This is a genomic window from Lysobacter sp. Soil_C_59 (assembly GCF_057656415.1).
In genome coordinates, this window is the sequence record NZ_JBDGKK010000004.1 from 190,527 (window position 1) to 245,263 (window position 54,737).

The following is a 54,737-nucleotide window of genomic DNA, read 5'->3' on the forward strand; positions in this document are numbered from 1 at the left end:
GGCGTTCGCCGGGATGACGAGCAAGGTGGATCCCGGCGTTCGCCGGGATGACGGGGCCTTACGGCTCCATCAACCGCCTGTAACCCTCGATCCCCAGCTTCTCAAGCGTCGCGATGTTGCGCTCCACGATCACTTCCGGATCCGGGAACGCCGCGACGGCGCGCTCGACACTGGCCTCGCGCAGCAGGTGCAGCATCGGGTAGGGCGAACGGTTGCTGCAGTTGCCGACGTCGTCGGCGTCAGTGCCGGCGAACTGGTAGTCCGGGTGGAAGCTGGCGACCTGGATGTGCCCCTCCAGCCCCAGGAACGCGATCACCGAGTCGGCCTGGTCGAGGAAGTCGTTGTAGTCGAGGAAATCGCCGAGAACCTGCGGATGGATCAACAGCGTCGTGTCGGTCTCCTCCGCATCGGTCGCCGCCAGAAGCGCCAGTTCGGAGGCAAGCTCCTCGCGCAGCGCTTCGGGTGTGGTCGCCTCGCTCAGCACGAACCGCACCTGCTGCTTGACGTACACCGCCTTGGCGAACGGGCACAGGTTCAACCCGATCACCGCGCGTTCCAGCCAGCGCCGCGTCGCGGCGATCGCCTCGTGGTCATCGCCGCTCATCGCCACCTCAGTCGCGGAAGTTGTCGAACTGCAGCGGGCGCTCGTACTCGGCGGCCTTGAGCAGGGCGATGGCCGCCTGCAGGTCATCGCGCTTCTTGCCATTGACGCGCAGCTTGTCGCCGTTGATCTGGCTGTCGACCTTGATCTTGGCGTCCTTGAGGGCGCCCTGGATCTTCTTGGCCAGCTCGCGCTCGATGCCCTGCTTGACGGTGATCTTCTGCCGCGCGCCGGCCAGGTTGGTTTCGACGTCGCCGAACTCCAGGCAGCGCGCATCGATGCCGCGCGCGATCAGGCGTGCACGCAGGATGTCGTTCATCTGCTTGAGCTGGAAGTCGCTCGGAGCCGACTGGCTGATCACCTGGTCGTCCAGCTCGAACTTGGCATCGACGCCCTTGAAGTCGAAGCGCGTGCCCAGCTCGCGGTTGGCCTGGTCGACGGCATTGGTCAACTCGTGGGTGTCGACTTCGGAAACGACGTCAAAAGAAGGCATGGCCGGCTCCAGCGGAACGCAAATTCGGGGGCGCAAAGGGTAGCGCAGGCCGCGTCGTCGCGCAGCCACGGCACGCTGCGTTGCGCCCGCGCACGCGCGGCGCGACGTCGGCGGGGGCTAGACTGGCGGCCCACTCGTGCCCGAAAGATGCCTGGACGCACCATGCTCAAGACGCCCGCCTACGCTGCGCTCGATGCCCGTTCGCCGCTCGCCCCCTTCACCATCGAGCGGCGCGAACCCGGCCCGACCGAGGTCCTGATCGACATCCTCTACTGCGGCGTCTGCCACTCCGACATCCACCAGGCCCGCGACGAGTGGGGCAGTTCGAGTTTCCCGATGGTGCCCGGGCACGAGATCGTCGGCCGGGTCGCCGGCGTCGGTACGCAGGCGGGCAAGTTCAAGGTCGGCGACCACGTCGGCGTGGGCGTGTTCGTCGACTCGTGCCGCAGCTGCGCCAATTGCAAGGCGGGCGAGGAGCAGTTCTGCGACCAGGGCATGAGCGGCACCTACAACAGCTTCGAGCGCGACCCGGTCGGCCACCGCTTCGACAAGTCGCGGCCGACCTACGGCGGCTACTCCACGCGCATCACGGTCAACGAGGCGTACGTGCTGCGCATTCCGTCGGCTATCCCGCTCGACCGCGCCGCGCCACTGCTGTGCGCCGGCATCACCACCTGGTCGCCGCTCAAGCACTTCGGCGTCAAGGCCGGTGACAAGGTCGCCGTGGTCGGACTGGGCGGGCTGGGGCACATGGGCGTCAAGCTGGCAGTGGCCCTGGGCGCCGAGGTCACGGTGCTGAGCACGTCGGAATCCAAGCGCGCCGATGCGCTCGCGCTGGGCGCGAAGGATTTCGCCGCCACCCGCGACGGGACTGTCTTCAAGACGCTCGCGCAGCAGTTCGACTACATCCTCGACACGGTCTCGGCCGCGCACGACTACAACGCCTACCTGGAGCTGCTGAAGCTCGACGGCACCATGGTCCTGCTCGGTATCCCGGATGCACCGCAGGCGGTGGCGGCCGGAACGCTGATCCGCCGGCGCCGGCGCCTGGCCGGTTCGATGATCGGCGGTATCGCCGAAACGCAGGAGATGCTGGATTTCTGCGCCGAGCATGGCGTCGCCTCCGACATCGAGCTGATCGGCATCGACCAGGTCAACGAAGCCTACGAGCGGATGCTCAAGGCCGACGTGCGCTACCGCTTCGTGATCGACATCGGCCGCTGGGCGTCGCAGGGCGATTGACCGTGCCCACCGGCGCCCGCCAGGCCCACGCGCGCCAGACGCGCGCCATGCTGACCATGCTGGTCGCCGTGGCGCTGTTCGCGATGATGGATGCCGGCCTCAAGCAGTTGTCGGTGACCTACCCGCCGTTCCAGGTCGCCTCGCTGCGCGGTGCGGCCTCGTTGCCGCTGGTGCTGGTGTGGGCGCTGGCCACGGTCGGCGTGGGCCCGCTGATCCGCGTGCGCTGGTCGCTGCACCTGCTGCGCGGCGTGCTCGGCGTGGCGATGATGGCCGCCTTCGTCTACGCGGTGGCGCGGATGCCGCTGTCGACCACGTACTCGATCTTCTTCGTCGCGCCGCTGATCATTACCGCGATGTCGGTGCCGTTCCTGGGCGAGAAAGTCGGTCCGCGGCGCTGGACGGCGATCGCCGTCGGCCTGATTGGCGTGCTGGTGCTGCTGCGACCGACGGGCGAGGGGCTGGTGAGCCTGGCTGCGTTGGCGGTGCTGGTGGCGGCGCTGATGTACTCGGTCAGCGCGATCACCGTGCGCATCCTCGCGCGCACCGACAGCACACAGTCGATGATGGTCTGGCTGATGGCGATGATCGCCGTCGGCGCAGGCGTGCTCGCCTGGCCGCAGTGGGTGCCGATCCGCGGCGATGACCTGTGGCTGATCGCAGGGATCGGCGTGGCTGGCGCGCTTGGCCAGTACGCGATCACCGAGGCCTTCCGCATGGGCGAGGCGTCGCTGATCGCACCGCTGGAGTACACGGCCCTGGTCTGGGGCGTGCTGCTCGATCTCACTCTGTGGGGCGTCCTGCCCGATGCGATCACCTGGCTTGGTGCCGGGATCATCATCGCCAGCGGCCTCTACCTGCTGCGCCGCGAGCGCGTGCACGCTGAAGCCGAGCATCCCTGAGCCGTCCCGAGGGCGGTCAGGGATGATGGCGCGGCGAAGCGGCCGCGCCTTCGATCCGGATGGGCCGCCGATGAGGCGGCGGTCAGTTCTCGGTGCTGGCGTTGAGCGCCGCGGCCAGGGCGGTATTGCCGCCGACCAGGTCGGCCCAGCGCACTTCATGGCCGTTGCGGCGTCCCTTCTCGACCAGCTTGAGGCCATCGGCGTCGATGGTCAGCGTGTAGGGGCGTTCTTCGATCTGGATTTCGCGACGCAGCGGTTTGTCGAGCTTGGTCGTCATGCGTGACTCCTGCCTTTAGGAAACACCGCGACCCTAACTGTGGGCGGTGATTGCGGTGTGAACGCCTGTGGACACGCGCTGCGGCGGCTTGCCGCGGTGTCGTTGGCGCGTGAAGAACAACGGGCCCCGCGAGGCCCGTTGCCATTGCAGCAAATGGTGGCGCCTGGATGCGTGAGGCTTAGAAGCGTGCGCCCACGCCCACGCCGAGCACGACCGGATTCAGCTCGGCCTTGCCCACCTTGGCGCCGTCGACGGTCACGTCCGGCTGGCCGGTCGTGTCCTGCATGTAGCGCACGTCGGCGCGTGCGAACCAGGTCGGGGTGATGTTGACGTCGACGCCGGCGGTGGCCATCGCGCCCTTGGCGGTATCCACGCCGATGCGCTGGCCGGCCAGTGCGCCGGTCGGCTCGGCCTTCTCGCCGTCGGTGTTGGCTTCGAAGTAGCCCAGGCCGACGAACGGGCGGACGGTGCTGGCGGACGTACCGAAGTGGTACTGGCCGCTCAGTGCGTACGGCTGGCTGTCGATGCTGGCGACCTTGCCGTTGGGCGTGCGCACGCGATTGCCGAACTTGTCGGCCGAGCCCCACGCCTCGATGGCGATGTTGTCGGTGGCGTACCAGCTGGCACTCAGCGTGGCGGCGCCGTCACCATCGACGTTGGTGCGCGTGCCGGCGATCTGCGGATTGCTGGTCGGCTCGGCCAATGCGTAGCCGCCAACGACGGCGAAGCGCTTGCCGCTGGTATCGGTGGTCGTGTCCTGGGCGAAAGCGGCCGGGGCGATGGCGAGAGTGGCCACGACGGCCAGGGTCAAATGACGAAAATGCATCATGGAGAGGACTCCTCATTATTGAGAACGATCTGAGCCTTTTCAGGCCGCCTTTGGGGGGAAGGCGCGACTACCCTAGCCAGCGATGCATGAACCGTTGTTGCGCCGCGCTCGCGAAGTGCGGAACTTTCGCGAGAGGCTTCGGGTTCACTGGCGTGCGCGCGTAAACACGGTGCGCATGAACTTCCGGTGACGGGGCGTCGGTGATTGCCGATTCCGGTGCCGCGCGCGCGGAATGCGATAGGGGACATCCCCGCGCGAAAGCTGCAAGATATGGGCTCCAGCAATCACGGGGGTCGGCCATGCGCAACTTGTCTTTGCCCGGCATGCTCATTGCGCTGTCGTTGCCGGTCGCGTGCGCGCAAGCCGCCGACGTGGATGTCGACATGTCCTGCAACATGGACAGTGACTACGACCTGACGATCGACGAGCGCAGCGTCATCCTCACGCGCGACAGCGGCGTGCCCAAGGCGATCGTGATGCGCCAGGGCAAGCTGTTCGTCGATGACCGCTGGGTAACCCTGAGCAGTGCCGATTCGCAACGCATCGCCGATTTCGAGAAAGGGGCGAGGGCGGCGATGCCCGAGGCACAAGCCATTGGGCGCGAGGCGGCCGACATCGCCTTCACCGTGCTCGGCGAGGTCTCGGCCGGTTTCAGCAGCGACCCCAAGGCGGCGCAGGCCAAGGTCGAGCGGGCGCGGGCGAAGATAGACACGCGGTTGGCACGTTCGGTGACGGCCACGCGCTTCAACGGTGACGACCTGGGCCAAGGCATCGGCGAGGCCGTGGCCGAGGTGATCCCGAGCATGATCGGCGACATCGTCAGCGGTGCCCTCGGCGCCGCCTTCAGTGGTGACGCCAGCCGCCTCAAGCGACTGGAAAACCTGGACGCGCAGATCGAGGCGCGCGTCGAGCCAAGGGCCAAGGCACTGGAGCAGCGCGCCGACGGCCTGTGCCGGCGGATGGTCGAACTCGACCGGATCGACGACGCCCTCGAGTTCCGCCTGGCCAACGGACAGCCGCTGAACCTGATGGAAGCCCACCGCCAACCGCGCCCCGACAAGGATGATGCCAGCCCCGAAAGGGACGCCGCGGCCGAGGCCGCCCAGGCCCGGGCGCGTTGACCCGCCGGCGTCCCGGGCCGATACCGTGACGTATGTCGGCTGCTGTTGGCGCAGTCGCTTGCAGGACGCACAATAGGGTTTTCGCGTACTGCCGGACCCCCACACATGGCTGACCTCAAAGAAGCGCGCGTTCCCGACATCGGGGACTACGACGGCGTGCCCGTGATCGAACTGCTGGTTGCCGTCGGCGACACAGTGAAAGTGGACCAGGGACTGGTCACGCTTGAGTCCGACAAGGCGACGCTGGAAGTCCCGGCGCCCTTTGCCGGTGTCGTGCGCGAACTCAAGGTCAAGATCGGCGACGAACTGTCCGAGGGCAGCGTCGTTGCACTGATCGAACCGTCCGAAGCGGGCGCCGCCGCAGCCGCACCGGCAGAGCCGGCCAAGCCCGCCGAGCCGCCGCGCGCCGAACCGGCCGCGCCGTCGCAGCAGGTCAAGACCGCCGAGACCGGCGCCAAGGTCGAACCTGTCGTCGTGCCGGCGCAGGCGGACCGCATTGCCCAGGCATCGATCGACGCGCAGCGCCCGGGCACTGACCCGGAAGCGATGCCGCCACGCACGCCGCCGGTGACCTTCGGTGCCGACGAGCTGATGCCCGACAAGGTCCCCTATGCCAGCCCGGCGGTGCGCCTGTACGCACGCGAGCTCGGCGTCGACCTGTCGCACGTGGCTGGCAGCGAGCGCGGTGGACGCATCAGCAAGGACGACGTTTCGAAGTTCGTGAAGGGCGTGATGGAAGGCGGCGCCGCACCGGCAGCAGCCGGAGCGCCGGTCGCACTGGGCGGCGGCCTCAACCTGCTGCCGTGGCCGAAGATCGATTTCAGCAAGTTCGGCGAGACCGAGACCAAGCCGCTGTCGCGCATCCAGAAGCTGTCGGGTGCGAACCTGTCGCGCAACTGGGCAATGATCCCGCACGTCACCCAGCACGACGACGCCGACATCACCGACCTGGAAGAGCTGCGTGTCGCGCTCAACAAGGAGAACGAGAAGGCCGGCATCAAGCTGACCATGCTCGCCTTCCTGATGAAGGCCTCGGTGTCGGCGATGCAGAAGTATCCGGCCTTCAACGCTTCGCTCGATGCGACCGGCGAGAACCTGGTGCTGAAGAAGTACTTCCACATCGGCTTCGCCGCCGACACGCCCAACGGCCTTGTCGTCCCGGTCGTGCGCGATGTCGACAAGAAGGGCGTGATCCAGATCGCCCAGGAAACCTCCGAGCTTGCCAAGAAGGCCCGCGACGGCAAGCTTGGCCCGGCCGACATGAGCGGCGGCTGCTTCTCGATCAGCTCCCTCGGCGGCATTGGCGGCACCAAGTTCACCCCGATCGTGAATGCTCCGGAAGTGGCCATCCTCGGTGTGTCCAAGTCTGCGATCCGCCCGGTGTGGGACGGCAAGCAGTTCGCGCCGCGCCTGATCCTGCCGCTGTCGCTGAGCTACGACCATCGCGTCATCGACGGCGCCCTGGCCGCGCGCTTCACCGCGCACCTGGCGCAGTTGCTGGCCGACATGCGGCGCGTGCTGCTGTGAGCCATTCTGCGGTGAGCCTGCGCGCGCTGTGCCTGGCGGCGAGCCTGCTGGCCGTGCAGGTCGCGGCCACTGCCCGCGCCGACGACGAGGTGTGCAACCTCGACCTCGGCCGTGGCTGGCCGCCGGCGACCGAGAACTACGGCTCGGCCGTCGAGGGCCTGTTCGCTGCCGGCGTCAAGCCGACGCTGAGCATGACCCGCCTGCCGGCGCGCAGTGTCGAGAGCGGCGTGCAGCTGTTCGCCGGCCAAGGCGATGGCGACTGGACCTTGCGTTACAGCCAGGCCGACGAACGCGTCCAGGTCTGGAGCGACGGCAAGCGCGAACTGCGCGTGGGCCAGCAGCCCGCCGTGCAGCAGGTGCCGATGCCGGCCGCCCTGGCGCGACGCATGGTCGCCGACTGGCAGCGTGCGCTGAGCACGCAGGTGCCGGCGGACCGCACCGCGCAATTCCACGACGACGAAGTGCTGCTCTTCGTCGTCGACGACCTGCGCATCAGCGGTCTGCAGCCCGCTTGCGGGCCTGCCAGCCAACTGATGGAACAGGTCGGCCTGCTGATCGAGGCCACCGACGACAGCGACGAAAAGCGCATCAAGCGCTGGCGCAAGCTCGAAGAGAAGCTTGACGAACTGGAACAATCGCTCACCGGCGCCACCGGTTGAGCGCAGGAGAACTGCATGGCGACCATTGAAGTCAAGGTGCCGGACATCGGCGATTACGACGGCGTGCCGGTGATCGAGTTGCTGGTCGCGGTCGGCGATACGGTGAAGAAGGACCAGGGCCTGCTTACGCTGGAGTCGGACAAGGCGACGATGGAAGTGCCGTCGTCGGCTGACGGCGTGGTCAAGGAGATCAAGGTCAAGGTGGGCGACAAGGTGGCCGAGGGCGCGGTGATCGCGATCCTCGAGAGCGCTGGCGCGGTCGAGGAAAAGGCTCCTGCGACATCCGCGCCGGCCGCCGCGCCGGCACCGGCTGCAGCACCTGCTGCGGCACCGGCACCTGCGCCGGTCAGCGCCGCCCCGGCACCGAAGGCAGCCTCCGGCAGCGGCCGCAAGGCTGACATCGAATGCCGCATCGTCGTGCTCGGTTCCGGCCCCGGCGGTTACACCGCTGCGTTCCGCGCCGCCGACCTCGGACTCGACACAGTGCTGATCGAGCGCTATCCCTCGCTCGGCGGCGTCTGCCTCAACGTCGGCTGCATCCCGTCGAAGGCGCTCCTGCATGCCGCCGCGCTGATCGAGGAAGCCGCGCATTCGGCCGACATCGGCATCGACTTCGGCAAGCCGAAGATCGACATCGACAAGCTGCGCGACTTCAAGCAGAACAAGGTCGTCACCCAGTTCACCAAGGGCCTGGCCGGCATGGCCAAGCAGCGCAAGGTGCGCACGGTGCAGGGCTACGGCAAGTTCGTTTCGGCGAACGAGATCGAGATCACAGGCGACGACGGCAAGACACAGTTGCTGCGCTTCGAGCAGTGCATCATCGCCGCCGGTTCGCAGGCGGTGAAGCTGCCGAACTTCCCGTGGGACGACCCGCGCGTGATGGACTCCACCGACGCGCTGGAACTGGTCGACGTGCCGAAGAAGCTGCTGGTCGTCGGCGGCGGCATCATCGGCCTGGAAATGGCCACGGTGTACAAGGCGCTCGGCAGTGAAGTGACCGTGGTCGAGTTCATGGAGCAGCTGATGCCGGGCACCGACAAGGACCTGGTCAAGCCGCTGGCCGATCGCATGAAGAAGCAGGGCGTGGCCATCCACCTCAAGGCCAAGGCGACGACGGTCGAAGCCTCCAAGCAGGGCATCACCGTGTCGTTCGAAGGCGACGCCGCGCCGGCGCCGATGACGTTCGACCGCGTGCTCGTGGCGGTCGGTCGCTCGCCCAACGGTGGCAAGATCGACGCCGACAAGGCTGGCGTGCAGGTCACCGACCGCGGTTTCATCCCGGTCGACCGGCAGATGCGCACCAACGTCCCTCACATCTTCGCCATCGGCGACCTCGTCGGCCAGCCGATGCTGGCGCACAAGGCCACGCACGAAGGCAAGCTGGCGGCGGAAGTGGCCGCGGGCGAGAAGCGCGAGTGGGTGGCACGCGTGGTTCCGTCGGTGGCCTACACCGATCCGGAAATCGCCTGGGTCGGCGTCACCGAGACCGAAGCCAAGGCCAAGGGCCTGGAGATAGGCATCGGCAAGTTCCCGTGGGCCGCATCTGCGCGTGCGGTCGGCATCGGTCGTGGCGAAGGTTTCACCAAGCTGATCTTCGACGAGAAGACCCACCGCATCATCGGCGGCGGCATCGTCGGCGTGCATGCCGGCGACCTGATCACCGAGGTGGCGCTGGCGATCGAGATGGGCGCGGAAGCAGCCGACATCGGCAACACGATCCATCCGCATCCGACCTTGAGCGAATCGGTCGGCATGGCGGCGGAAGTGTACGAAGGCACGATCACCGACCTGTACATCCCGAAGAAGAAGTAACGCTCCGGCGGTGCTCCGGAAAAGGCGAAGCCCCGGTAGGGAGACCGGGGCTTCGGAGTGCCCGCCGTAGCTTGCTTTGACGAGGAGTAGAGACTGGGCGGGCGATCGGTAGATGGGACCGGTGGAATCGCAAAAGGTTCCGCCGAAGATGTGCCGCCTGAGCCGGCTCGCAATCTGACTGCGGCCTCAGACGCTCACGGCCGCGGCGGCGTCGCGCCGATCACGGCTCCGGCGCTGCTCGATGCGCTTCCAGATCTTCTCGTGGAAGTGGAAGGCGACGGTGTTGCAGGCCGGCTCGACCAGGGCGAGCGCGCCGCCGACCCAGACGCTGCCCGTCATCAGATAGCCAACCATGAATGCGACCGTGAAGTGGACGGCCGCGAAGCTCAGGGTCTTGGTCATGACACACCCACCAGATGAGAATGATTCTCGATTCTGCATGCTGGCGGCCTGGCGTCAAATTGAAAGTTGCGCTGGCTTCGATAGGGTAGCGCTATCATCTGCCGGAGCCCCATGCGGCCCTTACCTTTCAGGTAATTGAGTGGGCACGACGGCGGCGGCACGCTGGCCGCCATGAAGCCGCCAGATGCCTTCCGCAGGTTCCTGAACGGGCCGAACGCCCGTGCAAACGTGACTGGCGCCGGTTGCCGGGAACGCCCGCGACCTCTATACTTTTGCGGCTCTACCGGGCGCTTTGCGCCTGCCCCAGACCGACGAGTCCCGCGTGCACGATCCATTGTCCGCAGGTCGCCGGCTGGCGTCGCGCGCGACTGCCTGGCAGGCCGGCGCGGCAGCGCTGGTCGCGCTGGCCTTCCTCCCCTTCGGGGCGCCTTCGGCGCTGGCGGCGGCGGTCGGCGGTGGCGCGATCGTCGCGGGCAGTGTCGTGGCGGCCCTGATGGCCCTCGGGGGCGGTATCCAGCCGGCCGGGATGGCGGTGGGGCGGCTTCTGGCCGGGGTGATGTTGAAGTGGGTGGTGGTGTTTGCAGTTTTAACGCTCGGCCTCGCCGGGTTCAAGCTGCCGCCGTTGCCAATGCTGGTGGGAGTGCTTGCGGGAACGCTGGCATTCGTCCTGGCCAACCTTTTGAAACGATAGGTGTCTTTTCGTGAGTGAACAGACCGGTTCGGGCGGCCTGAACGAATACATTCAGCACCACCTCCAGCAGAACTCGATCGAGTTCTTCGGCGGTGCGTTCCACATCGACACCTGGGCGGTGTCGCTGGTGCTGGGCCTGATCTTCATCACCTGGTTTGGCTGGTTCGCGCGCAAGGCCACTTCCGGCGTGCCGGGCAAGGGCCAGGCCTTCGTCGAACTGATCCTGGAGTTCATCGACGGCCAGGTGAAGGACAGCTTCCACGGCGACCGCCGTTCGCTGACCCCGCTGGCGCTGACCATCTTCATGTGGGTCGTGCTGATGAACTGCATGGACCTGCTGCCGCTCGACGCGCCGTACACGGCGATCAAGCTGGCCGCCGGCGCCGATGTCGCGCACCACACCTATTTCCGTTGGGTCCCGACCGCGGACCTCAACACCACGCTGGCCATGTCGGTCGTCGTGTTCTTCCTGATCCTGTGGCATTCGGTGAAGGCCAAGGGCGGCTTCGGCTTCGGCAAGGAGCTGCTGACCGCGCCGTTCCACGCGCACGGCACCGGCACCAAGATCGCGCTGGCACCGGCCAACCTCGGCCTCAACGTCATCGAGTACCTGGTCAAGCCGGTCAGCCTCGCCATGCGACTGTTCGGCAACATGTACGGCGGCGAGCTGGTGTTCATGCTCATCGCCGGCCTGCTCGGCGGCAGCCTGCTGATGTTTGTTCCGGGCGTGCTGTTCAACGCTGCCTGGGCGCTGTTCCACATCCTGATCGTGCTGCTGCAGGCCTTCATCTTCATGATCCTCACCGTCGTCTACATCGCCGGCGCGTACGAGAGTCACTAAGTCGTTTTCGTTTTCGCTTCACCCTTCCGCGCTTCATCTATCCAACCAAAACGTTTCAGTAGGAGAAAACCATGGAATTCATCGCCAGTGTGCAGGGCCTGACCGCTATCGCGATCGGCATGATGGTCGGCCTCGGCGCTATCGGCGCTTGCCTCGGCATCGCGCTGATGGGCTCGAAGTTCCTTGAGTCGGCTGCCCGTCAGCCGGAGCTGGTGCCGATGCTGCAGGGCCGCATGTTCCTGCTGGCCGGCCTGATCGACGCGGCGTTCATCATCGCGCTGGCCGTCGGCCTGCTGTTCGCCTTCGGCAACCCGCTGCTGGGCGAAGTGAAGAATGCTGCTGCCGCCACCGCCGGCGCCGCGCATTAATCAGTTCGTAGTTGTAGAAGCACCGGAGCCGTCCGCACCGCGGACGGCTCTCCCGGGCATAACCGCCCGCAGCGTCCTATCGGAGCTGTCATGAATCTCAACATGACCTTCTTCGGCCAGATGATCACGTTCGCGATCCTCATCTGGTTCACGATGAAGTTCATTTGGCCGCCCCTCAACAAGGCGATCGAAGAACGTCAACACAAGATTGCCGAGGGTCTGGCCGCTGCAGAGCAGAGCCAGAAGAACCTCGCGCAGGCACAGCAGAGCGTCGACGCCGAGCTGCGCACCGCCCGTACCAAGGCCAACGAGATCATCGAGCAGGCGCACCAGCGCGCCAATCAGATCATCGACCAGGCCAAGAACGACGCGATCGCAGAGGCCAACCGCCAGAAGGCGGCGGCTGACGCCGAGATCGCAGCGAGCGCCAACCGCGCCCGCGAGGAGCTGCGCAAGCAGGTCTCCACGCTGGCCGTGTCCGGTGCCGAAAAGCTGCTCAAGCGCGAAATCGATGCCAACGCCCACAAGGCGCTGCTCGACGAGCTGGCCGCAGAAATCTGAGCTGAGCGATGACCCAGGCACTGACCCTCGCCCGTCCGTACGCCCGTGCCGCCTTCGCGCTGTCGCGTGAAAGCGGCCGCACTGCCGCATGGTCGCAGGCGCTCGCGTTCGCCGCCCGTGTGGCGGCCGATCCGCAGGCGCAGGCGCTGCTCGGCCATCCGCTGATCAACCCGGTCGACGCCGTCGGCCTGTTGGCGATGGACGGTGCCGAGGACAGCTTCACCCGCTTCCTCGGCCTGCTCGCCGACAACCGCCGCCTCGCCCTGCTGCCGGAAATCACCGGCCTGTTCGAGGAGCTGCGCGCCGATGCCGAGCGCATCGTCAAGGCCAAGGTCACTGCCGCCAGCGAACTGCCGGCCGCCGAGCTCGACGCCATCAAGGCCGCGCTGGTCAAGCGCTTTGGCCGCGACGTCGAGATCGAGACCGCGGTCGACGCCTCGCTGATCGGCGGCGCCGTGATCGACGCTGGCGAAGTGGTCATCGACGGCTCGCTCAAGGGCAAGCTCGCGCGCCTGCAGTCCTCGCTGGCGCAATAATCGAATTCATCTGCCCGCTTTCAATTTGCATTTTCCGGTTCATGCCGGATCAAGGGACCTAAACCCATGGCTACCACCCAGCTCAACCCGTCCGAAATCAGTGAACTGATCAAGACCCGCATCGAGAAGGTCAAGCTGACCGCCGAAGCGCGCAACGAAGGCACCGTCACCTCGGTGTCCGACGGCATCGTGCGCATCTACGGTCTGGCCGACGTGATGCAGGGCGAAATGATCGAGCTGCCGAACGAGACCTACGCACTCGCGCTGAACCTGGAGCGCGACTCGGTCGGCGCCGTGGTCCTGGGTGACTACGAGCACCTGCGCGAAGGCGACGTGGCCAAGACCACCGGCCGCATCCTCGAAGTGCCGGTCGGTCCGGAACTGCTCGGCCGCGTCGTCAACGCGCTGGGCGAGCCGATCGACGGCAAGGGCCCGATCACCGCGTCGCTGACCGCTCCGGTCGAGCGCGTCGCCCCGGGCGTGATCTGGCGCAAGTCGGTCGACCAGCCGGTGCAGACCGGTTACAAGACCGTCGACGCGATGATCCCGATCGGCCGTGGCCAGCGCGAGCTGATCATCGGCGACCGCCAGACCGGCAAGACCGCCCTGGCGATCGACGCGATCATCAACCAGAAGGGCACCGGCATTAAGTGCGTGTACGTGGCGATCGGCCAGAAGGCCTCGTCCGTCGCCAACGTCGTGCGCAAGCTCGAAGAGAACGGCGCCCTGGCACACACGATCGTCGTTGCCGCCACCGCTTCCGAGTCGGCTGCGATGCAGTACATCAGCGCCTACTCCGGCTGCACCATGGGCGAGTACTTCCTCGACCGCGGCGAAGATGCGCTGATCGTGTACGACGACCTGTCCAAGCAGGCCGTGGCCTACCGCCAGATCTCGCTGCTGCTCAAGCGCCCGCCGGGTCGCGAAGCCTACCCGGGCGACGTGTTCTACCTGCACAGCCGCCTGCTCGAGCGCGCAGCCCGCGTGTCCGAGGACTACGTCGAGAAGTTCACCGAAGGCAAGGTCACCGGCAAGACCGGTTCGCTGACCGCGCTGCCGATCATCGAAACGCAGGCCGGTGACGTCTCGGCGTTCGTTCCGACCAACGTGATCTCGATCACCGACGGCCAGATCTTCCTCGAGACTGACCTGTTCAACGCCGGCATCCGCCCGGCCGTGAACGCCGGTATCTCGGTGTCGCGCGTCGGTGGTGCGGCCCAGACCAAGATCATCAAGAAGCTGTCGGGCGGCATCCGTATCGCCCTCGCCCAGTACCGTGAGCTGGCTGCGTTCGCGCAGTTCGCCTCCGACCTGGACGAAGCCACCCGCAAGCAGCTCGAGCGCGGCCAGCGCGTCACCGAGCTGATGAAGCAGAAGCAGTACGCGCCGATGTCGATCGCGCTGCAGGCACTGTCGATCTACGCCGTCAACGAGGGTTACATCGACGACGTGCCGGTCAGCAAGATCTTGGCGTTCGAAGAGGGCCTGCACGCCCACTTCGTCAACACCCAGGGCGAGCTGGTCAACAAGATCAACGCCACCGGCGGCTGGAACGACGAGATCGAGGCGACCTTCAAGCAGGGCATCGCCGAGTTCAAGCAGACGGGTACCTGGTGAGCGGGAATAGGGAATAGGGAATTGGGAACGAAAGGTAGTCACGGCCGACTCAACGTCGCCTGAGCCTCACGTTCCCCACTCCCCACTCCCGCTTCTCATCCCGCCCTTCGGCATTCAGCAACAAACACAGCGAGCGACAAATGGCAGGCGGCCGCGAAATCAAAACCAAGATCAAGAGCGTGCAGAACACCCGCAAGGTGACGCGCGCGCTCGAAATGGTCTCGGCATCCAAGATCCGCAAGGCGCAGGACCGGATGAAGGTCTCGCGTCCGTATGCGCGCGTGATGAAGCAGGTGATCGGTCACCTGGCCCAGGCCAACTCCGACTACCAGCATCCCTACCTGGTCGAGCGCCAGGAAGTGAAGCGCGTCGGCTACATCATCGTGTCCTCGGACCGTGGCCTGGCCGGCGGCCTCAACAACAACCTGTTCCGCAAGCTGCTGGGCGAGTTCCGCAAGTGGCAGGAGCAGGGCGTCGAGATCGACGTGGTCACCATCGGCCAGAAGGCCTCGGTGTTCTTCCGTCGCATCAACGTCAACATGGTCGGCTCGGTCACTCATCTGGGCGACCAGCCCAAGCTCGAGCAGCTGGTCGGCGTGATCAAGGTCATGCTGGACGGCTACAGCAGCGGCAACGTCGACCGCGTCTTCATCTGCTACAACGACTTCGTCAACACGATGACCCAGCGCGCGGCGTTCGACCAGCTGCTGCCGCTGCCCGAGTCGGACACGAAGGTCGCGCACCACGACTGGGACTACATCTACGAGCCCGACGCGGCCAGCGTGCTGGAGCACGTGCTGACCCGCTACGTCGAGTCGCTGGTGTACCAGGCGGTGCTGGAGAACGTCGCGTCCGAGCATGCCGCGCGCATGGTCGCGATGAAGGCCGCCTCCGACAACGCCACCAAGCTGATCGGCACGCTGAACCTGGTCTACAACAAGGCCCGCCAGGCGGCGATCACCCAGGAAATCTCGGAAATCGTCAGCGGCGCCGCCGCGGTCTGACCGCGCCGGCGCAGCCATCACCAATCACGTGGGCGCGATCGTCGCGACCGCACACCAGCTTTAAAGTTACGAGGAAACCACCATGAGTCAGGGCAAGATCGTTCAGATCATCGGCGCGGTCGTCGACGTCGAGTTCCCGCGCGAGTCCGTGCCGAAGGTGTACGACGCGCTGAAGGTCGACAACACCGAGATCACGCTCGAAGTGCAGCAGCAGCTTGGCGACGGCGTCGTGCGCACCATCGCGCTCGGCTCGACCGACGGCCTCAAGCGCAACCTGGTGGCCAACAACACCGGCAAGGGCATCTCGGTGCCGGTCGGCGCCGGCACCCTGGGCCGCATCATGGACGTGCTGGGTCGCCCGATCGACGAGGCCGGTGAAGTCACCGCTTCGGCGCATTGGGAAATCCACCGCGCCGCCCCGTCGTACGAGGACCAGTCCTCGGGCAACGACCTGCTCGAAACCGGCATCAAGGTCATCGACCTGATGTGCCCGTTCGCAAAGGGCGGCAAGGTCGGCCTGTTCGGCGGCGCCGGCGTCGGCAAGACCGTCAACATGATGGAACTGATCAACAACATCGCCAAGGCGCACTCGGGTCTGTCCGTGTTCGCCGGCGTGGGCGAGCGTACCCGTGAGGGCAACGACTTCTACCACGAGATGAAGGACTCCAACGTCCTCGACAAGGTGGCGATGGTGTACGGCCAGATGAACGAGCCGCCGGGCAACCGCCTGCGCGTCGCGCTGACCGGCCTGACCATGGCCGAGTACTTCCGCGACGAGAAGGACGCTTCGGGCAAGGGCCGCGACGTGCTGCTGTTCGTCGACAACATCTACCGCTACACGCTGGCCGGTACCGAAGTGTCGGCACTGCTGGGCCGCATGCCGTCGGCCGTGGGTTACCAGCCGACGCTGGCCGAGGAAATGGGCGTCCTGCAGGAGCGCATCACCTCGACCAAGACCGGTTCGATCACCTCGATCCAGGCCGTGTACGTTCCCGCGGACGACCTGACCGACCCGTCGCCGGCGACCACCTTCGCCCACCTCGACGCCACCGTCGTGCTGTCGCGAAACATCGCTTCGCTGGGTATCTACCCGGCCGTCGACCCGCTCGACTCGACCTCGCGCCAGCTCGATCCGAACGTGATTGGTCTTGAGCACTACGAAGTCGCGCGCAAGGTCCAGTCGACCCTGCAGAAGTACAAGGAACTGAAGGACATCATCGCGATCCTCGGCATGGACGAGCTGTCGGAAGAAGACAAGCAGGCCGTGTCGCGCGCGCGCAAGATCGAGCGCTTCTTCAGCCAGCCGTTCCACGTCGCCGAAGTCTTCACCGGTTCGCCGGGCAAGTACGTCGCGCTGAAGGACACGATCCGCGGCTTCAAGGGCATCGTCGAAGGCGAGTACGACCACCTGCCGGAGCAGGCGTTCTACATGGTCGGCGGCATCGAGGAAGCGGTCGAGAAGGCCAAGAAGATCGCAGGCTGATCGGAGAGACCCATGGCATCCACCATCCGTTGCGACATCGTCAGTGCCGAGCAGGAGATCTTCCACGGCGAAGCCGAGCTCGTGGTCGCCACCGGTGAAATGGGCGAGCTGGGCATCGCGCCCAAGCACGCGCCGCTGATCACCCGCCTCAAGCCGGGCAAGGTCGTGGTGATCCTGCCGGGCGGCGAGCACCTGGACTTCGCCATCTCCGGCGGCATCCTCGAAGTGCAGCCGACCGTCGTGACCGTGCTGGCCGACACCGCCGTGCGCGCCCAGGACATCGACGAAGCCGCTGTCCGCGCCGCCAAGGAAGAAGCCGAGCGGATCCTGTCGAAGAAGGATCCGAAGATGAGCATGGAAGAAGCCCAGAGCCAGCTGGCCATGAGCATCGCCCAGCTCAGCGCGCTCGAGCGCCTGCGCAAGAACATGAAGCACTGATCGCCCAGGCGACCAGATGTTTCGCGAAAACGCCGGCCTCGTGCCAGCGTTTTTCGTTTGGGGTTGCGTCAGCGCTTGTAGACCCAGTGCCGCGACAGCACGAACTGCACCGCGGCCAGCCCCAGGTCGATGACGGGCTTGGCCAGCCAGGCCCAGTGAAGTCCAACGACCCGGTCGACATGCGCCACGCCCCAGGTGCTGATGATCGTCGTCACGATCCACATGGTGAAGAAGCGAATGAGCTGGCGGCGACCGACGGCGGTGTCGGCGCCGGCGAAGGTGAAGCGACCATTGAGCCAGAAGCCGAGCAGCGCTCCGCCGATGCGGCCAAGGATGTTGGCCGGCTCGACCGCCATTCCCAGTGCACTGAACGCAACGAATGTCGCCCAGTCGACGAGCAACTGCACCAGCCCGATGACGAAGTAGCTGCCGCCCTGGCGCAGCAGTGTCGAGTCGGGGAGGAGTTTTCGCATGGGGAGATTGTAGACAAAGCGCCGCCCGCGGCCTGGACGGCGTCGCGACGACGGGGATTGCTAAGATTGGCACCTGGCGCCGCAGCCGGCGCAGCAATCGCACAGGAACCCGCATGAGCCAGTTGCACGTCGTCATCCTCGCCGCGGGCGAGGGCAAGCGGATGAAGTCCGCCACGGCCAAGGTGCTCCAGAAGATCGCCGGACGGCCGATGCTGGCCCATGTCATCGACACCGCCAGGCGCCTGGGCGCGGACGGCATCCATGTCGTGTACGGCCACGGCGGCGAGCAGGTGCGGGCCGCCTTCGCCGACCAGACCGACCTGCACTGGACCGAGCAGGAGCAGCGCCTGGGCACGGGGCACGCATTGCAGCAGGCCATGCCGGCCGTGCCGCAGGACGCCCGCGTGCTGGTGCTGTACGGCGACGTGCCGCTGATCACCGACGAGACCCTGAAGCATCTGCTGGCAGCGCCCGGTCGCATCGCGGTGCTGGTGGCCGATCTCGAGGATCCCACCGGCTACGGGCGCATCGTGCGCGACCCGCAAGGCCGTGTCGGCCGCATCGTCGAGCACAAGGACGCCGACGACGAGTTGCGCGCCATCCGCACCGTCAACACCGGCATCCTGGTCGCCGATGGCGAGGCGCTGCGCGGCTGGCTGCAGCACCTGGGCAACGACAATGCCCAGGGCGAGTACTACCTCACCGACGTGTTCGCATCGGCGGCGTCGGAATTCAATGCTGCCGAGATGGTGCACGTGCAGGACCCGCTCGAGGTCGAAGGTGCCAATGACCCTTGGCAGCTGGCGCAGCTCGAGCGCGCTTTCCAGCGCCGCGCAGCGCGTGCGTTGTGCCTGCAGGGCGCGCGACTGATCGATCCGGCGCGATTCGATCAGCGCGGTGAAGTGACCGTGGGCCATGACGTCGAGATCGATGTCGACGTGGTGCTGGAAGGCCGCGTCGAACTCGGCGACGGTGTGCGCATCGGCCCGTTCTGCCGCCTCAAGGACGTGCGCCTGGGACCGGGAACAGAAGTGCGCGCCCATTGCGACATGGACGGCGTCGTCGTCGAAGGCGCGGCGCAGATCGGTCCGTACTCGCGCCTGCGTCCGGGCACCGTGCTTGCCGACGGCGTGCACATCGGCAACTTCGTCGAGACCAAGAACGCGCGCATCGGCGTGACCAGCAAGGCCAACCACCTGAGCTACATCGGTGATGCCGTCATCGGCAGCGGCGTCAACGTCGGTGCCGGTACGATCACCTGCAACTACGACGGCGTGAACAAGTCGACGACGATCATCGAGGACGGTGCCTTCATCGGCTCGAACTCGTCGCTGGTGGCGCCGGTGACGATCGGCAAGGATGCGACGATTGCCGCCGGATCGGTGATCACGCGCAATGCGCCGGAAGGCCAGCTTTCGGTGGCGCGTGCGCGGCAGACGTCGGTGGAAGGGTGGCAGCGGCCGAAGAAGCTGCCGAAGCACTAGGGGCTGGAAGGTTGCGGGCCTGGGTCCCGGCGTTCGCCGGGACGACGGGTTATTCCACCGGCAGCGTCAGGCTCACCGTCAGTCCGCCGCCGTTGCGGTTGGCCAGTGCGATCCGTCCGCCATGCGCTTCGGCGATCTCGCGTGCCAGCGCCAGGCCCAGGCCGCTGCCGGTGCGCTTGGTCGAGTAGAACGGCACCAGCGCATTGGCCAGCACCGTTTCCGACATGCCCGGCCCGCGGTCGCCCACTTCCATGCGCACCATGCGGCCGATCTGGCGTACGGCCAGCGTGACCAGTTCCGGCGACGAGCCCGATTCGTGCGCGTTCTTGAGGACGTTGATCAAGGCCTGCTCGATCTGCGCCGGGTCGAACCGCACCGTGGTCTCCGGCGGATTGCCGTCCAGCTGGAACGCATAGTGCTGCTGCAGGCGCATCAGGAACGGTGACCACTGGATCGTCTCCAGCTCCGGCACCGGCAGTTTGGCGACGCTGGAGTAGGCGCGCAGGAAGCCATGCAGGTGGCGCGCACGCTCCTCGATGGTGTCGAAGATGCGGTCCAGCTTGCTGTAGTCCTCGCGGCGCAGAAGCTCGGCGCCGGAGTGGGCGAGCGAGGTGATCGGCGCCAGCGAGTTGTTGAGCTCGTGGCTGATCACGCGGATGACCTTCTTCCAGGTAGCCACTTCCTGGCGGTTGAGCTCGGCGGTCAGGCGCTTGAACAGGAACAGCGTGTGTACGCGGCCGTTGAGATGGAACTCGCGGCGGGCGAGGTGGTAGGTCTCTTCCTGTCCGCCGTACTCGAAGGTGAAGAGGCGGTCGCGGCCTTCGCCCAATGCTTCGCGCAGCGGCGCCGGCGTACGCTCGACCAGCTGGGCGAAGCGCACGCCTTCGATCTTGCGGCCGTCGTTGAACAACTGCCGCGCGGCCAGGTTGCCGTAGACGATCGCGCCGCCTGGCTCGGTCAGCACCAGTGCGGTGGGCGTGTTCTGCACCACCGTGTCCAGCAGCAGTTCGCGCTGGAACAGCGACTGCCGTTCCTGCCGCAGGACGTTGCCAAGCTCGTTGTGGGCCTCGATCAGGTCATCGAGTTCGTCCTTCGATCGACGCGCCAGGCTGAAACTGAAGTCGCCATCGCGGAAGCTGGCGACCGAGCCGGAGAGGGCACGGAACAGGCTCAGCTGCCGCGCCAGGTAGCGGTGCGCGAGCCATGGCGCGAGCAGTGCGCACAACAGGGCGGCGAGGCTGGCGGCCAGGACCAGGTTGTCGAGCAGGTAATGCAGCAGCGCGGTGGCGCCGGTCGCGACCAGCGCGAACACGAACAGCAGCAAGGCCAGCTTGCCGGTGAGGGAGAAGCGGTGCGACGCCGGGCGCATGACGTCAGCGCGGAATGCCCAGCTTTTCCAGGCGCCGGTACAGCGCCTGGCGGCTGAGTCCCAGTTCGGCGGCGGCCTGGCTCAGCACGCCGCCGGCACGGCGCATCGCCGCTTCGATCGCATCGCGGCCGACCTCGTCATCGCCGTGCGGTCGCGGCATGGGCGCTGCCGCCGGCAGCCCGAGTTGCTCGGGCTCGATGCGCTCGGATTGCCCGAGCAGCAAGGCGCGCTGGATCGCGTTCTTCATCTCGCGCACGTTGCCGGGCCAGGCATGGCGCAGCAGCGCCGCGCGCGCGGCTTCGCCGAGCTGGCGGCGGCCTTCGAGGAAATGTTCGGCGAGTGGCAGGATGTCGCCGCGCCGTTCCGCCAGCGGCGGCACGCGCAGCTCGATCACGTTGAGCCGGTAGTAGAGATCCTCGCGGAACGTGCCGGCGCGGATCATCGCCGGCAGGTCGGCGTTGGTGGCGGCGATCACGCGCACGTCGACCTGGCGCTCGCGGTTGGAGCCCAGGCGCTGGAAGCGGCCGGTCTCGAGCACGCGCAGCAGTTTCATCTGCCCGGCCGGCGGCAGGTTGCCGATCTCGTCGAGCAGCAGGGTGCCACCGTCGGCGGCTTCGAACTTGCCCTCGCGCGACTTGTTGGCGCCGGTGTAGGCACCGGCATCGGCGCCGAACAGTTCGGCCTCGATCAGTTCCGACGGCAAGGCGCCGCAGTTGAGCGTCACGAACGGGCCGGTGCGCACCGACGAGTTGGCCTGGATGATTTCGGCGATGCGTTCCTTGCCGGCGCCGTTCGGACCGCTGATCAGCACCGGCACGTTGGCGCGGGCGACATGGCAGGCCAGGCTGATCAGGCGCTCGCTGGCGGGATCGTCGAAGATCACGCCGCGCAGGTCGTAGTCGCGTTCCAGTTCGCGGCGGCGTCGACGTTCCTCCGCGCGGTGCTCGGCCAGGGCGCGGTTGGCTTCGCCCAGTTCGAGCAGGTTGGTCACCGCGGTCATCAGCTTGTGGTCGTCCCACGGCTTGCCGAGGTAGTCGGCGGCACCGGCCTTGACCAGCGCGACCGCGGACTCCAGCCGCGTCCACGCGGTCAGCAGGATGATCGGCAGGTCGGGGAAGCGGTCGCGGATGGTGCGGAACAACGCGATGCCTTCCTCGCCGGAGGTCGTGTCGGCGGTGAAGTTCATGTCCTGGATGACCAGGTCGATGACTTCACGATCGAGCAGGTCCAGTCCTTCGTCCGGCGATTCCGCGCTCAGCACGCGCAGGTCGGCCAGCGAGAACAGCACGTCGAGCGCGACGTGCACGGCATGGTTGTCGTCGATGACCAGGATCGTACGCATCGCACTAGCCTAGCAGCGGACCACGTTGCCGCAATGTGCCGGGGATGATTCCCACCCCCGGCACAAGCGGCACGATGGCCTAGACGGTGCGCGTGGCGACCGCCGGCGATACCCGGGTCGCGCGCGTGGCCGGGCCGAACACGGCCAGCTGGCCCAGCAGCAGCACGGTCAGCGCGCCCAATGGCGCGTAGTACCAGGCCAGGCGCGGCAGCTCGTAGTGCTTCATCAGCCACATGTTGAAGCCGTAGGTCAGCACCAGTCCGACCGCCACGCCGATGCCGACCACGATCAGGTTCTCGATCATGAAGTAGCGACGGATGTCGAAGCGGCGTGCGCCCAGGGCGCGGCGCGTGCCGATCTGCTTGATGCGGCGCGTGACCCAGAAGCTGACCATGCCGACGATGCCAAGACCGGTCACGGCGAGCAGGGCGAAGATCACCGTGGTCAGCACCATGGTCATCGCGCGGTCCTGGCGATAGCTGTCGCCGCGCACTTCCTCGATCGAACGCAGGCCACGGACGATACGGCCGGTGTTGATCTCGCCGAGCTTGCGTTCGGCTTCCTTCATGACTTCGTCGCGACGACCGGGCTCGGCACGGATCAGGTAGCGCGAGCTGTTGGCGTCGAACTCGCCGAGGCTGTACTGCGGCACGATGGTGGTCTGCTCGACCTTGTCCCAGCCCACCCACGGTGCCTGCAGGCGCTCGACCACGCCGACCACCGTCACCGGACCGTTCTTGCCGGGCAGGCTGCTGTAGATCGTCTTGCCGACCGCGGATCCGCCCGGGAACAGCTTCTCGGCCAGGGCCTGGGTGATGATCACCGAGTGCAGCGTGCCCTTGTCGTCCTTGGTGCGCGGGCTGATGTCACCGGCATTGAAGTCGCGGCCGGCGATGAGCTTCACGCCGAGCGTGTTGAGCCCGTGTTCGTCGACCATGTAGACGGCCGAGCTTTCACGGATGCGCTTCTCCTGCGGCACGCTGTCGGGCTGGTCGGAGAGACCCTCGCTCCAGCCACCCTGCGACAGCGGCACCGAGTTGATGGTGGTCGCGTCGATGACGCCCGGGATCGAGCGCAGTGCATCGAGGTCCTGGCGCAGGCTGCCGGCCAGGTCGAAGTCCGGCGCGAAGCCGAGGCTGTTGACGGTGAACAGCCCGGCTTCCTGCATGCCGCTGGGCCGGTTCACCTTCTCGATGCGCTGCAGGATGATGAAGACGCTGTTGCAGACGATGGCCAGGGTGATGGCGACCTGCAGCACGATCAGCAGCAGGCCGGTCTTGTTGCGCATGAGCGCGTTTAGTACTGGACGGAATTCCATGGCTTGCTCCGTTACTGCGTCTTCAGTTGCGTGGCCGGCTGCACCTGGCAGGCGCGCCACGTCGGGTAGAGCCCGGCGATCAGGCTGGCCACCAGTGCGATCAGCAGTGACAGGCCGACCATGGTCCAGTCCAGCTGCGCCAGTTTCTCGATCGAAGTGCCGGCGTAGAGTTTGCGCAGCGCGAGCAGGCCCAGGCCGGTGAAGACCAGGCCGATCACGCCACCGGCCAGGCCGACGAGGCCGGACTCGGTCAGGTACTGCGCGAACACCGCCGGCTTGCTGGCGCCCACGGCGCGGCGCAGGCCGATCTCCGAGGACTTGCCCATGAACTTGGCCAGCAGCAGGCCAACGGTGTTGATCAGGCACACGGCGAAGAAGGCGAATGCCAGCCACACCTGCGTGCGTGCATCGCGGCTGACCACTTTCTGCGCGACCAGCCACTCCGAGACGCTGCGCAGCTTGTTGTTGAGCGGACGCGGGAAGCGGCCGTTCTTCTTCTGGTCGCCGACGTAGTTGTTGAGGAAGCTCAGGTAGCGCTGCGCGTCGGCGTCGTCCTTCACCTGCACCCACAAGTCGATCCAGATGCACTCCGAGCCCAGCAGGCCCTGGTAGCCCGGGTCGGAACGGTCTTCAAAGCAGCTGTTGTTGGAACCGCTGACGAGCTCCTTCTCGATGCCGATGCTCATCGGCACGAAGATCGCCTGCGGGTCGTTGAAGGCGCCGGCGGCGATGTGATAGACCAGCGGCGTCGGGTGCCACTTCTCGAGCACGCCGACCACGGTGTAGTCCTCGCCGCTGAGGCGGATCTTGCGGCCGACGCTGTTCTCACCGCCGAAGATCTTCTCGTTGGTTTCCTGGTCGATCACGGCCACGCGCGCGGCATTGTCGTCCTCGGCCTGGCTCCAGCCGCCGCCGTACTTGAACGGCGGTTCGAAGATCGGGAAGAAGCCGTGCGTGGTGAACAGCGCTTCGACCATGTACGGCTTGATCTCCCGCTGCGGCGGTTCCACCGACAGCACGTTGGGGAAGAAGCCGGCCTCGTGCTCGGCCTTGTGCGCGGCAACCAGGTTGCGGACGTCCTGGTAGGTCATCAGGTCCGGCGCTTCGGACGGGTCGTCCTCGTCCCAGGGATCGTTGGCGTCCCAGTTGTCGAGCTGGACGCGACGGACCTGTTCGTCCTTATGCGACAGCGGATTGGCCGACATCATGTGCAGCACGGTCATCGAGGTCATCGACATGCCGATGCCCAGCGCGATGGCGGCGACCATCAGCGCGGTGAGGATGCGGTTTCGCTTGAGGGAGATGAGTGCCAGACGGAGGTAATAGCCGATCATGGCGGTGTCCTCAGTTGGCCGGCACGGTCGCGGCCGCGGTGGCGGTCGCGGCGGCGACTTCACCGCCCAGGCGCGGCGAGTCGTCCAGGTCGGTGACCTGGCCGTCGATGATGTGGACGTTGCGCTGCGCGCGTGCGGCCAGTTCCGGATCGTGGGTCACCATGACTATCGTCGTTCCCTGGGCATGGATCTCCTCGAGCAGCTCCATCACCCCGCGCGCCATCAGCGAGTCGAGGTTGCCGGTCGGTTCGTCGGCGAGCAGCAGGCGCGGCGAACCGGCCAAGGCGCGGGCGATTGCCACGCGCTGCTGCTGGCCGCCGGAGAGTTCGGACGGGTAGTGCTTCATGCGCGACATCAGGCCGACGCGGCCGAGCGCATGCTCGATGCGCTCCTTGCGCTCGGCGGCGTTCATGCCGCGGTAGCGCAGCGGCACGTCGACGTTGTCGAACAGGTTCAGGTCGGGGATCAGGTTGAAGCCCTGGAAGATGAAGCCGATCTTCTCGTTGCGCAGGCGCGAACGGGCGTTGTCGTTGAGGCCTTTGACTGCGACGCCGTCGAGCAGGTACTCGCCGTCGCTGAACTCCTCCAGCAGGCCGGCGATGTTGAGGAAGGTGGTCTTGCCCGAACCGGACGGCCCGGTGACGGCGACGAACTCGCCCTCGCGCACGTGGATGTCGAAGCCGCGCAAGGCGTGCGTCTCGATCATATGGGTGCGGTAGACCTTGCTCAGGTGGGTCATCTTCAACATGTTCGTACTCCTGGGATCTGTGTGATCAGTTGTTGACCAGCACCTGGTCGGCGCCGTTGAAAGGGGTGATGTCGGAAATGACCACGCGCTCACCCGGCTCCAGGCCGGTGAGCACTTCCACGTCGGACAGGCTGCTGGCGCCGACGGTGATCGGGCGCTTGACCGCGGTGTCGCCGTCAAGGACGTAGGCGATGCGGCCGCCACCGGTATCGAGGAACGGGCCGCGCTGCACCATCAGCACGTTCGGCTTCTCCTCGATCAGCACGCGGGTGCTGACGCGCTGGTTCTGGCGCAGGCCCGACGGACGGCCTTCCGCCGCCTTGTCGTCGGCAAAGCGCACGCGCGCCATGACCTGGCCGTTGACCACCTCCGGCGACACCGAGCGCAGCTTGCCGGCGTACTTGTGGCCGCCATAGCTGATTTCGGCTGCCATGCCCAGGCGCAGGTCGTCGGCGAAGCTTTCCGGCACCGGCAGTTCGACTTCCAGTTCGCGCAGGTCGACCACGACCAGCAACGCCTGGTTGGCTGGCACGACGGTGCGATCGGTGATGGCCACAGTGCCGACGACGCCTTCGACCGGCGAGCGGATGTTGAGCTGGTCGACCTGGCGCTGCAGCTCGGTGACGATCGCCTCCTGGCGCTGCGCGAGCAGGTGCTTGTTGCGCGTGTCCAGGCTCACGCCCTGGTCCTGCAGGCTGTAGTCGTGCTTGGCGTGGGTCAGGCCGATGTCGGCCTTCTTCACCGCGTCCTGCGCGCGCGCCACTTCGACCTGCGACACCGCGCCGCCCTCGAAGCCGCGCTGGCCGCGCTCCAGGTCGCGCATCGCCGCGGTGCGGTCGATCTCGGCCTGGTCGAGCAACTTGCGCGCGGTGGAGCGGGCGAGCTGGGCATCGAGTGCGGCCCGGCGCGCCTCGGCCTCCAGGCTGGCCAGCGTCGACTGCTCCTGGACCAGGCGGCTGCGAAGCTCGGGGCTGTCGATCACCGCCAGGGTCTGGCCCTGCTTGATGACATCGCCGGCCTGCACCCGCAGCGTCACGGTGCCGGCCGCCGGGGCATACAGGGTGGGGCTGACTGCGGCGACCATGCGGCCCTGCACCGCGACGTCGCGGATGAGGGTGCCGCGGCGTACTTCGGCCACGCGCAGGCGCTCGCCGCTGACCGATTGTCCGGAGCCGAGCCAGCGGCCCAGCGTGGGTACGGTCAGCGCCAGCAGCAGCACTGCGGCGATGCCACCGCCGATCAACAGCTGCTTGCGGCGCGGGTTGGCCGGCGCCGGGGCGAGAATACGGTCCTGTCCAGAGGTATCGCGGATCATGCGGTGGTTGGGTGCACGGGAATAGGAATGCGTTTAAACAACGCACGAACCGTGCCACCGCTTGATCCATTGAAATCAGGGGCTTGGCCGACGCGAAGGGTGTCCGCGGTGTCCGCGCGGACACCGGGGTGTCCGCCGTACAGCGGCGGTAGCCCGGCCCCGGCTAAACTAACCAGACATCTGAGGAGTGCCGCCGAATGTGTGGAATTGTTGGTGCGATCGCCGATCGCGACGTGGTGCCGGTCCTGATCGAGGGCCTCAAGCGCCTGGAGTACCGGGGCTACGATTCGGCAGGCATTGCCGTGTTCGACGGCCAGGACATGCGCCGCGTCCGCCGCACCGGCCGGGTCTCCGAGATGGAAGCGGCCGCGCACGCCGAAGACTTCCACGCCAGCCTCGGCATCGGCCACACCCGCTGGGCCACCCATGGCGGCGTCACCGAAGCCAACGCGCACCCGCACATCAGCTTCGGCGAGCTGGCCGTGGTCCACAACGGCATCATCGAGAACCACGAAGAGCAGCGCGAGCGCCTGCGTGGCCTTGGCTACACGTTCGAGTCGCAGACCGACACCGAAGTCATCGCCCACCTGATCCATTACTACCAGTCGCAGGGCCGCGACCTGCTCGTGGCCGTGCGCTTTGCCGTGCGCGAACTCACCGGCGCCTATGCAATCGCCGTGGTCAGCAAGCACGAGCCGGGACGGATGATTGCCGCGCGCATGGGTTGCCCGCTGCTGGTCGGCCTGGGCGAGGGCGAGAACTTCATCGCCAGCGACGTCTCGGCGATCATCCAGTCGACGCGTCGCGTGATCTTCCTGGAGGAAGGCGACACCGCCGATGTCCGCCGCGAAGGCGTCAGCGTGTTTGACATCAACGGCGAGCCGATCGAGCGCGAAGTGCACGTCTCCGACGTGTCGCTGGCCTCGCTGGAGCTGGGCCCGTACCGCCACTTCATGCAGAAGGAGATCCACGAGCAGCCGCGCGCGATCGCCGACACCATCGAAGCCGTGATGGACGGAACCGGGTTCTCGCCGGCGCTGTTCGGTGCCAATGCCGCCGAAGTTCTCGGCGCGTGCGATGGCGTGCAGATCCTTGCCTGCGGCACCAGCTACTACGCCGGCATGACCGCGCGCTACTGGATCGAAGCGATCGCCGGCATCCCGTGCTCGGTCGAGATCGCCAGCGAGTATCGCTACCGCAAGGCGGTGGCGAACCCGAATCACCTTTTCGTGACGATCTCGCAATCGGGCGAAACGCTCGACACGATGGAAGCGCTCAAGTACGCCAAGTCGCTGGGCCACGACAAGAGCCTGTCGATCTGCAACGTGCCCGAGAGCGCGATCCCGCGCGCCAGCAAGCTGGTCTATTACACCCGCGCCGGTGCCGAAATCGGTGTTGCATCGACCAAGGCCTTCACCACCCAGCTGGTGGCGCTGTTCACCCTCGCTGCAACGCTGGCCAAGCTGCAGGGTCGCCTGTCGCCGGAGAAGGAATCGGAATACCTGGAAGCTCTGCGCCACCTGCCGGGCAGCGTCCAGCACGCGCTCAACCTCGAGCCGCAGATCGTCAGCTGGGCCGAGCGTTTCGCGCCGCGCCAGCACGCGCTGTTCCTGGGTCGCGGCGTGCACTATCCGATCGCACTGGAAGGCGCGCTCAAGCTCAAGGAAATCTCCTACATCCACGCCGAGGCCTATCCGGCCGGCGAGCTCAAGCACGGCCCGCTGGCCCTGGTCGACGCGACCATGCCGGTGGTGGTGATCGCGCCCAACGACAGCCTGCTCGAGAAGGTCAAGTCGAACATGCAGGAAGTGCGCGCGCGCGGCGGCGAGCTGTTCGTGTTCACCGACGAGGACAGCCAGTTCGGTCCGTCCGACGGCGTGCACGTGATTCGCGCGCCGCGCCACGTCGGCGTGCTGTCACCGGTGGTGCATGCGATCCCGGTGCAGCTGCTGGCGTATCACGCGGCACTGGCGCGTGGCACGGATGTCGACAAGCCGCGCAACCTGGCCAAGTCGGTCACGGTGGAGTAAGCACTCGCACGGCCTTGGTCCAATCAGGTCAGCGACATGCCGCCGTCGACGCTGAGTTCGATGCCGTTGACGAACGAGCTGTCGGCGCTGGCGAGGAAGAGTGCGACCCGGGCCAGTTCGTCCGGTTCGCCCATGCGTCCTGCAGGAATCAGGTCGGTCGTGGCCTTGAGGAACGCGGGGCGATCGGCCTCCGGAATGCCAAGCTTGGAGAGGATCGAGGTGTCCACCGGCCCCGGACTGAGCACGTTGACCCGGATCTGACGCTCGCGCAGCTCAAGCGCCCAGCTGCGGGCGAAAGCCGCGATGGCGGCCTTCGTTCCGGCATACACGGCGTGGCCCTGGAGGACCTTGCTCGCTGCCAGCGAGCTGGTGAGGATGATGCTTCCATGGTCCCGCATGACCGGCGCAATGGACTGCACCCCGAAGAAGACGCCGCGCGTGTTGACGTTGAACTGGTTGTCGTACTCCTCGGCAGTCACCGTGGCCGAGTGTGCGATCGAGATGACGCCGGCGTTCGCCATGTACACGTCAAGCGCACCGAATCGATCGCGCACCGATTGCGCGACGGCGGCGTGATGCTCGATGTCGGCAACATCGCCCTGGATACCGATGGCGCCGTGACCGATCTGGCGCACGGCGTCGTCCAGTGCGTCCTGTCGCCGCCCGGTGATGATCAGCGTGGCTCCCTCCGCCGCGAACAGTTTGGCCGCTGCCAACCCGATGCCACTGTTGCCGCCGGTAACGAGCGCGACCTTGCCTTGTAGACGATTCATCCAACACCTGGAAAGTTATGTCTGGTGGGTCTTTTATAGGGTCCGATCGCATCAACAACAGTCCTTCGACAGGCACTTCACTCGTGAGCAGAAGGCAACGATGCCTGCCCGGCCTGGCTTGCCCGCCGCAGCAGGTGGGTCGCGGCCTCTGCGCCGATGTGCAGTGCGATGGCTTCCCACAGGCGGCGGCGATTCCAGCGCAGGAACCGCGCGTGCACCGATCGCCAGGCGCCGTGTTCCGGCGGCAGCTCCGACCAGTGCACGTCGACCCAGGCCACCCAGATCACCGCTTCCACGAATCCCTGATAGTCGGCGCCCTGCTTGCTGGCACGCGACCGCATGTGGCGCGGCAGCGATTCAACGATGGCGGCCCAGGTCATCGCGCCAAGGTGCACTGACCTGGCCGGGTCGATCCTCACTCCGTGCTGCACGGAGCACCTCGTCCGCCGCGCGAGGTCAGTTTGCCGACGACGGTTCCGCCTGAACCCTGCATGCCAGTCTCCTTCCACATCGATGGCATGCAGTCTGGAAGACGAGTTCTGGCAGCAGTAGACAACCTCGCGGAACCACGCTGTCTCACACGCAGCATCAATGCCGCTGCAGCTCAAGCGGCGACTTCAATTCCCATGGTCGTTTGCGCGACCTGCCTGGCCGGTTCGGTGCCAGTGCCAAGGATGGGACCTTCCAGATCGAGTGCGCGGATCCTGGTGGTCATGAAGTCGATGAACGCCCGCACGCGCTTGGGCAACTGATGGCGGCTCAGATAGCACAGGAAGTGCCCGCGATCGTCCGGTGCGATGGATTCCAGGCACGTCACAAGCAGGCCTTCGCGCAGCGCATCGCAAACCTGATAGGCAGGCAGCTGGGCAATGCCCTGGCCGTCGAGCACGGCTCGTGCCGCCAGGGAAGGATCGTTGACAACGAAGATGCCGTTGGGTGTGAAGGCGCGAGCCAGACCGTCGACCTTGAAGTCCCAGGACTGCAGTCGGCCATTTGCCAGGCGCTGGTTGATGCACGGATGCGTGGCCAGCTCGTCGATCGATGTCGGCAGGCCATGCCGGCGGACATAGTCCGGGGATGCACAAACCAGCGCGCGCATCGGTACCAGCTTCTTGGCGATCACCCGGCTGTCCTCCAGACGGCCGTCGCGAAAGGCGATGTCGACCCGCTCCGCGCCAAGGTCGACGACGCGATCGTCCAGCAGCAGCTCCAGGGTGACCTCCGGGAACTGCCGTCGGAACTCGGCGAGCAGGGGTGCGACCACCTTGCGACCGAAACCCGTCGGCGCGGTGACCTTCAACGGTCCACGGGGTGGTCCGTCGCGAAGATCGCGCATGTCTTCCAGTGCCTGCAGCAACCTTTCCAGACCAGGGCGGCAGTTGTCGTAGAACTGCTCTCCTTCGCGCGTGATGGTCGTGCTGCGGGTGGTGCGCGAGAACAGGCGCGCTCCCACCTGGCTTTCCAGCCTCTGCACGCTGCGGCTGACTGCCGAGCGGCCGATGCCCAACCGGTCTGCAGCACGCGCGAAGTTTCCCTCGTTGGCTACCGCGATGAATGCAACCAGGCCGCTGTAACTGGCCGCGAGGCCGGAGGCCAGCGAGTCTCGGTGGTCCGACGAACCTTGGGATGACGGGATGATCGACATGGTGCCCTCGTGACGTGGGTACGGCCGAGTGAGGCTGACAGCGTCGCCGCGCGAACGGCATCCCAAGGCAGGTCAGTCGTCAACGCCTCGATCGGGGGTCGTGGCGTGAAGGTGAATGACGCGTCGGCCGTGAAGCCTCGCATCGACCGAGTACGCCCCGGCTCCGAGCAGCACGAGCCCGGCGCAGGCGCCGAGATGGCCGGCGAGCAACCACAGTTCGACCGGATCCGAACCGGGCACGGCCACGACGGTGAGAATGCCCAGGAGCAGTGCCGTCGACCGCGTCGCAAAACCGATCGCCAGCAACAGCGCCATCAGTCCCGCAGCCGGGTAGCGGACGTAGGGATCGAACGCATCTGCCGATACGGCAATGCCGCAGGCGGCGGGCGCGTGGCAGATTCGAATGAGCAGCAATCCGAGCCCTGCGGCGCCGTCGGGATACCGGCATACATAGTTGGTCATGCGCAGACGATATATGCCTGCAGCGCGCGCGGTAGACCCTGATCGGGGTGCGTGGAGCCCCCTCGTTCGAGGGTAAGATGTTCGGGCTTGAGCCGTCATAACTACCGGCCGGGTTGGCTGGGCGAAGACAAGAGGATCGGCAGCATGTGGCTACCCAGGGTCCTTCTGTTCGCCGTCCTGGCCTTGCCCTTTGCGGTATCGGCAGGGGAGTCCCGGCGCTTTGCGCACTACGTCCACCAGCGCTGGATAGGAAGCGAGGCACCGGTGCCGGTGCTCGCGATGGCGCAGGGACGCGATGGTTACCTTTGGCTTGCGACCGGTGACGGCCTTTTCCGATTTGACGGAATACGGTTCGAGCAGATTGAAGTCGAGCGGGGCGGCGGCAAGCACGGTCTTCCCAGCGCGCTGCTGGTGACTCGCAGCGGCGATGTCTGGACCAACTTCGAGACATCGCACCGCTTCGCCCTCTACCGCAAGGGCACGCTGCGCATCGTCGATGGTGTCGCCGCGCCCAGCCGGATCAGTGAAATGGTGGAGGGGCCGGACGGATCGATATGGGCGCGCACGGCCAACTACGACGCCGAGCTGCTCCGTTTCCATGACGGCCAGTGGCGCACGTTCAATGCCGCCGACGGGCTTCCACCGAGCAACGTAACCAACATGCTCGTGGCTGCCGACGGTGCGATCTGGGTTGCGTGCACCAGTGCGGTCGTACGGCTTGCACCGGGTGCAGCGAGGTTCCAGACCGTGGGTCTGACGCCGCGAGGCGCGCTGTCGCAGGATTCGCAAGGTCGCATCTGGCTCTCCGACGACAGTGGCAGTTATCCCCTCACCGGGCCAGGCGGTCGTGGCCAGCCGCCTTCCATGCGCACTCCGTATCGCACCGGTGCCGAGCAGATCCAGCTCGGCCCGTTGTTCGATCGCGAAGGCAACCTGTGGATCGCGACGCGTTACAAAGGCGTCAAGCGACTTCGCACCGACGCGAGCGCGGCCGCTGCCAGCAGTACCGCGACCGAGTCATTCACAAGCCGCGATGGACTGTCGTCGGATGTCACCAACCAGGTGATGCAGGACCGGGAAGGCAACATCTGGGTCGCTACCGAAACCGGACTGGACCGGTTCCGGCCCGCTACCCTGATCGCCGAGCCCTTGCTGGATTCACCCGCCGAGTTCGGCGACAAGCTCCTGGATGCCTCCGATGGCAGTGTCTACATCGGGCAGGCACGAGCCATCTATCGCGTAAGGCCCGGTGGCATGCCCGAGGCGATACTGCGCGACGTGGTCGAGCCGGAGAGTCTGTGCGAAGCACCAGACGGCGCGATCTGGATGGGCTTCGAGAACCAGATTCTGGTCTGGGCCAACGGCAGCGTCCGCCAGACGATCGAGCGCCCCGACAAGGACGCCAATCACAACATCATCTACGACTGCGCCTTCGATGCTCAGGGTGACTACTGGATATCCGCGGCGGGCAGCGGGCTGCACCGCTACCGGCGCGGGAACTGGGAAACGCTCCTGGAACCGGGCAACCAGGCCGACTTCTACCCCACCACCATGGTGCGTTCGCCGCAGGGCGGCGTGGTTGTGCAGACCGGGGACAGACTGAACTGGTTCCAGGGCTCCGCGCGCGCGGTCACTCCGCTGGATTTTGGTGGAAGCTCAATCTCGGTACTGACTCTCCACACCGTGGGAGACTGGGTGCTTGCCGCCGGCAACATCGGGCTTTCGCGCAATCGCCCGGGGCATGCCGATACGGCATGGGCCGCCGACATTTCCAAAGGCAGCCGCATCAACGGGATCGTGCGCACACCCGACGGCGACACCTGGCTGGCCTATCCGAAATCCCTGGTTCGGCTGCGGCCGAACGAACTGGAGCGCGCCTTCTCCAACAAGTCGCTTTCGGTGCCGGCGGTGGGACTCGGGCCCGGCGATGGGCTGGTGAGCCAACCGCATTCGCACTCGCAGCGATCCGTCGTCCGCGGTGGCGACGGCCGACTGTGGGTGGCCACCGAGACGGGAACGCTATGGATGGATCCTGCACGCCTGGTTCGAAATCTCGTGCCGCCGGATGCTGCGATCCGGGCCATCAATGGCGATGGGCGCGTGTTCCGGGATCCGGCGACGGTACGGCTTGCGAAATCGACAGCCAACATCGAGATCGACTTCGCCGTGCTGAGTTTTGCCGACCCCGGCCGGGTTCAGGCGCGCTACATGCTCGAAGGCTTCGATCGGAACTGGATCGATCCGGGCACGAGACGCCAGGCGTTCTACACCAATCTTCCCCCAGGCAAATACAGATTCCGGGTCGTGGCCGCCAACAGCGATGGCGTGTGGAACCAGAGGGGAGGCGCGCTGGAATTCGAGATTCCACCGAGCTTCGTCCAGTCGGTGTGGTTCCTGGTCCTGTGTTCCGTCGCGGCGATGCTGTCGCTGTGGGCCCTGTATCGATTGCGCGTGGCGCAGGTCGCAGCGCGGATCCGCAACCGGCTCGAGGAGCGCGTGGCCGAGCGTGAACGCATTGCGCGCGAACTGCATGACACCTTGCTGCAGGGCGTCCAGGGATTGATCCTGCGCTTCCAGGTTGTCGCCGACCGCCTGGCCGGCGAGGAGAAGTCCAGGGACGAGCTGGAGGCGGCGCTGGTCGCGGCCGAGCATGTCGTGGTCGACGCCCGCAACCGTGTGCGCGACCTGCGTGTCGGCGACGACACGGACGATCTTTGCGCGATCGTCGAGAACCTCGTGGTGGAGACTCCTTTCGATCAGCCGCTCCCGGTGCGTGTCGTCGTCGAAGGAAGGCCGCGTCCGCTGCATCCACTGGTCGCCGCGGAGATCACCAGGATCGTGCGTGAGGCCCTGCTCAACATCGCCTATCACGCACACGCAACCTGGGCCGAGATAGCGATTGGTTTCGAGGCCAGGCACCTTGCCATCCGCATGCGCGACAACGGCGTCGGCATTCCGGGAGAGGTTCTGGCGCGTGGCCGCAAGGACGGCCATTTCGGCATGATCGGAATGCGCGAGCGTGCCGAGAAGATGGGAGGTTCGATCACCATCGCCAGTGGTTCCGAAGGCGGATGCGAAGTTACACTCGCCGTGCCGGCAAAGCTGGCATTCGCCAGGCGCAAGGCCGGCGGGTGGGCATGGTGGCAGCGCCTCCTTGGAGGGGAGTCCGGGTGATGAATGATCCGAAGATCCGAATTCTTGTCGTCGACGATCATCCCGTGCTGCGCGATGGTGTCGCCGCCATTGTGGGAAACCAGAGCGACATGATGATGGCCGGCGAGGCCCGGGACGGGCTTGAAGCTGTCGACAGCTTCCGGTCGCTGCGGCCCGATGTGACGCTGATGGACCTGCAGATGCCGGGCATGAACGGAGTCGATGCCATCACCGAGATCCGCTCCGCCGACCCGGGCGCCAAGATCATCGTCCTGACTACTTACGCCGGTGACGCGCAGGCCGTTCGCGCATTGAAGGCCGGTGCAGTCGGGTACCTGCTCAAGAGCGGACTGCGCACCGAGCTGGTTGATGCGATCCGCGATGTCCATCGCGGTCAGCGTCACGTCAATCGCGACGTCGCCGACGAGATCGCCGTCCATGTCGTCGATGAGTCGCTGACCGGGCGGGAGGTGGCAATCCTGCGGCTGGTATCCATCGGCAAGGCAAACAAGCAGGTCGCTTCCGAGCTTGGCTTGTCCGAGGAGACGGTCAAGGGCCACCTGAAGAGTGTGTTCGCCAAACTGGGCGTCGCCGACCGGACGCACGCAGTCACGGTAGCGGCGCGGCGGGGCATCATCGAACTGTGAGTGCCGCTCGAGGCCGGATGGACGTCCGTTCGCAGGATGCGGGCACATGGTCATTCGCCAGGGTCCAACCGAACCGGGAGTACCTGCATGAAGTCGCAGTTCCCTTCCTCCGATGCGTACTCCGCACAGACGGCCCGCTTCGTCGGGCTGAAGGTCGTGGACATCGGCGCGTTGCAATCGGCCGTCACCGAGGCGTACCGCAACGACGTGCTGGCCAACGTCAACGGCGACTGCATGCGCATGTCGGTGTTCGAAGGCGAGTATCGCTGGCACCACCATCCTGATTCCGACGAACTGTTTCTCGTCGTCGAAGGCCGGTTGCAGATCGACTTCGCCGGGCGCGAGACGGTCGAACTGACGCCGTGGCAGTTCATCGTCGTGCCCGCCGGCACCGTGCATCGCACACGGGCGATCGGCCGCACGGTGAACCTCACCTTCGAGCAGCAGGGCGCGCGCACCGAGTTCGTCGAAGAGGAAGGCTGATGCCGGATCTGATTGGTTACATCGCGGCAACGCTGACGACCGTTGCCTTCGTCCCCCAGGCCGTCCGAACGCTGCGCACCCGCGATACGGCCGGAATTTCGCTGGCGATGTATGCACTGTTCACGACGGGAGCCGGTTGCTGGCTCGCCTACGGCCTCGCGATCGGTTCGTGGCCGGTCATTCTGTCCAACGCCGTGACGTGCTCGCTGTCGTTCGTGATCCTCGTGCTGAAGATGCGGCACGGTTGAATCGTCGAGAGTTCATGGGAAGCCGGAGGGCGCCGGTCCCAGGTAGGTGACCGGCAGCGGTGCGCTTGCAATCACGAGTTTCTGCAGCGGTACGTTGTCGTCCAGGCGCCAGATCCTGACCACATGGCGACCGCGGCCTACGCTGGGGAAGCGGGCGTGGATGATCCGCGCGTTGTCTTCGACCGCCTTGTTCCAGTCGCGCTGTTCCGTGAGGGTGGTTTCGGTCGGCGCCGGGATCAGGCTGTCGGTCAGGACCTGCACCGGGCCATCGTCGATCGATACACCGATGCGCACGCGGTTGCCGCCGCTGACGTCCAGCGTAGGGACGAGATACAGGTGAACGTCGAGGTCGCCCTCGCGCGCGATGTCGACGTCGTACTCGAGGCGAACTCCGTCCTCGACGGTCGTGGCCGGCCGGCCCTGGGGCAGGGCAGCCATTGCGCCCAGTGTGCGGCCCAGGTTCGGTATCACGTGCCACTGCAATTGCGCGCCATCGACCTTGCGCGAGTAGTTGGGTGCCTCGATCGCGATGGCGTCGGCTGATGTCGGGAACGCCGCGGCCCTGAAGCGCAATGCCTTGGGCGGACGGGTCGCCGGCAGGCGCACGACCGCTGGCATCACCTGCTTGTCCGGTTGCTGCCAGCTGCTGTAGCCGATGTGGGTCTGCAGCATCATGCCGTCCCACTTGCCGCCGTTGAGCGCGTGGTAGCGGGCGCTGATTGCATCATCACGAGCGAATGCGGCTTCGGCGCGTTCGGCGAACAGGTTCGCCCGCGTGTCGCCGGCAGCGGCAAGGCGCCGGTTCCAGGCCACGGAGTAATAGAGGCGATACAGGTTCGCCATGGCGATGATCGGGTGCTCGACCAGCTGGAAGTAGGCGTCGTGCTGGCTGGCCGGCAGCGCCGCCCGCACTCGCAGAGCCTCCCGTTCCAGTGCATCCCACTGCGCCACCATGGCACCAAACTCTCCGCCGTCCAGGTCATCGGCGATTCCACCGCCAAGCGGGAAGCTGTCGGCGTCGACCAGCTCCGGCTTGCGTCGCGCCGAGTACTGACTGAAGCGTGTCACCAGTCCGGCGATGCCTTCGGCGTGCTGCTCACCGAAGTTCGCGCCCGCCCATTCCAGCGGGAAACGCTGCAGCGCCTCCACCGTCATCGCTTGCGGATTCCAGGCCTGCTTCATGAAGAAGTCCAGCGGGTACTCCATCGGCTTGATGTCGCCGACGTTGACGATCCACAACGCCCGGGCGCCGCGCTGGTAGGCCAGGTCCATCTGCTGCCAGGTCTTCTCGATCTGGTTGGTATTGAGCCACTTGTAGTTGCGCGGCGCGCCGACGTAGTCGAAGTGGTAGTACACGCCGAATCCACCCGCGCGATCGAAATCGCGAGTCGGCAGGCGCCGGTTCTGGCCCCAGTTGTCGTCGGCGAACAGCAGGATCACGTCGTCGGGCACGTCCATGCCGTGGTCGTAGTAGTCCTGCACTTCCTTGTACAGCGCCCAGACCTGCGGAGTCCGCGCGGCCGGCTTGCCGGTGACCTCGGCGATGATCCGGCGCTGGTCGGCGACGATGGATTGCAGAAGCTTGCTGGCGGTGCCTTCGGTCATGGCTTCGTCGCCGTCGCCACGCATGCCGAGGCTGACGATGCTCTCGTAGGGTCGCCCGTCACCGCGCGACATCATCCGCTCGATCCCGCCGCGCCAGAACGCGCGCAGGTTGTCGCGGTTGCTACCGTAGTCCCAGCGGCCGCCGGTGACGCCGTTGCCGGTGTTGCGGTGCCATTCGTCGTGCGCGCGCATCATCGGTTCGTGGTGGGTCGTGCCCATCACCACGCCCATCGCGTCGGCGAGCACCATGTTGCGGGGGTCGTCGTCGTTGAACGCCTTGGGCGGCCACATGGCCGGCCACAGGTAGTTGCCCTTCAGGCGCAGCAACAGTTCGAAAACGTGCGCGTACATGTCGGCGTTGATGCCGCCGAAGCGCTTGCGTGCCCAGGTGCCGAAGGCCGGGTCCTCGTCGTTGATGAAGAAGCCGCGGTACTTCACCGCAGGCTGGTCGGCGCGCGCGCCAGCGGTGACATGCAGCGAGCGCTTGCGCTGCACGGGAACGTCCGCCCACCAGTACCACGGCGATACGCCGATCTTCTCCGAGAGGTCGTACAGGCCGAACACGACGCCGCGGCGGTCCGAGCCGATCACCACCAGGGCGCGCTCCACACCGGGCCAGGGCCGGTCGAGCACGACTTGCCGGTAGGCTTCCCATTGCCCGGCAAGACCCGTGACGTCCAGCTTGCCTGCCTGCACCAGCGCATCGATGCTCGCGCTCTGGCCCAGGACGCCGGCGACGACTACCGGGCCACGAACGCTGCCCGCGTCCTGCAGGCGCGCAGGCATGTGCCCGCTGACGCGCTCCAGGTCAGCGGCGAATCCGTCGGCCGCGTGGCGCACCGCCGGATCGGCGCCGGGCTCGACCAGAACTGCGGCGGGCCGCGACTGCTCGACAAGGGAGAAGCTGCCGGCGCTGGCCCGGTCGCAGATCGATGCCGGTGCCGAACATGCGAAAGCGCTGAATGAGTGCGCAGCGCATGCAAGCAGGACAAGACGGATCAATGCGACTCTCATCAATTCTCCAGCGCCGGGTTGCGGGGGGATTCGGGGCTTGGTTGGCCAGGAGTGATAGCGCTATCACTCGGCGAATATAGCCAGCTTCCCGGCGGCTTGTCTTGCCGCGTTGCGCAACCGCGCGTGTGAACTCGGATCGCCCGCGCTGCAGCGCGCCAGCTTGCGAGGTCGTCGCGCCGACAACTGGGCGATCCAGCTTGTCTTCGACATGGAAAGCCATGGCCCTGTCGAAAATCAAAGCGCCGGGTTGCTGTTCCGCGCGCGCTTGTAAACAACGACTGAGAAGTTCGCCCATGGCGATGCTCGCGAGCGGGTCCTATCGTGGTTCGGATTCTCAAGGAGGACCCCGTTCCCATGAATTTCCTGATCTATCTCATCGTTGGTGGCATTGCTGGCTGGCTGGCCAGCATCGTGATGCGGCGTGACGCATCGCAAGGCATCTTCCTCAACATCGTCGTCGGCATCCTGGGTGGATTCCTCGGCGGCTGGTTCCTGCCCAAGCTCGGCCTGGGATTCGGCGGCGGTTGGCTGGGTTTCCTGGTCACCGCCTTCATTGGCGCGGCAGTACTGTTGTTGATCATCAACCTGCTTACGCGCGGCCGCGCGCGCTGAGCGCACTGGTCACTCGAATGTCACGCGAACCTGCCACCGATCCGGTGGCGGGCCTTCGCCGGTTGCGGAAGGCTTTGGGATTCGTCCCATGGGTCGGGCACCGTGGAATGGTTACAACGCAGCTGTCTGGCATCGGGCACGGTCCGGTGCATCAGGCATCGGACCGCCACAGGAAACCACGATGACGCAGACCACCCATGCTTCGCTCGATGCAGACAACAACATCGAACCCAGCGCACTCCGCGATGCCAGCCTGCGCATGGCACTGGCCCTCGATGCCGGCCACGGGCAGCAGGTATGGCGAGGTGCATCGGCGGCGGTCAAGGACCAGCTGAGCTGCGAGGACTTCGCGCGCGCCGTTGCCGAACGCCGGCAGGCCATGGGAAAGGTGCGGCGCCGGGACTGGTACGTGGTCAGCCGTACCGTCAGCACCGGAACGGGCAGCGACGAACTGCCCGCTGGAATCTACGCCTGCTCCGAGTTTGAGGTCACATTCGATGGCGACCGCACGGGCCGTGAAGTGGTGTCCTTCAGGCTCGACGAGGATGGCGTCTGGCGCTTCGTCGGCAATCACCTCGAGTGTCGCGACTGGGCAACCCCTGCCTGAAACCAGGCCGCCTACGCGGCCATCGCGTCGTCGGCCGGTGCGGGTTCAAGCTCGTCGGCGTATACGTCCGCCAGCCAACGGCGCGTGCCATCGGGTTGCGTGCACTCGACCATCAGCAACGGTGGATCGATGCCGGTGACCGCGTACTTGAAGACAACCACCGCAAGCTCTCCGGCTTCCGGTTGGGTGTAGGCACGCGCGCGGCAGCGGTGGACGCGACTGGCGGGAATGGCTCGCGTGATGCGAACGTGGTCGGACTCTGAGAGGGACATGCAAAATCGGGTGGTAAGCCGGACGACCAGCAGCAACGGTACGTCTGGATGATGACAACGGAAGTCTCGGCAAGGAGGGGAGCGATTCCCCGCCGGTAACACAGGCATGAACGTCCTCGCGTTCAGACTGCAGAGACAGTGGCAGAGCGGCGCTGTGTGCGCCATGGGAATCCGCCCATTCGAAGCGGGAGTTCCGAAGCGCCAAACGCAATCCCTGGTCATGGCACGCGCATTCAGACGTGCATTCCCAATCACAGCATTTTCGGACGATTCCCATATGTGGATCGCTGCACCCACGCTACAAATGCGTTACCGGAACGACGGAATCGGTTCCTACCTCGGCAAGGCGCAAGGACCCTGCGATCGCGGTCCCTGGAATGCGCTGAATGCTGGCATGACCAGGACCGCCTGAATGAGAAATCCCGCTGGCTCCATCAGCCAACTGCACGTCGGTCGCGATTCCCGTACCGGTGCTCCCGGCGCTCAGGTGGTATCGCTCGTGCCCCCCGAAGGGGAAGCGTTGCTAAAGGCGCGAAGCTCATCGGTCGCCTGCGCCGAACCGATGGCACGCGGCTTTGGTTTCGACGGCCACGTTGTCGATATCCATGGCCGGTCGACGCGGGCTGTCAGTGACGCATTACGGCCGGAACTGGACAGCAGTTTGCTGGAGGGCGAAGTGCTGACGCTGCGCATGGGCAAGCGATGCGCCTGGCGGTTGGCCGCGATGGGTGCTGTCGTGATCATCACGATCTGTGCCCTGGGTTCGAGGGCCCCCGCGGTCCTCGCCGCGATCGTCGCGATCTATCTCGGCATCGCCTGGATGGACGGAGTCGGCCAGCGTGTCCGCGTCGGTATCGGTGGCGTCACCGCGCTGAACATTCTTGGAAAGTCGCGGCGCCTGCACTGGTCGGACGTCAGGGCAGTGTCGTTTCCGCGCGGGGAGATCGTGCTCCACGGCGAGGGCTCGTGCCGGGTGCGGGTGCCGGCGACGTTCGACGGTCACCGTGCCGCGATCCGCCTGCTTCGGATCCGGTTGCCGCGCGATGCCTTGAACCAGAGCCGCATCGGCCTGGAGACGCACTACCTGTGCCAGTGGGATGACTGCGAGTGGTGATGCGCTCGCCAGCGTGCCGGTGACGCATCACCGGCACGCCAATGCAGCTCAGCTGCGGAAGAACTCCAGCAGGTCGCGGTTGATCACTTCGCCGTGGGTCGTGCACATGCCGTGCGGATACCCCTTGTAGACCTTCAGCGTGGCATTGCGCAGCAGCTTCGATGACAGCAGCGCCGAGTCGGCGATCGGAACGATCTGGTCGTCGTCGCCGTGCATCACCAGCGTCGGTACCTCGATGCTCTTGAGGTCGTCGGTGAAGTCGGTTTCGGAGAAGGCCGCGATGCAGTCGTACTGCGCCTTGGCGCCGCCCATCATGGCCTGGCGCCACCAGTTGGCGCGGACCGGTTCGGAGAGCGGGGTGCCCGGGCGGTTGTAGCCGTAGAACGGCACCGGGAAGTCCCAGTAGTAGCCGGCGCGATTGGCGGCCATGTCCTTGCGGATGCCATCGAGCACCTCGCGCGGCAGGCCGTCCGGATTGGCGTCGGTCTTGACCATGATCGGTGGCACCGCGCCGATCAGGACCAGCTTGGCGACGCGACCTGCGCCGTGCCGTGCGACGTAGCGCGTGGCCTCGCCGCCGCCGGTGGAATGGCCGACATGGATGGCGTCGCGCAGGTCCAGGTGCGCGACCAGTTCGGCGACATCGGCGGCATAGGTGTCCATGTCGTTGCCGGTCGCCGTCTGGCTCGAGCGGCCGTGGCCACGACGGTCGTGGGCGATGACGCGATAGCCCTGGTCGAGGAAGAACAGCATCTGTGCGTCCCAGTCGTCGCCGCACAACGGCCAGCCGTGATGGAAGACGATCGGTTGACCGGTGCCCCAGTCCTTGTAGGCGATCTCGGTGCCGTCTTTCGTGGTGATCGATTGCATGTCGTGGTACCTCGTGGGGGGTGGCGGCAGCGCGATGGGGGCTGCCCACGACATGATGGAAACCAGGCGGTTCGGGCGGTAGGCACGCGTGCGGGTGCACGATGTTGTCCGCGGCGCACCAATGTCCCTTGCCCGTGAGGGGCAACGATTGGTTCCGCGCAGGCAACACGGTGAGGCCGGTGCCGGCGCTACCGACACTCGCGGCTCGCGCGTAGCTTGACGCCAGGGCCAACCGCCGGATTGAAGCCATGACGACGTTGAACGAAACCACTGCACCCGCGACCGCGACCTCACCGCCGCCAACACGCCTGGTCGCGGGCGTGCCGGTGCCGGACACGCCGCTGGTCGCGCGCGCCATCGAGTTCGCCCGCGCGCATTGCGATCCCTACCTGTTCAACCACGTCATGCGCTCGTGGCTGTTCGCCACCTGCATCGCGGAAAGCAAAGGCGAGGCGTACGACGCCGAAGTCCTGGCGGTGTCGGCACTGTTGCACGACATCGGCCTGACGGCGCTGGCCAGCGGCGCACTTCGCTTCGAAGTGGAAGGGGCGAACACGGCGCGGGCCTTCGTTCGCGAGTTCGGTGTCGACGAGCGCCGATCCCAGCTTGTCTGGGACAGCATCGCGCTCAACTCCACGCCGTCCATCTGCCTGCACAAGGAGGCCGAAGCTGCCCTGTGCGTGCTCGGCGTCGCACTGGACTGGGGCGGCTGGGGATTCGACAGCCTCCCGGCAGAACAGATCGCCCGGATCGTCGCGGAGTTCCCGCGCCTGCAGATGAAGCAGCGCTTCACCCAGGCCGTCTGCGGCATCTGTGAGCGACACCCGGAAACGACCTACGACAACTTCGCCCGCGATTTCGGCGAGCGCTTCGTACCCGGCTATCGTGCGCCGTCGATGGTCGACGCGCTGCAGGATGCTCCGTTCGTAGAGTAGTCGCCGCTAGCTCAGCTTCGATGGCTGGTTGGCGGCGATCCGTCGGAGCTTCTCCGGATTGCGCTGCACGAATACCTGGGTGATGTGCTCGCCATCGGTGTCGTACGACTGCGCCGACTCCAGCTTGCCATCGATATAGCGCAGCACGCCAAGCCGGCCATTGATCGTGGTGAGGCGGATTTCCAGCGCATCCTTGCCGCGTACCGACGCGGCGAACAGCAGCTGCGCGATGCGTTGTCCGCCGACCACCGGTTCGGGGAAGGTGGTGACGATGCCGCCACCGTCGCCGACCAGGGTGGCCGACTCGGCCATCATTTCCTTCATGCCCTGAAAGTCGGCATTGCTCCAGGCTTCGGCGAAGCGGCGCATCAGGCGCTGGTGGGCTTCGGCCGAGACCATGTAACGCGGGCGCTCCTCGCGCAGCTGCGTCTTGGCGCGGTGCACGATCTGGCGCACTGCGGCCTCGCTCTTGTCGAGCGTGGCGGCGATGTCGCTGTAGTCGGCATCGAGCACCTCGCGCAGGAGGAACGCGGCGCGCGCTTCCGGCGAGAGTCGCTCCAACACCGTCAAGAAGGCAATCGACAGGTCGCTCGAGGCTTCCTGGATCTCTTCCGGAGTGGTCGGACCTTCGAGGAGTACCGGTTCGGGCAGCCAGATGCCGGAGTAGTGCTCGCGCTCGGTGCGCGCCTTGCGCAGGCGGTCGATCGAGCGTCGCGTCGTGGTGGTGATCAGCCAGGCGTCGGGGTCGCTGACCTCGGCAGGGTCGGCGTCATTCCAGCCCAGCCACACGTCCTGGACGATGTCTTCGGCTTCGGCCAGCGAGCCGAGCATGCGATAGGCCACGCCCAGCAAGCGGGGCCGCAATCGGGTGAAGGTGTCGGTTGCGTCTTGCATGCGGCCCTGAGCGCGGCAGAAGACGCGATTGTGGCGGCAGAAACGTTCGTCGAGCGTGCAGGCCGGGCCGCTGCCAACGGCAGCCGACAGGGCAAGCAAAGGCCGGCCGGTCGAGGCCGGCCGACGGTCATGGGAGCGGAATCAGCGCGGGCTTGCCCGCATCCTTGAGCAGGAACACCACGAACTTGGCGGGCTTGTCCTTGCTGGCATTGCGGCCGACCGTGTGCACGTCCGTTGGCCCCTCGTGGAAGGCCTGGCCCGGCATCAGCGTGACTTCCTTGCCGCCCTTCACGCCCATCACGATCGAGCCTTCGAGCACGTAGACGAATCCGTGTGCATCGTGGCGATGGACCGGGTCGGCACCACCAGGCGGGTACTCCACGGTGATCATCAGCATTTCCTTGCCGGGGTACTCGGGCAGCGCCTGGGTCATGACCGGCGTGACGACGGGGGGAGGAGCGTCGTTACCTTGCAGGCCATGGGCCCCGACACTGCCCGAGAACAGCAGTGCGGCCACGCTCAGACATTGGGGGATGCGCATCGCATGACTCCTGATGTGTAGTGCGTTCGAGCGCTTCGGGCCGCTCAGGAACCGGGGATCACCGCCGGCTTGCCGGCGTCCTTGAGCATGAACACGACGAACTTCGCGGGCTTGTCGTTGCTCGCATTGCGGCTGACCGTATGGATGTCGCCGGGCGATTCGCTCCAGCTCTGTCCGGCCGTCAAGGTGACCTCTTTCCCGCCCTGCACGGCCATCACCACGGAGCCTTCGATCACGTAGACGAACGCGTGGGCATCGTGGTGGTGGAGCGGCGAGGAGCCACCGGGGGGATAGTCGACCGTGAGGATCAGCCCTTCCTTGCCCGGATACTCGGGCAGGGCCTTGGTCATGATCGGCTTGACCACCGGGGCCGGCGCAGCGTGGCCGGCGTGCTTGTCCTGGGCCAGGGCCGCGCTCGAAAGAGCCGCGCCCGACAGCAGCAGCGCGGTCAGCGCCAGGGAATGGTGAATGCGCATCATGGTTCTCCTCTCAGGGGATCTCGCGCTCAGCAATGCACGCTTCACGACAGCCCGGCCTTGTCGAGGCCGAAGGCCTTGTCGGCGGTGCCCGGCTCGACGCGGAAGGCGACGTTGATCCGGTTCCAGGCGTTGATGGCCATGACGTCGTAGGTCAGGTCGACGATTTCCTTCTCCGAGTACTGCGTGCGCACGCGCTCGTAGATGTCGTCGGGAACGCCCAGCGGCGACAGCTGGGTCACGGCTTCGGTCCAGGCCAGTGCGGCGCGTTCACGCGGAGCAAACAATTGCGACTCACGCCAGGTGGCCACGTGATGCAAACGCAGCGGGCGCTCGCCATGGATGATGGCCTCCTTGATGTGCATGTCGAGGCAGAAGGCGCAGCCGTTGAGCTGCGAGGCGCGGATGTTGACCAGGTCGTGGATCGACTGCTCGATCGTCGATTTGGAGGTCAGCATGCTGAATTCGACGAACTTCTTGAACAGTTCGGGGGATTGCTTCTGGTAGTCGAGGCGTTGGCTCACGGCGGAGTCTCCGTAGTGGATCAGGGGAGGACCGGCGGCTGCCGTCCTGCTTGGACGCCAATCTAGGCATCGCGGCGGCGCGCCGGTAGATCGCCGGCCGGACGCGCAGTGTTGAGCGCGGCGCACCAATGGGCTGTCACAAACCGCGAAGCGCCCGCAACGATGGGCCTTCGCCAGGCGCTCTGTCACAGACGTGCCCGCTGGCACGACCTAGATGCATGACGACAGCCACAAGGAACCCAATCCATGCCTACCAAGGCTGATCGGGTCTGGTCCGAATTCATGGTCGCGCTGGATGCGATGGCGCCGGATATCCGCGCCGCGTACCTGCTGCACGAAGTATTCGAGGCCAGCTACGAGGAGATCGCATGGCTGATCGGAGAGCCGGCAGACCTCTGCCGTGCCCATGTCGAGTGCGCCCGCGAACACGCGCTGGCGCACATGCAGCCATTGACCGAAAAAGAGGCGCCACCCAAATGAACGCAGTTCCGCGGATCGCCACGCCGACGACCCCAGACAAGCAGGACAAACAGGACAACAGGCCAGACCCGTTGTCGTCCACCTTCTCGGCGAGCTACGCCGGGGTGGTGGCCTTCATCACCGTCGCCACCGAAGGCAGCTTCGCTCGCGCGGCCGATCGCCTCGGCGTGGGGCGCTCGGCCGTCAGCCGCAGCGTGCAGAAGCTGGAAGGACAGCTGGGCGCGCGCCTGTTCTCGCGCACGACGCGCTCGACCACGCTCACCGCCGAAGGCGAGCTGTTCTACGAGAACTGCCGTCCGGGCGTCGACCGCATCATGCAGGCGCTGGAAGAGATGCGCGACCTGCGAGACGGACCGCCGCGCGGGCAGCTGCGGATCAGTGCCACGCACGGGTTCGGCCGCAAAGTCATCGCGCCGCTGATGAGCGAGTTCCACATGCGCTATCCCGGCATCGGCATCGAACTGCTGCTGGACGAGAAGACTCCGGACCTTGCCGTGGACCGGGTCGACGTCGCCTTCCGCGAGGGGCGCCTGGACGACAGCCAGGTCATCGCCAAGCAGCTCATCCCGATGCAGATGCTCGTATGCGCCTCGCCCGACTACGCGCGCAGGCATGGCCTGCCGACCACCGTCGAGGAACTGGACGCACACGCATGCATCAACCGGCGCATGCCGAACGGACGCCTGCGCAGCTGGGATTTCAAGGTCGACGGTCATCCGCGCAGCGTCACGCCGCAGGCCGACATCGTGCTCAACGACGATGACCTGATGTTGCACGCGCTGCTCAGCGGCCAGGGTCTGGCACAGCTGCCCGCCTTCGAGGTCCGCGACGAGCTGCGCAAGGGCACGCTGGTGACCTGCCTGGCGCAGTACGCGCCGGACGATCGCGGCCACTACCTGTGCTACCTGAGCCGGCGCCAGCTGCCCAAGCGCATCCGTGCCTTCATCGACTTCATCACCACCCAGGTACGCGCGCTGGACCTGGACTGTGCCACCGCCGTACCGCGGCTACATGCCGGCGGTTCGCATGATGACCTTGCACCTGCGGAACGCGCGGCACCTGGCGACACGCATCGCGACAACGTCGCCGTCGCCCGCGCCTGAGCCGGCGCGATTGGTGCGCTCGGGGAAACATCGTGCATCCGGTCGCAGGGCTACTGCCGACCGGGTCGCCCTCCTAGCATCGCAACTCACAACGGATCTCTGCGCGGCGGGCATGCCTGCCGGCAGCGGAGGCAAGGCGGCGCCGGCCAGAGCGGTTGCCCACGCAGGGACGAGGCACGGACGACGGATCTGCTTCGTGCATGACGACAACGACAGGGACACGCGCATCCCATGAGCCAGCTCAAGCCACCGCCGGTAAGCCTGCTAGACAAGTACTACGGAGAAGACGCGCAGACCATCTACACAGGACGCGTACGAGTCACCGGTGGCGAGGCGGCGCATGGCCGCGCGTCGGGCGTGGTCTGTTCCGACGACGGTGCCCTGCAGGCCAGCCTGCGCCTGCCGGCGGAGCTTGATGGTCCCGGTGGCGGCACCAACCCGGAGCAACTGCTGGCAGCCGGCTACGGCGCCTGCTTCCACGGCGTGCTCAAGCTGCTGGCAACGCGGGCGGGCGTGGAGCTCACCGACGCAACGGTCGACACGGCGGTGACGTTCGCACGCGATCCGGTGGACGGGCTGTTCCTGCTGTCGGCGGAAATCCGCGTCGCCCTGCCCGGTGTCGAACGCGCGCTTGCCGCAGAGCTGGTCCGCAACGCCGAACGCATCTGCCCCTACGCAAAGATGTTCAGGGATGGCATCGATCACGTCGTGGCGCTTGCTTGTGAAAACGAGTCGCCGCGCACCGGCGACGCCGACTGACCGCCACGCGGGGGAAGGCACGTCCATGGCATTGAAGATCGTCCGCATCCATCCGAAGAACCCGCTGCTGGCCTGGGTCGAGGACCGCTTGCCGGTCATTTCGTTCGTCGCCGCACACACCAGCCGCTACCAGGCGCCGTGGAACTTCAACATCTGGTACCTGTTCGGCGGGCTGGCGGCGGTGACGCTGGTCAACCAGCTGGTCACGGGCATCTTCCTGGCGATGCACTTCAAGCCGTCGGCGGCCGAGGCGTTCTCGTCGGTCGAGTACATCATGCGCGACGTGGAGTGGGGCTGGCTGATCCGCTACATGCACTCCACCGGCGCCTCGCTGTTCTTCGTGGTGGTCTACCTGCACATGTTCCGCGCGCTGCTGTACGGATCGTACAAACGGCCGCGCGAACTGGTGTGGGTGCTGGGCATGCTGATCTACGTGGTGCTGATGGCCGAGGCCTTCATGGGCTACGTGCTGCCGTGGGGACAGATGTCGTTCTGGGGCGCCAAGGTGATCATCTCGCTGTTCGGCGCGATCCCGGTGGTCGGCGAAAGCCTTCAGCAGTGGGTGATGGGCGATTACGTTCCTGCCGACGCCACGCTCAACCGCTTCTTCTCGCTGCACGTGGTCGCCCTGCCGATCATCCTGCTGCTGCTGGTCACCGTGCATATCCTGGCGTTGCATGAGGTCGGGTCCAACAATCCCGACGGCATCGACATCCACGACAGGATCGGCCCGGACGGAACGCCGCTGGACGGCATCCCGTTCCATCCGTACTACACGGTCGAGGACCTGCTCAGCACGGTGGTGTTCATCCTGGTCGCGGCATTCCTGATCTTCTTCGTGCCGACTGTCGGCGGCCTGTTCCTGGAACACGACAACTTCAGCGAAGCCAACCCGCTGGTCACGCCCGAGCACATCAAGCCGGTGTGGTACTTCACTCCGTACTACGCGATGTTGCGCGTCATCCCGCACAAGCTCAGCGGCGTGGTCGTGATGGGTCTGGCGATTTTCGTGCTGTTCCTGCTGCCGTGGCTGGATCGCGGCAAGGTCCGCTCGATCCGCTACCGCGGTGGCGCCTACAAGGTCGCGCTGGGGCTGTTCGCCGTCGCCTTCGTGGTGCTGGGCGTCATCGGCATCGGCGGGATGGCGCAACTGCTGCCGCGCCTGCTTGGCGACGGCCTTGACGTCAACGCCATCGAGAACTGGATCGGACGCGTGCTGGTGGCCATCTACTTCGGCTTCTTTGCATTCACCTGGGTGTACACCCGGTTCGGCTTCGAGCGCACCCGTCCGCTGCCGGAGCGCCTGACGTAGCGGCGCAGGCAGCGCCCGCCCGAAAGACATTCGAGTCACACCCCACTGGAGACAGACATGAAGATCGTAGTCATAGGCGGCACCGGCCTGATCGGCACCAAGCTGTGCAACAACCTGCGCGAGCTCGGCCATGAAGCCATCGCCGCGGCGCCCAACACCGGCGTCAACACCATCACCGGCGAAGGCCTGAAAGAGGTGCTGCAGGGCGCCGACGTCGTCGTCGACGTGGCCAACTCGCCGTCGTTCGAAGAGAAGGCGGTGCTGGAGTTCTTCGAAACCTCCGGCCGCAACCTGCTCGCGGCCGAGGCGGCGGCGGGCGTCAAGCATCACGTCGCGCTGTCGGTGGTCGGCAGTGACCGCAAGCCGGGCAACGCCTACTTCCGCGCCAAGCTGGCGCAGGAAAAGCTGATCCGCGAATCGGGAATGCCGTACTCGATCCTGCGCGCCACGCAGTTCTTCGAATTCCTCAACGCCATTGCCCACGACGGCGCCAGGGACCAGGCGGTCCACATCTCCACCGCGGCATTCCAGCCGCTGGCGGCGACCGACGTGGCCGCGGCGCTGACCAAGGTGACCGTAGCCGAGCCGAGGAATGGCGTGGTGGAAGTGGCCGGCCCCGATCGCCGGCCGATGGTGGACTTCGTCCGCGATTACCTGAAGTTCTACAAGGAATCGCGCGAGGTCATCGCCGATGCGAAGGCCGAATACTTCGGTGGACCGATCGACGACAACTCGCTCACGCCGGGCGAGAGCCCGATGCTCGGTTCGATCCGTTTCGAGCAGTGGCTGGAGACCTCGCCGCCGCCGCCGCAACGCTGATGCGGCGAACTGGCGCGCATCGCGTGAACACGGCGTACATGCAAGCCAGGGTAATCAGACGAGTCTGATGGTGGGGGCAGCACGCGGCGACTAACCTGCGCGCCGCGTTGCTACTTTTCCCCATTACTCACATGACCAAGCCGGCGGCACCTGCCGCCCCACCTTCCAGCGTCGGCGATGGCAAGCTTGGATGGCTGCGACGACTGACGCATGCGACCTTGGTCCTGGTCCTGCTCACCGTGTCGGTGGCCGCATTGGCACAGCAGCTGCCGGTGCAGTTGAGCGGTGAGGAGGCCGCATGGCGCGATTCTCATCGCACCGTGCGCGTGGGCGTGTTCGCCGGCGACCACCTGCCCATAGAGACCTGGGCGGCCGGGCGGGCGGAAGGGTTCGGCGTAGATTACGCCCGCTTGCTGGTTGCTCGCGCCGGGATGCAGGCCGACTTCCGGCCCTATGTCGATTGGGAACAGGTGACCCGCGGCCTGCGCGGCGAGCACCTGCCATACGACCTGTTGCTGGGACAGTCGTCCCACGCCGACGAGCCGGACCGGTTCGGGTTTCTCGCGCCCTACGACGCCGGTCGATTCATGCTGGTCGCCAGGCGCGACGACACGCGCATGGCCAGCGGACAGAACCTCGTTGCCGCGCGCCTGGTGATAGAGCGCAGGTTCCGCGGCCTGGCGACGCGGCTGGCCGAACGATTCCCGAGCGCGAAACTGTTGTACAGCGACGATGGCCGCGCCGCCATGGAAATGGTGGCCGCAGGCCAGGCCGATGCCTACATCGGCGCCACCTCGGTGCGTACGCGCATGCTGATGCAACAGCGCAATGCCGATGACCTGGTGATGCTCCGCGAAGTCGACATCCCGCGCTCTCCGGTCAGCCTGGCCGTGCCGAACGACCGGCCGATGCTCCTGGCCATCCTGCGCAAGGCCGAAGCCAGCCTTGGCGCCAGCGATGTCGAACGATTGCGCAAGCGCTGGGGCCTGATGCAGGAGGCGCCCGCGGAACCGCCGCGGGCGCCCGGACTTAACCCCCACGAGCGCGACTGGCTGAAAGCGCTGCGACCGCTGCGCGTGGGCTTCGAAATCGATCGCGCCCCGTACTCCTACGCCGACGGCGACGGCCGTTTCGACGGTGTCGCCGCCGACTACATCGACCTGCTTGGCCGCGAACTCGGGCTGCGACTGGAAATGGTGCCGGCGCAGGACTGGGCCAGCCTGCAGGAGATGGTGCGCGCACGCCAGATCGACATCGTGGCGGCCACGCTGCCGCAGGATTTCGACAGCCGCGACCTTCTGGTCAGTCGGCCATACGCGCATTTCCCCGGCGTCATCGTCACGCGCGCGCACGGGACGGCGATCGTCGGCCCCGAAGACCTGGTCGGGCGGACAGTCGCCGTGCGCCAGGAAGCAGGCGTGATCAATGGACTCACGGTCGCGCTGCCGCGCTCGCGCCTGGTCCCGGTCAGCAGCAACGAAGCCGGGCTGGACCTGGTCAATGACGGCGACGTCGACGCCTACGTGGGCACGCTGCCGGCCATCGACGCATTGCTGCGCGATCGCTACGCGGCAAAGCTGCGCATAGCAGGTCCGGCCGGTGTCGAGCAGGAGTTCGCCATCGGCATCACGCCCGAGAACGCCAGGTTGCTGCCGCTGGTGAACCGCGTTCTGGCGAAGGTGACCGAGGCAGAGCACCAGTCCATTCGCAGCCGCTGGCTGACCACCGAGTACCGCTATGGCGTGCCATGGGCGTGGGTGGTGGCCGGTCTGGTGACGGCGATTGCGCTCCTGCTGATCGGCGCGGTGGCGTATGTGCGGCTGCGCAGCGCATGGCGTGCGCAGGCCAAGGCGGAATCGGACCTGGCCGCGCAGCTTCGTTTCCAGCAGAGCTTGCTCGAGACCATTCCCCACCCGGTGTTCTTCAAGGACGTCGAGGGTCGCTACCAGGCAGTCAACCAGGCCTACGAGGCGATGTTCGCCGTGCCGCGCTCGCAACTGCTCAATCGCACGCTCGCGCAGACGAACCATCTGCAGCCGGCCGACGAGGAGGAAGCGCACCGGCTCGATATCGGCGTCCTGGTCAGCGGCCGCAGGCGGCGGCTGGAGATGCGGCTGCCACCGCTGCAACCGCAGGGCAAGCCACGCGACGTCATCCTGTGGCTGCATCGCTTCAACGTCGCTCCGGACCAGGTCGGCGGACTGCTGGGAACGTTCGTCGATGTCAGCGACATCCGCGAGGCCGAGGCGCGCGCGCGTGCCTCCGAGCAGCGCCTGATCGACACCAACGATCGCCTGCCGGGCGTGATCGTGCGCATCAGCGTGCAGTCCGGCGGCAGGATCGTATACGACTACGTTGCCGGCCAGACCCAGGCGCTGTTCGGCCGCTCGCGTTCGGAACTGTTCCGCTCCGGACGACGCCTGCACGCGGTTACCGCGGGTGAAGCCGGTCCCGACGAGCACGATCCCGACGAGCACGATCCTGGCCAGGACGCGTCCGACCCCGTGCTCGCCGCCATCCACCGGATCGTTGCCAGCGGCACCCGACACGAGGTCGAGTTCTGCGTGCCCGTGCAGGGCGAGATGCGCTGGACACGCGCCTCCAGCGGCACGCCGCGGCGAGAGGCCGACGGCAGCGTGGTGTGGTGCATCTACTTCGCCGACATCACCGACGAGAAGCAGCAGGCGCAGGCGCTGGTCGAGGCCACGACGGCGGCGCGCGCAGCGGTGTCGGCGCGCAGCAGTTTCCTGGCGATGATGAGCCACGAGATCCGCACGCCGATGGCCGGCGTGCTGGGCCTGGTCGAGCTGATGGCGAACACGCCGATGGACCGCGAGCAGGCGCGCATGCTCGGCATGGTCCAGGACTCGGCCGGATCGCTGTTGCAGATCCTCGACGACGTGCTCGACTTCTCGCGCATCGAGTCCGGGCGCCTGGACCTGGACCTGCGCGCGTTCGACCTGCGCGCGGTCGCCGACAACGTCATGGGCCTGTTCTCGGCGCGAGCCCACGAGAAGGGCGTGCGCCTGTACGCAACCATCGACTGGCGGCTGGCCGGCACGCACCAGGGCGATGCCGTGCGCATCCGCCAGGTGATCACCAACCTGGTCAGCAACGCGCTCAAGTTCACCGAGGCCGGCCACGTCGAACTGCGCATCGAGCTGGCCGGTGAGGAGCACGGCATCCAGCGCATCCGCATCAACATCAACGACACCGGCATCGGTATCGAGCCGCGGCAACTGGCGCGGTTGTTCCAGCCGTTCGTGCAGGCGGAGGATTCGATCAGCCGGCGCTTCGGCGGCACCGGCCTGGGCCTGTCGATCTGCCAGCGCCTGGCGCAGATGATGGGCGGCGAGGTGCGCGTCAGCAGCACGCGCGGGCAGGGCACGACTTCGACGCTCGAGTTGCCGCTGCCGGTAGTCAGCGAGGTAGAGCCGCACGAGCAGATCGCCGGCAAGACGGCGCTGTTGTGCACGCGCGATCCGATGTTCGAGCGGGAACTTGCCAACACGCTGTCAACGCTCGGCTTCAACTTGATGGAGTTCGGTCCGGAGGAATTGAGCGAGGCCGCCGCCAACGACGCCGATCTGTTCGTGGTCGACGTCGAGCTGGTGCGCGAAGGCCGTCTTCCCGCGGGCGCGCGCTACCTGTGCCTGGTCGAATCGGTCGACGTGCGCGGCTTCCAGGTCGAAGGCGGCGAAGTGTCGTTGAGCGGCAGCCCGCTGCTGACGGTTGCGGCTGCCGAAGCGTGCTGTGCCGCGCTGGGCCTGGAACCACCCCGGACGGCATCGCCGCTGCCTGGAGTCCATGCGCCGCGTGCGGCACGCATCCTGGTCGCCGAGGACCACATGACCAACCGCGCGGTCATCGCTCGCCAGCTCGAACGCCTTGGCTACGCGCACACGCTGGTCGAGGATGGCGAGCAGGCTCTGGAGGCGCTGTCGCTGCAGCACTACGACCTGCTCATCAGCGATTGCCACATGCCGGTGCTCAACGGGTTCGCGCTGACGCGGCGGATCCGCGAGCAGGAAGCCGGCACCGATCGCCATCTGCCCATCGTCGCGCTGTCGGCCAGTGCGTTGCCCGAGGAGGTGCGCCGCTGCCATGACGCGGGCATGGACGATTTCCTGGCCAAGCCGGTGCAGTTGCTCGATCTCGACAGGAAGCTGGCAACCCATCTGCAACACACGCTGCCGACGCCGCTGCCTGAAGTGACGGCGATCTCGCCGCGCACCAGTCGCAAGCTGAGCCGGTTGACGGAGTTGTTCGGCGGAGAGGCGTCCCTGCGCGAAGTGCTGGTGGGGCTGCTGGATTCGAGCCGTCGCGACATGCTGGAGCTCGACGCCGCTTTCGAGAGCGGAGACAAGGAGCTGCAGCGCGACATCCTGCACCGCATCGATGGTGCCCTATTGCTGCTGGCCGAAGGCGATCGCGAGCCGATATCGCAGCTGGACCACGAGGTGAGACGGTCGGTGCTGCTGACGCGGATCGGCAATCTGGAGACGGTGATCGCCACGCTCGACCCCGGGAGGGGCCCGAGCCAGTGACGTTGCTTCAAAGTCCGTTCCTGCTTGA

54 protein-coding genes are annotated in these 54,737 nt (G+C 66.4%); 31 read left to right on the plus strand and 23 right to left on the minus strand.

Annotation, left to right across the window (positions count from 1 at the left end; genetic code table 11):
- Window positions 1–58: 58 nt before the first annotated feature.
- A complete protein-coding gene (locus AC3A3Q_RS10140) occupies window positions 59–604 on the minus strand; it encodes a DUF1415 domain-containing protein (RefSeq protein ID WP_487586142.1) in 546 nt (181 codons plus the stop codon).
- Window positions 605–611: 7 nt separating this feature from the next.
- Window positions 612–1,094, minus strand: a complete 483-nt coding sequence (locus tag AC3A3Q_RS10145; RefSeq protein ID WP_487581668.1) for a YajQ family cyclic di-GMP-binding protein — start codon at window positions 1,092–1,094, stop codon at window positions 612–614.
- 162 nt (window positions 1,095–1,256) lie between these two features.
- On the opposite strand from AC3A3Q_RS10145, the gene AC3A3Q_RS10150 reads away from it, so the two are divergent.
- Window positions 1,257–2,336 (plus strand): NAD(P)-dependent alcohol dehydrogenase, encoded by a 1,080-nt coding sequence (locus AC3A3Q_RS10150; protein WP_487586143.1) that lies wholly within the window; start codon window positions 1,257–1,259, stop codon window positions 2,334–2,336.
- Between the two features lie 56 nt (window positions 2,337–2,392).
- Entirely contained in the window at window positions 2,393–3,235 is an 843-nt protein-coding gene (locus AC3A3Q_RS10155) for a DMT family transporter (RefSeq protein WP_487586336.1), read from the plus strand.
- 82 nt (window positions 3,236–3,317) lie between these two features.
- On the opposite strand, the gene AC3A3Q_RS10160 is transcribed toward AC3A3Q_RS10155, so the two are convergent.
- Entirely contained in the window at window positions 3,318–3,512 is a 195-nt protein-coding gene (locus AC3A3Q_RS10160) for a hypothetical protein (protein WP_200608940.1), read from the minus strand.
- 178 nt (window positions 3,513–3,690) lie between these two features.
- The gene (locus AC3A3Q_RS10165) at window positions 3,691–4,341 is read right to left on the minus strand and encodes an OmpW/AlkL family protein (protein ID WP_487586144.1); all 651 of its coding nucleotides are present in this window, start codon (window positions 4,339–4,341) and stop codon (window positions 3,691–3,693) included.
- Window positions 4,342–4,640: 299 nt separating this feature from the next.
- On the opposite strand from AC3A3Q_RS10165, the gene AC3A3Q_RS10170 reads away from it, so the two are divergent.
- From AC3A3Q_RS10170 to lpdA, 4 genes are all read left to right on the plus strand, one after another.
- Window positions 4,641–5,462: a DUF2884 family protein gene (locus tag AC3A3Q_RS10170; RefSeq protein ID WP_487586145.1), complete on the plus strand. Its 822-nt coding sequence runs from the start codon at window positions 4,641–4,643 to the stop codon at window positions 5,460–5,462.
- Window positions 5,463–5,567: 105 nt separating this feature from the next.
- Window positions 5,568–6,989: a dihydrolipoyllysine-residue acetyltransferase gene (locus tag AC3A3Q_RS10175; RefSeq protein ID WP_487586146.1), complete on the plus strand. Its 1,422-nt coding sequence runs from the start codon at window positions 5,568–5,570 to the stop codon at window positions 6,987–6,989.
- Between the two features lie 11 nt (window positions 6,990–7,000).
- Complete coding sequence (locus AC3A3Q_RS10180; protein WP_487586147.1) at window positions 7,001–7,648, plus strand: hypothetical protein; 648 nt, start codon at window positions 7,001–7,003, stop codon at window positions 7,646–7,648.
- A 15-nt stretch (window positions 7,649–7,663) separates the two neighbouring features.
- Window positions 7,664–9,460: a dihydrolipoyl dehydrogenase gene (gene lpdA / locus AC3A3Q_RS10185; RefSeq protein WP_487586148.1), complete on the plus strand. Its 1,797-nt coding sequence runs from the start codon at window positions 7,664–7,666 to the stop codon at window positions 9,458–9,460.
- 186 nt (window positions 9,461–9,646) lie between these two features.
- On the opposite strand, the gene AC3A3Q_RS10190 is transcribed toward lpdA, so the two are convergent.
- Window positions 9,647–9,862, minus strand: coding sequence for a DUF2061 domain-containing protein (locus tag AC3A3Q_RS10190; RefSeq protein WP_487586149.1), 216 nt, complete (start codon window positions 9,860–9,862; stop codon window positions 9,647–9,649).
- Window positions 9,863–10,184: 322 nt separating this feature from the next.
- On the opposite strand from AC3A3Q_RS10190, the gene AC3A3Q_RS10195 reads away from it, so the two are divergent.
- The 9 genes from AC3A3Q_RS10195 (at window position 10,185) to AC3A3Q_RS10235 (ending at window position 17,401) form a co-directional block, all read left to right on the plus strand.
- Window positions 10,185–10,553, plus strand: a complete 369-nt coding sequence (locus AC3A3Q_RS10195; protein WP_233264781.1) for a hypothetical protein — start codon at window positions 10,185–10,187, stop codon at window positions 10,551–10,553.
- Window positions 10,554–10,563: 10 nt separating this feature from the next.
- Window positions 10,564–11,394 carry a F0F1 ATP synthase subunit A gene (atpB, locus tag AC3A3Q_RS10200; protein ID WP_487586150.1) on the plus strand — a complete coding sequence of 277 codons (831 nt, stop codon included), beginning with the start codon at window positions 10,564–10,566 and terminating at the stop codon, window positions 11,392–11,394.
- A 71-nt stretch (window positions 11,395–11,465) separates the two neighbouring features.
- The gene (gene atpE / locus AC3A3Q_RS10205) at window positions 11,466–11,762 is read left to right on the plus strand and encodes a F0F1 ATP synthase subunit C (protein WP_158732391.1); all 297 of its coding nucleotides are present in this window, start codon (window positions 11,466–11,468) and stop codon (window positions 11,760–11,762) included.
- Between the two features lie 90 nt (window positions 11,763–11,852).
- A complete protein-coding gene (locus AC3A3Q_RS10210) occupies window positions 11,853–12,323 on the plus strand; it encodes a F0F1 ATP synthase subunit B (RefSeq protein ID WP_200608926.1) in 471 nt (156 codons plus the stop codon).
- 8 nt (window positions 12,324–12,331) lie between these two features.
- A complete protein-coding gene (locus AC3A3Q_RS10215; protein ID WP_487586151.1) occupies window positions 12,332–12,859 on the plus strand; it encodes a F0F1 ATP synthase subunit delta in 528 nt (175 codons plus the stop codon).
- A gap of 66 nt (window positions 12,860–12,925) precedes the next feature.
- Window positions 12,926–14,476 (plus strand): F0F1 ATP synthase subunit alpha, encoded by a 1,551-nt coding sequence (gene atpA, locus AC3A3Q_RS10220; RefSeq protein WP_487586152.1) that lies wholly within the window; start codon window positions 12,926–12,928, stop codon window positions 14,474–14,476.
- Window positions 14,477–14,616: 140 nt separating this feature from the next.
- Window positions 14,617–15,480 carry a F0F1 ATP synthase subunit gamma gene (gene atpG / locus AC3A3Q_RS10225; RefSeq protein WP_200608920.1) on the plus strand — a complete coding sequence of 288 codons (864 nt, stop codon included), beginning with the start codon at window positions 14,617–14,619 and terminating at the stop codon, window positions 15,478–15,480.
- 82 nt (window positions 15,481–15,562) lie between these two features.
- Window positions 15,563–16,963, plus strand: a complete 1,401-nt coding sequence (gene atpD / locus AC3A3Q_RS10230; protein ID WP_487586153.1) for a F0F1 ATP synthase subunit beta — start codon at window positions 15,563–15,565, stop codon at window positions 16,961–16,963.
- Window positions 16,964–16,975: 12 nt separating this feature from the next.
- Window positions 16,976–17,401 (plus strand): F0F1 ATP synthase subunit epsilon, encoded by a 426-nt coding sequence (locus tag AC3A3Q_RS10235; protein ID WP_487586154.1) that lies wholly within the window; start codon window positions 16,976–16,978, stop codon window positions 17,399–17,401.
- Window positions 17,402–17,469: 68 nt separating this feature from the next.
- On the opposite strand, the gene AC3A3Q_RS10240 is transcribed toward AC3A3Q_RS10235, so the two are convergent.
- A complete protein-coding gene (locus AC3A3Q_RS10240; RefSeq protein ID WP_487586155.1) occupies window positions 17,470–17,874 on the minus strand; it encodes a GtrA family protein in 405 nt (134 codons plus the stop codon).
- 113 nt (window positions 17,875–17,987) lie between these two features.
- Here AC3A3Q_RS10240 and glmU point away from each other — a divergent pair, with 113 nt between their 5' ends.
- Window positions 17,988–19,358: a bifunctional UDP-N-acetylglucosamine diphosphorylase/glucosamine-1-phosphate N-acetyltransferase GlmU gene (gene glmU / locus AC3A3Q_RS10245; RefSeq protein WP_487586156.1), complete on the plus strand. Its 1,371-nt coding sequence runs from the start codon at window positions 17,988–17,990 to the stop codon at window positions 19,356–19,358.
- Window positions 19,359–19,407: 49 nt separating this feature from the next.
- Here the strand turns inward: glmU and AC3A3Q_RS10250 are convergent, their stop codons facing one another.
- The 6 genes from AC3A3Q_RS10250 to AC3A3Q_RS10275 all read right to left on the minus strand — a co-directional run bounded on the left by AC3A3Q_RS10250 (window position 19,408) and on the right by AC3A3Q_RS10275 (window position 26,784).
- Window positions 19,408–20,727, minus strand: a complete 1,320-nt coding sequence (locus AC3A3Q_RS10250; RefSeq protein ID WP_487586157.1) for a sensor histidine kinase — start codon at window positions 20,725–20,727, stop codon at window positions 19,408–19,410.
- Between the two features lie 4 nt (window positions 20,728–20,731).
- On the minus strand, window positions 20,732–22,069 hold the full coding sequence (locus tag AC3A3Q_RS10255) for a sigma-54-dependent transcriptional regulator (RefSeq protein WP_487586158.1): 1,338 nt from the start codon (window positions 22,067–22,069) through the stop codon (window positions 20,732–20,734).
- Between the two features lie 79 nt (window positions 22,070–22,148).
- On the minus strand, window positions 22,149–23,387 hold the full coding sequence (locus AC3A3Q_RS10260) for an ABC transporter permease (RefSeq protein WP_487586159.1): 1,239 nt from the start codon (window positions 23,385–23,387) through the stop codon (window positions 22,149–22,151).
- An 11-nt stretch (window positions 23,388–23,398) separates the two neighbouring features.
- Window positions 23,399–24,721, minus strand: a complete 1,323-nt coding sequence (locus AC3A3Q_RS10265; protein WP_487586160.1) for an ABC transporter permease — start codon at window positions 24,719–24,721, stop codon at window positions 23,399–23,401.
- Between the two features lie 10 nt (window positions 24,722–24,731).
- Entirely contained in the window at window positions 24,732–25,469 is a 738-nt protein-coding gene (locus tag AC3A3Q_RS10270; protein ID WP_487586161.1) for an ABC transporter ATP-binding protein, read from the minus strand.
- 25 nt (window positions 25,470–25,494) lie between these two features.
- Window positions 25,495–26,784 (minus strand): efflux RND transporter periplasmic adaptor subunit, encoded by a 1,290-nt coding sequence (locus AC3A3Q_RS10275; RefSeq protein WP_200608904.1) that lies wholly within the window; start codon window positions 26,782–26,784, stop codon window positions 25,495–25,497.
- 197 nt (window positions 26,785–26,981) lie between these two features.
- Between AC3A3Q_RS10275 and glmS the strand changes: the two genes are divergently transcribed.
- Complete coding sequence (gene glmS, locus AC3A3Q_RS10280) at window positions 26,982–28,814, plus strand: glutamine--fructose-6-phosphate transaminase (isomerizing) (protein ID WP_487586162.1); 1,833 nt, start codon at window positions 26,982–26,984, stop codon at window positions 28,812–28,814.
- A gap of 23 nt (window positions 28,815–28,837) precedes the next feature.
- Here glmS and AC3A3Q_RS10285 read toward each other — a convergent pair whose 3' ends face one another.
- The 4 genes from AC3A3Q_RS10285 to AC3A3Q_RS10300 all read right to left on the minus strand — a co-directional run bounded on the left by AC3A3Q_RS10285 (window position 28,838) and on the right by AC3A3Q_RS10300 (window position 31,694).
- Window positions 28,838–29,587, minus strand: a complete 750-nt coding sequence (locus tag AC3A3Q_RS10285) for an SDR family oxidoreductase (protein WP_487586163.1) — start codon at window positions 29,585–29,587, stop codon at window positions 28,838–28,840.
- Window positions 29,588–29,664: 77 nt separating this feature from the next.
- Window positions 29,665–29,967, minus strand: a complete 303-nt coding sequence (locus AC3A3Q_RS10290) for a transposase (RefSeq protein ID WP_487586164.1) — start codon at window positions 29,965–29,967, stop codon at window positions 29,665–29,667.
- A gap of 224 nt (window positions 29,968–30,191) precedes the next feature.
- Window positions 30,192–31,232 (minus strand): LysR family transcriptional regulator, encoded by a 1,041-nt coding sequence (locus AC3A3Q_RS10295; RefSeq protein ID WP_487586165.1) that lies wholly within the window; start codon window positions 31,230–31,232, stop codon window positions 30,192–30,194.
- Between the two features lie 72 nt (window positions 31,233–31,304).
- A complete protein-coding gene (locus tag AC3A3Q_RS10300; RefSeq protein WP_487586166.1) occupies window positions 31,305–31,694 on the minus strand; it encodes a hypothetical protein in 390 nt (129 codons plus the stop codon).
- A 264-nt stretch (window positions 31,695–31,958) separates the two neighbouring features.
- Here AC3A3Q_RS10300 and AC3A3Q_RS10305 point away from each other — a divergent pair, with 264 nt between their 5' ends.
- From AC3A3Q_RS10305 to AC3A3Q_RS10320, 4 genes are all read left to right on the plus strand, one after another.
- Window positions 31,959–34,868: a sensor histidine kinase gene (locus AC3A3Q_RS10305; protein WP_487586167.1), complete on the plus strand. Its 2,910-nt coding sequence runs from the start codon at window positions 31,959–31,961 to the stop codon at window positions 34,866–34,868.
- A complete protein-coding gene (locus tag AC3A3Q_RS10310) occupies window positions 34,868–35,494 on the plus strand; it encodes a response regulator (RefSeq protein ID WP_487586168.1) in 627 nt (208 codons plus the stop codon). Before AC3A3Q_RS10305 ends, AC3A3Q_RS10310 begins: the two co-directional genes overlap by 1 nt.
- An 87-nt stretch (window positions 35,495–35,581) precedes the next feature.
- The gene (locus tag AC3A3Q_RS10315) at window positions 35,582–35,977 is read left to right on the plus strand and encodes a cupin domain-containing protein (RefSeq protein ID WP_487586169.1); all 396 of its coding nucleotides are present in this window, start codon (window positions 35,582–35,584) and stop codon (window positions 35,975–35,977) included.
- On the plus strand, window positions 35,977–36,225 hold the full coding sequence (locus tag AC3A3Q_RS10320; protein WP_487586170.1) for a SemiSWEET transporter: 249 nt from the start codon (window positions 35,977–35,979) through the stop codon (window positions 36,223–36,225). Before AC3A3Q_RS10315 ends, AC3A3Q_RS10320 begins: the two co-directional genes overlap by 1 nt.
- 12 nt (window positions 36,226–36,237) lie before the next feature.
- Here the strand turns inward: AC3A3Q_RS10320 and AC3A3Q_RS10325 are convergent, their stop codons facing one another.
- Window positions 36,238–38,844 (minus strand): glycosyl hydrolase 115 family protein, encoded by a 2,607-nt coding sequence (locus AC3A3Q_RS10325; protein WP_487586171.1) that lies wholly within the window; start codon window positions 38,842–38,844, stop codon window positions 36,238–36,240.
- A 354-nt stretch (window positions 38,845–39,198) separates the two neighbouring features.
- On the opposite strand from AC3A3Q_RS10325, the gene AC3A3Q_RS10330 reads away from it, so the two are divergent.
- Window positions 39,199–39,456: a GlsB/YeaQ/YmgE family stress response membrane protein gene (locus AC3A3Q_RS10330; protein ID WP_487586172.1), complete on the plus strand. Its 258-nt coding sequence runs from the start codon at window positions 39,199–39,201 to the stop codon at window positions 39,454–39,456.
- Window positions 39,457–39,637: 181 nt separating this feature from the next.
- On the plus strand, window positions 39,638–40,063 hold the full coding sequence (locus tag AC3A3Q_RS10335; RefSeq protein ID WP_487586173.1) for a DUF4019 domain-containing protein: 426 nt from the start codon (window positions 39,638–39,640) through the stop codon (window positions 40,061–40,063).
- An 11-nt stretch (window positions 40,064–40,074) separates the two neighbouring features.
- Here the strand turns inward: AC3A3Q_RS10335 and AC3A3Q_RS10340 are convergent, their stop codons facing one another.
- Window positions 40,075–40,335, minus strand: a complete 261-nt coding sequence (locus tag AC3A3Q_RS10340) for a hypothetical protein (protein WP_487586174.1) — start codon at window positions 40,333–40,335, stop codon at window positions 40,075–40,077.
- 412 nt (window positions 40,336–40,747) lie between these two features.
- On the opposite strand from AC3A3Q_RS10340, the gene AC3A3Q_RS10345 reads away from it, so the two are divergent.
- Window positions 40,748–41,449 (plus strand): PH domain-containing protein, encoded by a 702-nt coding sequence (locus tag AC3A3Q_RS10345; protein ID WP_487586175.1) that lies wholly within the window; start codon window positions 40,748–40,750, stop codon window positions 41,447–41,449.
- A 48-nt stretch (window positions 41,450–41,497) separates the two neighbouring features.
- Here the strand turns inward: AC3A3Q_RS10345 and AC3A3Q_RS10350 are convergent, their stop codons facing one another.
- A complete protein-coding gene (locus AC3A3Q_RS10350) occupies window positions 41,498–42,319 on the minus strand; it encodes an alpha/beta fold hydrolase (RefSeq protein ID WP_487586176.1) in 822 nt (273 codons plus the stop codon).
- A gap of 248 nt (window positions 42,320–42,567) precedes the next feature.
- Between AC3A3Q_RS10350 and AC3A3Q_RS10355 the strand changes: the two genes are divergently transcribed.
- Window positions 42,568–43,254 carry an HD domain-containing protein gene (locus AC3A3Q_RS10355; RefSeq protein WP_487586177.1) on the plus strand — a complete coding sequence of 229 codons (687 nt, stop codon included), beginning with the start codon at window positions 42,568–42,570 and terminating at the stop codon, window positions 43,252–43,254.
- Between the two features lie 6 nt (window positions 43,255–43,260).
- Here AC3A3Q_RS10355 and AC3A3Q_RS10360 read toward each other — a convergent pair whose 3' ends face one another.
- From AC3A3Q_RS10360 to AC3A3Q_RS10375, 4 genes are all read right to left on the minus strand, one after another.
- Window positions 43,261–44,148 carry an RNA polymerase sigma-70 factor gene (locus AC3A3Q_RS10360; protein WP_487586178.1) on the minus strand — a complete coding sequence of 296 codons (888 nt, stop codon included), beginning with the start codon at window positions 44,146–44,148 and terminating at the stop codon, window positions 43,261–43,263.
- 127 nt (window positions 44,149–44,275) lie between these two features.
- Window positions 44,276–44,689, minus strand: a complete 414-nt coding sequence (locus tag AC3A3Q_RS10365; RefSeq protein WP_487586179.1) for a cupin domain-containing protein — start codon at window positions 44,687–44,689, stop codon at window positions 44,276–44,278.
- A gap of 44 nt (window positions 44,690–44,733) precedes the next feature.
- Window positions 44,734–45,165: a cupin domain-containing protein gene (locus AC3A3Q_RS10370; RefSeq protein WP_487586180.1), complete on the minus strand. Its 432-nt coding sequence runs from the start codon at window positions 45,163–45,165 to the stop codon at window positions 44,734–44,736.
- Window positions 45,166–45,209: 44 nt separating this feature from the next.
- A complete protein-coding gene (locus AC3A3Q_RS10375; RefSeq protein ID WP_487586181.1) occupies window positions 45,210–45,689 on the minus strand; it encodes a carboxymuconolactone decarboxylase family protein in 480 nt (159 codons plus the stop codon).
- Between the two features lie 246 nt (window positions 45,690–45,935).
- Between AC3A3Q_RS10375 and AC3A3Q_RS10380 the strand changes: the two genes are divergently transcribed.
- The 6 genes from AC3A3Q_RS10380 (at window position 45,936) to AC3A3Q_RS10405 (ending at window position 54,709) form a co-directional block, all read left to right on the plus strand.
- Window positions 45,936–46,169 (plus strand): hypothetical protein, encoded by a 234-nt coding sequence (locus AC3A3Q_RS10380; RefSeq protein ID WP_487586182.1) that lies wholly within the window; start codon window positions 45,936–45,938, stop codon window positions 46,167–46,169.
- Window positions 46,166–47,272, plus strand: a complete 1,107-nt coding sequence (locus AC3A3Q_RS10385; protein ID WP_487586183.1) for a LysR family transcriptional regulator — start codon at window positions 46,166–46,168, stop codon at window positions 47,270–47,272. The genes AC3A3Q_RS10380 and AC3A3Q_RS10385 overlap by 4 nt, the downstream gene beginning before the upstream one ends.
- A gap of 231 nt (window positions 47,273–47,503) precedes the next feature.
- Entirely contained in the window at window positions 47,504–48,031 is a 528-nt protein-coding gene (locus tag AC3A3Q_RS10390) for an Ohr family peroxiredoxin (RefSeq protein WP_487586184.1), read from the plus strand.
- A 31-nt stretch (window positions 48,032–48,062) separates the two neighbouring features.
- Complete coding sequence (locus AC3A3Q_RS10395) at window positions 48,063–49,343, plus strand: cytochrome b (RefSeq protein WP_487586337.1); 1,281 nt, start codon at window positions 48,063–48,065, stop codon at window positions 49,341–49,343.
- A 57-nt stretch (window positions 49,344–49,400) separates the two neighbouring features.
- Window positions 49,401–50,162 carry an SDR family oxidoreductase gene (locus AC3A3Q_RS10400; protein ID WP_487586185.1) on the plus strand — a complete coding sequence of 254 codons (762 nt, stop codon included), beginning with the start codon at window positions 49,401–49,403 and terminating at the stop codon, window positions 50,160–50,162.
- Window positions 50,163–50,293: 131 nt separating this feature from the next.
- Window positions 50,294–54,709 (plus strand): ATP-binding protein, encoded by a 4,416-nt coding sequence (locus AC3A3Q_RS10405; protein WP_487586186.1) that lies wholly within the window; start codon window positions 50,294–50,296, stop codon window positions 54,707–54,709.
- Window positions 54,710–54,737: the final 28 nt, after the last annotated feature.

Bases quoted from the DNA above. Each gene is read 5' to 3' on its own strand.
- AC3A3Q_RS10140 (WP_487586142.1), bottom strand. From the start codon at position 604: ATGAGCGGCGATGACCACGAGGCGATCGCCGCGACGCGGCGCTGGCTG.
- AC3A3Q_RS10145 (WP_487581668.1), bottom strand. From the start codon at position 1,094: ATGCCTTCTTTTGACGTCGTTTCCGAAGTCGACACCCACGAGTTGACC.
- AC3A3Q_RS10150 (WP_487586143.1), top strand. From the start codon at position 1,257: ATGCTCAAGACGCCCGCCTACGCTGCGCTCGATGCCCGTTCGCCGCTC.
- AC3A3Q_RS10155 (WP_487586336.1), top strand. From the start codon at position 2,393: ATGCTGGTCGCCGTGGCGCTGTTCGCGATGATGGATGCCGGCCTCAAG.
- AC3A3Q_RS10160 (WP_200608940.1), bottom strand. From the start codon at position 3,512: ATGACGACCAAGCTCGACAAACCGCTGCGTCGCGAAATCCAGATCGAA.
- AC3A3Q_RS10165 (WP_487586144.1), bottom strand. From the start codon at position 4,341: ATGATGCATTTTCGTCATTTGACCCTGGCCGTCGTGGCCACTCTCGCC.
- AC3A3Q_RS10170 (WP_487586145.1), top strand. From the start codon at position 4,641: ATGCGCAACTTGTCTTTGCCCGGCATGCTCATTGCGCTGTCGTTGCCG.
- AC3A3Q_RS10175 (WP_487586146.1), top strand. From the start codon at position 5,568: ATGGCTGACCTCAAAGAAGCGCGCGTTCCCGACATCGGGGACTACGAC.
- lpdA (WP_487586148.1), top strand. From the start codon at position 7,664: ATGGCGACCATTGAAGTCAAGGTGCCGGACATCGGCGATTACGACGGC.
- AC3A3Q_RS10190 (WP_487586149.1), bottom strand. From the start codon at position 9,862: ATGACCAAGACCCTGAGCTTCGCGGCCGTCCACTTCACGGTCGCATTC.
- atpE (WP_158732391.1), top strand. From the start codon at position 11,466: ATGGAATTCATCGCCAGTGTGCAGGGCCTGACCGCTATCGCGATCGGC.
- AC3A3Q_RS10210 (WP_200608926.1), top strand. From the start codon at position 11,853: ATGAATCTCAACATGACCTTCTTCGGCCAGATGATCACGTTCGCGATC.
- AC3A3Q_RS10215 (WP_487586151.1), top strand. From the start codon at position 12,332: ATGACCCAGGCACTGACCCTCGCCCGTCCGTACGCCCGTGCCGCCTTC.
- atpA (WP_487586152.1), top strand. From the start codon at position 12,926: ATGGCTACCACCCAGCTCAACCCGTCCGAAATCAGTGAACTGATCAAG.
- atpG (WP_200608920.1), top strand. From the start codon at position 14,617: ATGGCAGGCGGCCGCGAAATCAAAACCAAGATCAAGAGCGTGCAGAAC.
- atpD (WP_487586153.1), top strand. From the start codon at position 15,563: ATGAGTCAGGGCAAGATCGTTCAGATCATCGGCGCGGTCGTCGACGTC.
- AC3A3Q_RS10235 (WP_487586154.1), top strand. From the start codon at position 16,976: ATGGCATCCACCATCCGTTGCGACATCGTCAGTGCCGAGCAGGAGATC.
- AC3A3Q_RS10240 (WP_487586155.1), bottom strand. From the start codon at position 17,874: ATGCGAAAACTCCTCCCCGACTCGACACTGCTGCGCCAGGGCGGCAGC.
- glmU (WP_487586156.1), top strand. From the start codon at position 17,988: ATGAGCCAGTTGCACGTCGTCATCCTCGCCGCGGGCGAGGGCAAGCGG.
- AC3A3Q_RS10250 (WP_487586157.1), bottom strand. From the start codon at position 20,727: ATGCGCCCGGCGTCGCACCGCTTCTCCCTCACCGGCAAGCTGGCCTTG.
- AC3A3Q_RS10255 (WP_487586158.1), bottom strand. From the start codon at position 22,069: ATGCGTACGATCCTGGTCATCGACGACAACCATGCCGTGCACGTCGCG.
- AC3A3Q_RS10260 (WP_487586159.1), bottom strand. From the start codon at position 23,387: ATGGAATTCCGTCCAGTACTAAACGCGCTCATGCGCAACAAGACCGGC.
- AC3A3Q_RS10265 (WP_487586160.1), bottom strand. From the start codon at position 24,721: ATGATCGGCTATTACCTCCGTCTGGCACTCATCTCCCTCAAGCGAAAC.
- AC3A3Q_RS10270 (WP_487586161.1), bottom strand. From the start codon at position 25,469: ATGTTGAAGATGACCCACCTGAGCAAGGTCTACCGCACCCATATGATC.
- AC3A3Q_RS10275 (WP_200608904.1), bottom strand. From the start codon at position 26,784: ATGATCCGCGATACCTCTGGACAGGACCGTATTCTCGCCCCGGCGCCG.
- glmS (WP_487586162.1), top strand. From the start codon at position 26,982: ATGTGTGGAATTGTTGGTGCGATCGCCGATCGCGACGTGGTGCCGGTC.
- AC3A3Q_RS10285 (WP_487586163.1), bottom strand. From the start codon at position 29,587: ATGAATCGTCTACAAGGCAAGGTCGCGCTCGTTACCGGCGGCAACAGT.
- AC3A3Q_RS10290 (WP_487586164.1), bottom strand. From the start codon at position 29,967: ATGACCTGGGCCGCCATCGTTGAATCGCTGCCGCGCCACATGCGGTCG.
- AC3A3Q_RS10295 (WP_487586165.1), bottom strand. From the start codon at position 31,232: ATGTCGATCATCCCGTCATCCCAAGGTTCGTCGGACCACCGAGACTCG.
- AC3A3Q_RS10300 (WP_487586166.1), bottom strand. From the start codon at position 31,694: ATGACCAACTATGTATGCCGGTATCCCGACGGCGCCGCAGGGCTCGGA.
- AC3A3Q_RS10310 (WP_487586168.1), top strand. From the start codon at position 34,868: ATGAATGATCCGAAGATCCGAATTCTTGTCGTCGACGATCATCCCGTG.
- AC3A3Q_RS10315 (WP_487586169.1), top strand. From the start codon at position 35,582: ATGAAGTCGCAGTTCCCTTCCTCCGATGCGTACTCCGCACAGACGGCC.
- AC3A3Q_RS10320 (WP_487586170.1), top strand. From the start codon at position 35,977: ATGCCGGATCTGATTGGTTACATCGCGGCAACGCTGACGACCGTTGCC.
- AC3A3Q_RS10325 (WP_487586171.1), bottom strand. From the start codon at position 38,844: ATGAGAGTCGCATTGATCCGTCTTGTCCTGCTTGCATGCGCTGCGCAC.
- AC3A3Q_RS10330 (WP_487586172.1), top strand. From the start codon at position 39,199: ATGAATTTCCTGATCTATCTCATCGTTGGTGGCATTGCTGGCTGGCTG.
- AC3A3Q_RS10335 (WP_487586173.1), top strand. From the start codon at position 39,638: ATGACGCAGACCACCCATGCTTCGCTCGATGCAGACAACAACATCGAA.
- AC3A3Q_RS10340 (WP_487586174.1), bottom strand. From the start codon at position 40,335: ATGTCCCTCTCAGAGTCCGACCACGTTCGCATCACGCGAGCCATTCCC.
- AC3A3Q_RS10345 (WP_487586175.1), top strand. From the start codon at position 40,748: ATGAGAAATCCCGCTGGCTCCATCAGCCAACTGCACGTCGGTCGCGAT.
- AC3A3Q_RS10350 (WP_487586176.1), bottom strand. From the start codon at position 42,319: ATGCAATCGATCACCACGAAAGACGGCACCGAGATCGCCTACAAGGAC.
- AC3A3Q_RS10355 (WP_487586177.1), top strand. From the start codon at position 42,568: ATGACGACGTTGAACGAAACCACTGCACCCGCGACCGCGACCTCACCG.
- AC3A3Q_RS10360 (WP_487586178.1), bottom strand. From the start codon at position 44,148: ATGCAAGACGCAACCGACACCTTCACCCGATTGCGGCCCCGCTTGCTG.
- AC3A3Q_RS10365 (WP_487586179.1), bottom strand. From the start codon at position 44,689: ATGCGCATCCCCCAATGTCTGAGCGTGGCCGCACTGCTGTTCTCGGGC.
- AC3A3Q_RS10370 (WP_487586180.1), bottom strand. From the start codon at position 45,165: ATGCGCATTCACCATTCCCTGGCGCTGACCGCGCTGCTGCTGTCGGGC.
- AC3A3Q_RS10380 (WP_487586182.1), top strand. From the start codon at position 45,936: ATGCCTACCAAGGCTGATCGGGTCTGGTCCGAATTCATGGTCGCGCTG.
- AC3A3Q_RS10385 (WP_487586183.1), top strand. From the start codon at position 46,166: ATGAACGCAGTTCCGCGGATCGCCACGCCGACGACCCCAGACAAGCAG.
- AC3A3Q_RS10390 (WP_487586184.1), top strand. From the start codon at position 47,504: ATGAGCCAGCTCAAGCCACCGCCGGTAAGCCTGCTAGACAAGTACTAC.
- AC3A3Q_RS10400 (WP_487586185.1), top strand. From the start codon at position 49,401: ATGAAGATCGTAGTCATAGGCGGCACCGGCCTGATCGGCACCAAGCTG.
- AC3A3Q_RS10405 (WP_487586186.1), top strand. From the start codon at position 50,294: ATGACCAAGCCGGCGGCACCTGCCGCCCCACCTTCCAGCGTCGGCGAT.